The sequence below is a fragment of the Vibrio sp. 10N.222.55.A1 genome, assembly GCF_041473835.1.
GTDB classification, from domain to species: domain Bacteria; phylum Pseudomonadota; class Gammaproteobacteria; order Enterobacterales; family Vibrionaceae; genus Vibrio; species Vibrio crassostreae_C.
On sequence record NZ_JBFRSX010000015.1, the window covers coordinates 173015 to 214924 of the forward strand.

General features: G+C 45.1%; 30 protein-coding genes and 1 pseudogene (1 of these 31 running past the window's edge). 12 read left to right on the top strand and 19 right to left on the bottom strand.

Annotated elements, in window-relative coordinates:
* Both AB4493_RS05165 and AB4493_RS05170 read left to right on the top strand, forming a co-directional pair.
* On the top strand, positions 1-1097 hold the 3' portion of the coding sequence (locus AB4493_RS05165; protein ID WP_372154610.1) for a GNAT family N-acetyltransferase. 997 nt of this gene lie to the left of the window's left edge; the window shows 1097 of its 2094 coding nt (coding positions 998-2094); the start codon falls outside the window, past its left edge; its stop codon occupies positions 1095-1097.
* A gap of 417 nt (positions 1098-1514) precedes the next feature.
* Positions 1515-3185, top strand: a complete 1671-nt coding sequence (locus AB4493_RS05170) for a FapA family protein (protein ID WP_372055654.1) — start codon at positions 1515-1517, stop codon at positions 3183-3185.
* A 124-nt stretch (positions 3186-3309) separates the two neighbouring features.
* Here the strand turns inward: AB4493_RS05170 and AB4493_RS05175 are convergent, their stop codons facing one another.
* The 6 genes from AB4493_RS05175 to AB4493_RS05200 all read right to left on the bottom strand — a co-directional run bounded on the left by AB4493_RS05175 (position 3310) and on the right by AB4493_RS05200 (position 12884).
* Positions 3310-5424, bottom strand: a complete 2115-nt coding sequence (locus AB4493_RS05175; protein ID WP_017065144.1) for a type I secretion system permease/ATPase — start codon at positions 5422-5424, stop codon at positions 3310-3312.
* An 18-nt stretch (positions 5425-5442) separates the two neighbouring features.
* Complete coding sequence (locus AB4493_RS05180) at positions 5443-7353, bottom strand: LapD/MoxY N-terminal periplasmic domain-containing protein (protein WP_372154611.1); 1911 nt, start codon at positions 7351-7353, stop codon at positions 5443-5445.
* A 5-nt stretch (positions 7354-7358) separates the two neighbouring features.
* A complete protein-coding gene (locus AB4493_RS05185) occupies positions 7359-8027 on the bottom strand; it encodes a transglutaminase-like cysteine peptidase (protein ID WP_019823329.1) in 669 nt (222 codons plus the stop codon).
* A 59-nt stretch (positions 8028-8086) separates the two neighbouring features.
* Positions 8087-9478, bottom strand: coding sequence for an HlyD family type I secretion periplasmic adaptor subunit (locus AB4493_RS05190; protein WP_017061206.1), 1392 nt, complete (start codon positions 9476-9478; stop codon positions 8087-8089).
* 112 nt (positions 9479-9590) lie between these two features.
* Complete coding sequence (locus AB4493_RS05195) at positions 9591-10877, bottom strand: sigma-54-dependent transcriptional regulator (protein ID WP_372154624.1); 1287 nt, start codon at positions 10875-10877, stop codon at positions 9591-9593.
* Between the two features lie 84 nt (positions 10878-10961).
* Positions 10962-12884, bottom strand: a complete 1923-nt coding sequence (locus AB4493_RS05200) for an ATP-binding protein (protein WP_136974554.1) — start codon at positions 12882-12884, stop codon at positions 10962-10964.
* Positions 12885-13051: 167 nt separating this feature from the next.
* Between AB4493_RS05200 and pdxH the strand changes: the two genes are divergently transcribed.
* Complete coding sequence (gene pdxH, locus AB4493_RS05205) at positions 13052-13687, top strand: pyridoxamine 5'-phosphate oxidase (RefSeq protein ID WP_017061203.1); 636 nt, start codon at positions 13052-13054, stop codon at positions 13685-13687.
* A gap of 102 nt (positions 13688-13789) precedes the next feature.
* Here the strand turns inward: pdxH and AB4493_RS05210 are convergent, their stop codons facing one another.
* From AB4493_RS05210 to AB4493_RS05220, 3 genes are all read right to left on the bottom strand, one after another.
* Complete coding sequence (locus AB4493_RS05210) at positions 13790-14572, bottom strand: helix-turn-helix transcriptional regulator (protein ID WP_032547136.1); 783 nt, start codon at positions 14570-14572, stop codon at positions 13790-13792.
* Positions 14573-14936: 364 nt separating this feature from the next.
* Entirely contained in the window at positions 14937-16766 is a 1830-nt protein-coding gene (locus tag AB4493_RS05215) for a formylglycine-generating enzyme family protein (protein WP_017065148.1), read from the bottom strand.
* Between the two features lie 244 nt (positions 16767-17010).
* Entirely contained in the window at positions 17011-18114 is a 1104-nt protein-coding gene (locus tag AB4493_RS05220) for a PEGA domain-containing protein (protein WP_372154612.1), read from the bottom strand.
* A gap of 483 nt (positions 18115-18597) precedes the next feature.
* On the opposite strand from AB4493_RS05220, the gene AB4493_RS05225 reads away from it, so the two are divergent.
* The 4 genes from AB4493_RS05225 to putP all read left to right on the top strand — a co-directional run bounded on the left by AB4493_RS05225 (position 18598) and on the right by putP (position 25134).
* Positions 18598-19422, top strand: coding sequence for an AraC family transcriptional regulator (locus AB4493_RS05225; protein ID WP_017065150.1), 825 nt, complete (start codon positions 18598-18600; stop codon positions 19420-19422).
* 181 nt (positions 19423-19603) lie between these two features.
* Positions 19604-22741: a bifunctional proline dehydrogenase/L-glutamate gamma-semialdehyde dehydrogenase PutA gene (gene putA, locus AB4493_RS05230; RefSeq protein WP_372154613.1), complete on the top strand. Its 3138-nt coding sequence runs from the start codon at positions 19604-19606 to the stop codon at positions 22739-22741.
* An 11-nt stretch (positions 22742-22752) separates the two neighbouring features.
* The gene (locus AB4493_RS05235) at positions 22753-23457 is read left to right on the top strand and encodes a 1-pyrroline-5-carboxylate dehydrogenase (protein WP_372154614.1); all 705 of its coding nucleotides are present in this window, start codon (positions 22753-22755) and stop codon (positions 23455-23457) included.
* Positions 23458-23607: 150 nt separating this feature from the next.
* Positions 23608-25134 carry a sodium/proline symporter PutP gene (gene putP / locus AB4493_RS05240; RefSeq protein WP_170930181.1) on the top strand — a complete coding sequence of 509 codons (1527 nt, stop codon included), beginning with the start codon at positions 23608-23610 and terminating at the stop codon, positions 25132-25134.
* 638 nt (positions 25135-25772) lie between these two features.
* Here the strand turns inward: putP and AB4493_RS05245 are convergent.
* Entirely contained in the window at positions 25773-25943 is a 171-nt protein-coding gene (locus AB4493_RS05245) for a hypothetical protein (protein ID WP_017070161.1), read from the bottom strand.
* A 278-nt stretch (positions 25944-26221) separates the two neighbouring features.
* Between AB4493_RS05245 and AB4493_RS05250 the strand changes: the two genes are divergently transcribed.
* Positions 26222-26710 (top strand): Lrp/AsnC family transcriptional regulator, encoded by a 489-nt coding sequence (locus AB4493_RS05250; RefSeq protein WP_004732526.1) that lies wholly within the window; start codon positions 26222-26224, stop codon positions 26708-26710.
* A gap of 108 nt (positions 26711-26818) precedes the next feature.
* On the opposite strand, the gene AB4493_RS05255 is transcribed toward AB4493_RS05250, so the two are convergent.
* Positions 26819-27523 carry a hypothetical protein gene (locus AB4493_RS05255; RefSeq protein ID WP_017065155.1) on the bottom strand — a complete coding sequence of 235 codons (705 nt, stop codon included), beginning with the start codon at positions 27521-27523 and terminating at the stop codon, positions 26819-26821.
* A gap of 286 nt (positions 27524-27809) precedes the next feature.
* Entirely contained in the window at positions 27810-29660 is a 1851-nt protein-coding gene (locus AB4493_RS05260; protein WP_372154615.1) for an ABC transporter ATP-binding protein, read from the bottom strand.
* Between the two features lie 645 nt (positions 29661-30305).
* Between AB4493_RS05260 and AB4493_RS05265 the strand changes: the two genes are divergently transcribed.
* Positions 30306-31280 (top strand): arginine deiminase-related protein, encoded by a 975-nt coding sequence (locus tag AB4493_RS05265; RefSeq protein WP_004732521.1) that lies wholly within the window; start codon positions 30306-30308, stop codon positions 31278-31280.
* A 133-nt stretch (positions 31281-31413) separates the two neighbouring features.
* Here AB4493_RS05265 and AB4493_RS05270 read toward each other — a convergent pair whose 3' ends face one another.
* The 5 genes from AB4493_RS05270 to AB4493_RS05290 all read right to left on the bottom strand — a co-directional run bounded on the left by AB4493_RS05270 (position 31414) and on the right by AB4493_RS05290 (position 36644).
* Complete coding sequence (locus AB4493_RS05270; protein ID WP_017061192.1) at positions 31414-32046, bottom strand: triacylglycerol lipase; 633 nt, start codon at positions 32044-32046, stop codon at positions 31414-31416.
* 134 nt (positions 32047-32180) lie between these two features.
* Positions 32181-33020 carry a helix-turn-helix domain-containing protein gene (locus tag AB4493_RS05275; protein WP_372154616.1) on the bottom strand — a complete coding sequence of 280 codons (840 nt, stop codon included), beginning with the start codon at positions 33018-33020 and terminating at the stop codon, positions 32181-32183.
* Positions 33021-33141: 121 nt separating this feature from the next.
* Positions 33142-33987: a GNAT family N-acetyltransferase gene (locus AB4493_RS05280; protein ID WP_372154617.1), complete on the bottom strand. Its 846-nt coding sequence runs from the start codon at positions 33985-33987 to the stop codon at positions 33142-33144.
* 231 nt (positions 33988-34218) lie between these two features.
* A complete protein-coding gene (locus AB4493_RS05285) occupies positions 34219-35841 on the bottom strand; it encodes a phosphoethanolamine transferase (protein WP_372154618.1) in 1623 nt (540 codons plus the stop codon).
* A 233-nt stretch (positions 35842-36074) separates the two neighbouring features.
* Complete coding sequence (locus tag AB4493_RS05290) at positions 36075-36644, bottom strand: porin family protein (protein WP_372154619.1); 570 nt, start codon at positions 36642-36644, stop codon at positions 36075-36077.
* A gap of 191 nt (positions 36645-36835) precedes the next feature.
* Here AB4493_RS05290 and AB4493_RS05295 point away from each other — a divergent pair.
* Positions 36836-37373: pseudogene (locus tag AB4493_RS05295) on the top strand (hydrolase).
* Here the strand turns inward: AB4493_RS05295 and AB4493_RS05300 are convergent.
* Positions 37370-38233, bottom strand: coding sequence for a MurR/RpiR family transcriptional regulator (locus tag AB4493_RS05300; protein ID WP_017070153.1), 864 nt, complete (start codon positions 38231-38233; stop codon positions 37370-37372). The pseudogene AB4493_RS05295 and the gene AB4493_RS05300 overlap by 4 nt on opposite strands.
* 192 nt (positions 38234-38425) lie before the next feature.
* Positions 38426-39700: an amino acid deaminase gene (locus tag AB4493_RS05305; protein WP_372154620.1), complete on the bottom strand. Its 1275-nt coding sequence runs from the start codon at positions 39698-39700 to the stop codon at positions 38426-38428.
* Positions 39701-39876: 176 nt separating this feature from the next.
* Here AB4493_RS05305 and AB4493_RS05310 point away from each other — a divergent pair, with 176 nt between their 5' ends.
* Both AB4493_RS05310 and AB4493_RS05315 read left to right on the top strand, forming a co-directional pair.
* Positions 39877-41310 (top strand): amidohydrolase family protein, encoded by a 1434-nt coding sequence (locus tag AB4493_RS05310; protein ID WP_372154621.1) that lies wholly within the window; start codon positions 39877-39879, stop codon positions 41308-41310.
* Positions 41311-41413: 103 nt separating this feature from the next.
* Positions 41414-41806, top strand: coding sequence for a RidA family protein (locus AB4493_RS05315; RefSeq protein WP_017065166.1), 393 nt, complete (start codon positions 41414-41416; stop codon positions 41804-41806).
* Positions 41807-41910: the final 104 nt, after the last annotated feature.

Below are 41910 nucleotides of genomic sequence, written 5' to 3' on the forward strand. Positions count from 1 at the left end.
AGCTCGAACAACCGATTCGTTGGAATAACAAAGATCCGCTAGAGGATTGGTTGTTTGATTGCTTTCTACTTGGTAATGACGCATCAGTCACTGAATCGGCGGTTGATGAACTCGATGGCTTTTCTGCTGACGCAATCAAAAAATTAAACTTAGTCGAGTTATCAAAAGCAGAATGCTTGGCTAATCCTGAGCAGCTACAACAATGTTTTTCTCTTCTTGTGGATGCGCACTATCAGACCTCGCCTAATGACTTAATGCAGTTTCTCAACAATCCAGCAATCCGTTTATACGCCGCTTGGCAGCAAGGTGAATGTTTAGGTTGTATGTTGGTGACGGAAGAGGGTGGTTTGGACAGCGAGTTGATTACTCAAATTCAACTTGGAAAACGCAGGCCTCAAGGTCACCTTGCCCCTGTATTACTGGCAAACCAATTTGGCTGTACTCAGGCGGCGACCAGTCGGTGCCTTCGAGTTATGCGCATTGCTGTTTCAGCACGTCATCAAGGTTTGGGTATTGGCCGTTGGATGTTGGCTCAGTTATCACAGCAAACCAGCCAAGCAGATTATCTGGCGACAAGCTTTGGCGCGACCAGCGAATTGATTTCTTTTTGGCGTGGTAGTGAATTTGAAGCTGTGCACATCGGCCACCAGCGAGATCAGGCCAGTGGCTGTCACTCGGTTCTGATGGTTAAGGCGCTTAACTCAAACTCTCAAGGCTGGATAAACCAAGTTCAAAATCACTTCGAGCGTAGCTACTGTTTTCTTGTTTCAGGTTCTTTGGTTTCACTTGAAACCGATATGGTGCGAGCACTGCTGCCAAAGAGTGTTCACACCGTTAGTGAGTTTGAAACTCAGTTAGTTAGAAATTACGTGAACGGTGGCAACAGTTATGATGCGATCAGCTTCAGCGTACTGAACTTGATTCTACTCAGTAACGATCGAAACATAGGTATTTCTGACTTACTCATCGCAAAGGTTGTTCAGCAGAAAGAGTGGGGGACTTTTGTTGAACAGTTTAATCTTGTTGGTCGTAAACAAGCAGAGATTCAGTTTCGTAAAGATGTCGATGCTCTGTTAGCAAATTTACAGTGTAAATAGGCTAGCCATCATTTAAATATACTGACCGCAACAAATTAGATTTACAGTGTAAATTAGAATATTGGATTTACACTGTAAACTGAAGCTCCATATTGAAACCCGTTTTTACCCTGATTATCTGTTACATCATTTCTGTTTTATCTCTCCAGTACAGCCTTTAATCTTCTAAAGCTATTCGCCTTTACTATCTAGCCCTACATCGAATCAACATTCAATCGCACGAAATATTCTGAAAATTTTCCTATGTATTTGTAAAGGCGAAGCAGATCATAAAATGTGTAAGTCTTATTTATGAGTCATGTTTGCAGAATCGAAAGTAAGTGATGTGACGCTGATTATTCTAATAATGTGATACTCAGCGCAGAATGAATTATATAGACTGAATAACAACTGAGTCATTAGGGATACTCAATTCGAATGTGGGATAACATCGTTACATTGTCGGAAGACAAGCAACAAGTAATGGCATGTCTGCCAACCGGGACTGTGGTTGACGCAAGCTTTGATAACAAGACGCTGCCACCAACCTTGGAAGCTTTGAATGCATCAAACTATTTTCTTTTCGAAGAAGAGGTGTTGCGTTTCGTTACTCTTGCTAAAGAAGGTAAGGGTGAAGCTTATGAAGGAATCTTGATTGCCGAAGTTCGAAATGCCACTGTTGCGGTCGAACTGTCTGATGATGAGATGTTGGCGAGCCTCGTGGTCACTGGTCCCTACAATGGACACCCACTGCGTGGCAGCGACATCATTCATTGTTTATCTCAAGCTCAAATAACAAAAGGAATAAATAAGTTAGCGCTCAGAAAAGTTCTGATGATGAGTAGCAAACTTAAGCCCGGCGAAAAGTTTACTCAGCCAGCCGCTAAAGGGACACAACCAGTAAAAGGTAAAGACGCTAAGTTTGCCGCTTTGGTTGAAGATATTACTCGTCAAGTATTGAAGCCTCGCAGTAAAGACGAAGGCAAGATTGATATGCGAGACTTGGGACAAACCATTACCGTTGGTCAAAATGATCACTTAATGAAACGAACCCCCGCTACCAAAGGCATCGCTGGCTTTACCGTTCAAGGCCGAATTATCCCACCGCTTCCTGGACAAGACAGTTTAATCAAGCCTGGAAAGGGCACTTACATCTCCCCTGAAGATCCCAATTTACTACTCGCCTCACACCCTGGATTGCCCATCATTAAAGACCGAACCATCGAAGTGGATGACGCCTTATGTGTCAGCAACGTCGATGTCTCAACTGGGCACGTTAAATTTAAAGGTAATGTCTTTGTCTCTGGCAACATCGAGCCGGGGATGATCGTCAAGGCGACCGGAAGTGTTACGGTTGGTGGCTTTATCGAATCGGCCGAAGTGCAAGCTCAGGGGGATATCAAAGTCGCGAAAGGCATTATCGGCCACACGACCAAAGAGGGTGAGCCAAAAAGTTGTAAGGTATTCAGTAAAGGCTCTATCACAGCAAGCTACGCACAGAATGCCGAGCTACAAACGGCCAATGACCTTCGACTTGGTGTGCACAGTATGAGTAACGACATTCGCTGTGGTAACAACCTTATCGTGATGGACAGCTTGAAAAAACACGGCACGCTAAGCGGTGGTGAAGCCAAAGTTGGCGGAAAAGTAGAATGTGTCTTCTTAGGTGTTGAGGGAGACACCGCAACTAAGGTACATGGTTTTGCGCGCTACGATGGTTACCGCCAAAAGATAGCTGAGCTGAAGGAAACTTATAAATACACTCAAGAGCAAACCATGGGTGTGATTCGCCAAGAGTTAGAATTTAAGAAGCGCCCGAAAGCAGAGAGAAGCGAAGAGCAAGCCCTAGAAATAGAGCAGCAACGTGAGAAGAACAACCTCGCAATTGAAAACACAAAGTCGCAGTTAGATACACTCGAAGCAGAGTTTGAAACCAATCTTGCTGAATGCACGGTAGAGGTACACGAAAAAGTGTATACCCGAGTGACGATTCAATTTGGTGATGAGACAGTCACAACCAAGCGGACCCACGGCGGAAGTGTTTTCTCATTCAACCAATACGAGATCCAATGTTCGTTTAAGATGGAGCAAGAGGATATTGCTTTGTAGACTTTTGTGCTGAACACAAAGTGACGTATTGTCTAGGTGTCGATACTGACAAATAGAAAAAGGGGAGTTGATGCTCCCCTTTTGCTTTCTACTGATAATGATTTATTTAGGTGGATTGCGCGTTTTAGCTAACCGCTCTCACTCGGCCTTGTTTAAGGTCTGAAAGAACCTGTGCTTTAGGACCATCTGCAATGATGCAGCCTTTCTCCATTACGATCACTCGATCGACAATGTCCAACATCGACGTTTTGTGTGTAATCAGAATTAACGTCTCGCTTGGTAGCAATTGGTTAAGTTGGTGTTTGATGTGCATCTCTGAACGGTTATCCATAGCACTGGTCGGCTCATCCATCAACAACACTGGCGGACGGCCAAGGAAGGCTCTAGCAATGGCAATTGACTGACGTTGACCACCAGACAGCAAGGCACCACCTTCACCCACTTGGCGTTCCAAACCTGCAGGATCTTGTTGAGTAAACGCGGTTACCCCTGCACGGTTTGCTGCATCCATCACGTCACGGTCATCCACCAAAGGACGACCTAAAGTAATGTTGTCTCTTACTGAACCGTAGAACAGGTTACTGTCTTGCGGAACACAACCTATATTGCGTCGTACGTCGACATGATGCAGTTGCTCCATATCCGTTTCATCAATACGTACATGGCCTTCTGTGGGCTTGTACAGGCCCATAATCAGACGTTCTAGTGTGGTTTTACCTGAACCAATACGACCAATGATTGCTACTTTCTCACCAGGACTAATATTGAGGGTTAAGTCTCTAATTGAAGCCACTGGTGAATCTGGGTAGTGGAACGTCACTTTATCTAGCGCGATATGGCCCTGAATAATCGGACGGTGAATGTAGCGTTTACCTTCTTCTTGTTCATCAGGCATCGACATCACTTGCTCAATCAGAGTCATTGATGACTTTGCTTGGTTGTAACGAGTCGAAAGCAAAGACAGCTGAACAAGCGGGCCAATCGCTCGGCCGCTCAACATGGTTGCTGCGATCAAGCCACCCATCGTAAGTTCACCTTCTGCAATTAGATACACGCCAAAGATGATCATACCAACGTTAGTACTTTGCTGAACAAAGCCGGCGGTGTTTTGGATGCTGTCAGTGATGCGTCGGCTTTTGATATTCCAATTCGCCATGTGAGCAACAGCTTCTTCCCAACGGAATTGGAATTGACTTTGCGCGCTGAACAGCTTAACCGTCTCTAACCCTGCCAAACTCTCAATCAAGTTTGCGTACTTCTGCGAAGCAAGACGAGAGCCTTCTTCAATGGTGCGGCGCAGTGGGCCTTGGATTAGCAATGCATAGACGATCAAAATGACCACGCCAGCAACGGGAACGAATACAAGGTTTCCAGCCATTAGCCAAATTAGCGCTAAGAACATCAGTGCGAACGGTAAGTCGATTAACGAGCCAATGGTTGCAGAGGTAAAGAATTCACGAATGGATTCGAACTCTTGCAAGTTTTTAGCGAAAGCACCGACGGAAGCAGGCTTCGCTTCCATACGAATCCCCAGTACTTTACTGAACAGCTTGGAGGAAATGAGAATATCGGATTTCTTACCGGCAACGTCAATGAAGTAGCTGCGCATCAATTTGAGCAGCAAATCGAATAGGAATACGACGAAGATACCACTCGCTAGCACCCACAAGGTTTCAAAGGCGAGGTTAGGGACTACTTTGTCGTACACCAAGCGAGTGAACATCGGCGCGGCAATTGCGAAGATGTTGATCAGAATGGAGGCGATCAACACATCTCGGTAGATGTTTTTAGATTCCCAAATCGTGCTCCAAAACCAATGCCCTTTACGTGTTTTTAGAACCTCTGGTGAACGTTCATCATAGCGAAACTGCTTCTTTACCAAGAAGTAGCGGCCGATGAATTGTTCTTTCAGCTCTTCGACAGGAATGATGATTGGCACCATTCCGCTTTCCGCTGTAATGATTTCCGCTTCTTGCTTCTCTAAATCGATACTGTTGAGAACGCACGCCTCACCTTGTTTAAGCAGTAAAACGGCAGGCAGAATCAGGTGAGGAATCTTTTCTAAGTCGGAACGGTTTTCTTTCGCCACCAATCCTGCTCGCTCAGCAGAACGTGGGAATAGGAAAGGGGTTAGCTTTCCGTCTGATAGTGGTAGCCCATTGATCAACGCTTCGGGCGAGTTAGCTAACCCGTAATACCGGCTAACGTAGATCAGTGAGTTCAATAGTGGATCTTGCATGTGATATAACCCTTACAACTATTTATCAACAATGAAGCCTTGGAACACTTCTACGTAGTTATCAGACAGAATATCTAGCTGAGTCTGAGTTTCTATTCGAGACGCGATGGTGGTGACGCCTAGGTTGTGAGCGGTTCTAGAGATCGACGTTAAGGTAAACTTCTGTTTTTCGTCATCAAGGTTATGTGTGAACAGGTAATCTAGCTTCACATAGCTTGGACGGTATTCGTTGATGTAATCCAGTGATTGGAAGTTACGTCCGTAGTTATCGACACCAAACACCGCTTCAGCGTTGCGAATGGTGTTACACAAAAGTGCCGTGTAGTGCGGAACGTTGATGAAGCAGTTTTCTGGAATCTCAAAGTGCAACAGGTGAGCGATTGAGGCATTGTGTTCAAGCGTCTTACCGATCCAACGGATGAAGCTTGGTTGAGATATACTGCTTGGCGAGAGATTAATAGCGACTGGGCTGGTTACTTCTTTTGCATTGAGCTTTTCAACCATCTTCTCAATAACGTATTGGTCGAGAATGTGGCTCATTTCAAGCTGTTCTAGCGCGTATAGATACTGGTTAGCACCGTAACGCACGCCATCTTTTTCAATCGCAGAGAACACCTCTTGGTGATACGTTTTACCAAAGGCATTGTTTGCAGCCTGCAAACGGAAGGTAATGAGGTCGTTGATGATCGCTTCTTCAACCAACATACGCCATTGTTGTTTGCCCATCACTGCGCCGTGATCGTCTGCGGTTACGTAGCCGTAAGCAAGTTCTCGATTCGCCTTGGCACTTGAGAGTGCGTTATCCACCAGCGACATGATTTCAGTACTGGTTTTACGCTTGTTGCTGTAGGTCACACCAAGAGCAATATGTGGATTCGCAGTGCCTGTTGGGTCTGAACCTAGGCTCTGGATACAGTTTACGATGCTGCTCGCGACAAGTTTCAGTTCGCTCTCATCAATGTTTGGCATGATGAAACCGAACTCGTCACTAGAAATACGAGCGATGGTGATATCTGGAGATGAAATTGAAGCTTGCAGCTGTTCAGCCAGTTGATGAACCAAGGCATCACTTTCTTGATAGCCCTTTTCATCGTACTCTTCACTGATAAACTCCGCTTTAAGTACCGCTAAACCACCTAAGCTCGACTCCTCTAACCATTGAGTTAACTGAGACATGTAGTAAGCACGGTTACCTAGCTGAGATACAGGGTCGATATATGCTCTTTCACGTAACTTCTGAGCTTCTTTCGCTTGGTTTTTAAATGCCAGTTCAACTTGAGTCGACATGTGGTTGATACCATCGACAACCAAGGTGAGATCTTTTGTCTTTGGACGAGCCAGAGGTTCGCCAAACTGATTCTTGGCGATCTGATCCATCTTGGTAATGATCAACGAGAGCGGGCGTAAAGCGCGCTTAAGGATCCAAGAGATAGACACCAAACCGAGCAAGAAGATCGTGCCAAATATGCTCAGTAAGCGGATGAATGCTTGCCAAAGTTGATCGTAGGCAGGGCCTGGGTGACTTACTATCTCGACCTCGGCCAATTGCATCCAGCCACTGGTGATCACGCGGCGGTCATGAACAGGCTCGAACAGGTTTAGGTTGGTAAACCACTCTGGTACGCCAGTTGGCTTTACAGGGTATGAGCGGAGAATGTCTTCACCGCTATCGAGAAAGATCAATCGAACGACTGAGTAAGAACTGCCATCAAACAGGGCGTTGATAACAGACTCCACTGCCACCTTGTCCTTTTCTTCTAGGTAAGGGGCGAGAGCCAGTCCAACAGTATTAATGGTATTACTTACCTCAGAGCGTTGCTGCTCCTCTAAGTATCCACGGGTGGTATTGAATTCGATCATAAAAACTGACGTCATCAGCAGTATGAACACTGCAACCATCCCGACCACAAGCTGTTTATATAAAGTCATTGTACCTACTCATCGTAATTGATAATGGGTTTGTTTAATTTTAGAGAGCGCTCACGTGAACGTAAGTCGTTCCATAAGCTCAATCTTGAAGATTTCCCTGCCAACTTGCCGCTGCCTGCTGCCGACTTGATCAACCAAAGGTTTTTACCGTTAAAACTGTAAATTGGTCTTAGATCTGGGCGTTTGGAACCGCGTTTAATTTCAGGGTTTAAGTTGTCCAAAATTAATGGCTCTGCACTCGGTGTTGAGTAGTACGCCAACACCATATGGAATTGGTTTAACTCCAGTGCTTTTACGTACACTAATCGCAATTTCTTATCTGGGACGCCCAGTTCAAGCAAAGAGAAATATTTTGCGATAGTGAAATCTTCACAGTCACCAGCATTGCTGCCTAAAAACTCCAGTGGTGTTGCCCAATAGTCGTTTTTTCCCCACAGTATGTTGTCATCGACAAAGTACATCTGGTTGAAGAATTGGTTCACTGACCTGAGCTTCTCTTTTTCACTTAATCCGTCGTATGACGTCATGTTTGAACGCCACGTTGCCACTCGCTTTCCGGCTCTATCGCCGTAGGTTTTGGTCACCGCATCTATCCACCTTTGGTCGCTCTTGTTGAGCGCCACAGAGGTAAAAGAGGTAAGAACTAGCAGCAATAGCGAAATCCGAGACTTCATAGCCTCTGCTCTTGTCTATTTACTGCGTACTGAAAGGCGTTATCAAACATCCAACGTCCTTACTCTTTTAGTGCATTGTTTTGAGCACTTAATAGTGGCTTCAACATGTACTCAAGCACGGTTCTTTTGCCTGTGATGATATCGACTGAGGCGGTCATGCCCGGAATGATTGGCAACTCTTCGTTCTGTCCAAAATTGTGTTTTTCGGTGCGCACGCGCACGATATAGAAGCTATTGCCTTCTTCATCTTGAGTGGTATCGGCACTGATGTGCTCTAACACGCCTTCTAGACCACCGTACTTAGTGAAGTCATAAGCACTGAATTTAACGATGGCAGTCAATTCTGGGCGTAGGAACGCGATATCTTGCGGGGCGATTTTCGCTTCAACCAATAGAGAGTCTTCTGTTGGTACAATCTCAACGATGTCCATACCCGGTTGGATAACCCCGCCGACAGTATTAATACCCAATGTTTTAACTGTGCCTGTTACAGGAGAAACCACCACGGTACGGTTTACTCTGTCTTCTAGGCCAACGGCAGATTCGGTCATTGCAGAGAGCTTGTCTTGGGCTTGATTGAGTTTTTCTTGTTGTTCGGAGCGGAAGTTCAGTGCGGCGTCAATACGGCTGAGCATGGATTCTTTGATTGCTGAGCGTAAAAGAGGAATTTTTAGCTCGCTCGAAGTCATTTCTCGGCGAGTGTCGTTCACTTGTCTTTGCAGTTTAAGTAATTCAATTCGTGGTACCACCCCTTCATCGGCGAGAGGTTTGGTGATATCCAGTTCTTGGCGAGCAAACTGGTAGCTCTGTTTTAGGTTTCGAACACGCGCTTTAATCTCAACTAGGTCTTGCTGTTTCTGTTCAACTTGTTGATCAAAAACGGAAAGCTGGTTTCTCAGATTATTGAGATCTTGACGGTATTCTGCTTTTTGACGATTAACCAGTTGAGGTTGAAGTTCATAGAATTTAGGTGGGAACGCAAGCTTGCCATAATCGAGAGTGACACTTTTCTTCCATTCTTTTTCAGAGAATTCTTCATTGATGACAACACTGGTCAGGGAAGCGGAAAGCATTAACACGTTGGCGGTCAAGTTCGCGACTTGTTGTTCACGTTCGCGGAAGTCAGAACGGAATCGTGTGTCATCGATTAACAGCAGTTGTTGACCTTTTTGAACGCGTTGGCCTTCTTTAACTAAGATTTCTTTAACCAAGCCACCTTCAAGGTTTTGTACCACTTGGATCTGAGAGGAGGGGATCACTTTGCCTTGGCCAACGGTAACTTTGTCGATCTCTGCCCATGCAGACCACCCAATAGCAGCAATAAAAAACAGAACGATCACCCACAACATAATTCGCGCACTGGTGGGCGTATTGAGGAGTAGTGCCGCTGTTTTATCATCGACATACTCAAGCTCGGTCTCGTTCAATTTGCTGAAATTTTTCTGACTCATAACAGTCCTTGTTCGCTAAATAAAAGTGCAAGCCTATTGAGTGTATTCTTACTTTTGATAAATGTTAAGATTTTGCTCATTTAAATCTTTGAATTTATATATTTTTTAAGACTTATCGGTTCTTGAAATCTGTTTTATCGAGTTGGTGCTTTCTTAGTTTGTCATACAGTGTTTTTCGCGATACCTGCAGCTCTTGTTGTACTTCTTTTAAACGACCTTGATGGCGATGTAGTGCCTCAATCAAGATAATTTGTTCAAAGCTATCGGTGCGTTGGTTTAACGACTGTTGTTGCTCTTCAATGCTCATATCGAGTTCATTTTGCTCATTAGTATCGTTGTCGAGCGACGGCTGCTTAATTTGAGTCAGCACTCTGAGTTCAGCATGTTGGCGAAGCTGACGAATGTTCTCCGTCCAATGCGTTGCAATGAGTCTCTGGATCTCTTTTTCTGTAATCACGGGTGGCGGCAGTTGATAGCGACTGGCTGCACCACGAGCAAAGTGTTTGAACAAAGAGCCAATATCTTCCGTTCTTTGCGCCAAGGGTAGTAAATTAAATCGGCGCAGTTCACCTGTAATTGTAGTAGGAACTACTGTAGTTGCGATAATGATACAAGTTGCATTGGTCTTGCATGAGTTTTCACGAAGTAGAGTGGGTTTTAGGTTCGCTAACCACAGCCATTGATCCTGAGTTAGTGCTTCTGTCTCATGGATATAGAGTGTTCCACCTTGATGCTTCAAGAACAGTTGCAAAATAAACTGATGGAATGTCGCTTCGTCACTGCGTGGCAAATTAAACGCAGCGACAGGGCAAAGCTCCGCGGTTTGATGACTGTGTAAATCATGGGTGTATTGTGCTGTGACTCTTTTCCCCGTCCCTAAATCACCAACAAATAATAGAAGTGGGTTAGTTTTGGTATCTAGGGTGATCAATTCTCGGCGTAATGCCTGCATTGATGGTGATTGACCAATCAGTTTCGGGCCAACCTGATTTTGCATTGCCAACTCTTTACGCAATAGGTTGTTCTCTTCAACCAGTGCGAGCTTATCTGCGGCTTTTTTAACGGCAGTGAGTAGGGCATCGACCACAAATGGCTTTTCCAGAAAATCGTAAGCACCGGCTTTCATCGCTGATACCGCGGTTTGCACGTCACCATGTCCGGTAAGTACGATGACCTGAAAATGAGGATTTTGGCTCAGCAACTTTTGCGTTAATTGAATGCCATCCATTACCGGCATGTGAATATCGGTGATGACAATTCCGGCTTGCGTGGTATCTATTTTCTTTAATGCCTCAATAGCATTGGGAAAGCCGACGATATCGATACCTTCAATGAGCATGGCTTGTTCTACCGAGTCTCGAATGGCGGGTTCATCGTCGACAAAATAGAGTTTAGGCATAGAGTGCAAAAGCCGATTCCTTAGCAGTAGGTGAGATTAGCAGTATGTGAGATTCGTTTTCTAATCAGCGATAACAACGGCGTGTTAGCCCTTATCGTTATATAACGGGATGTTTAGCGAGAATACCATGCCTGAAGGCTCTAACCGGTTCGCGCTGATCGTGCCGTGATACGCTTCAATAATCCGTTTCGATATTGAAAGCCCTAGCCCTAAACCTTCCGGTTTTGTGGTGAAAAACGGGTCGAACAGCTGTTCTAGTTTGTCATCTGGCATGCCAATTCCGTTATCCCAAATGATCAGCTGACAAGAGTTGTGATGAAGTTGCCATTCGATGCCTATCTGTGGGCTAGCCTGTTGGTCAACGCTTTCCAGGTTTTGTTGCTCCTGCAAGATTTTCTGTTCAAGAACTTGTTGTTGCAGCGCTTGAATCGCGTTGTGAATCAGGTTCACTAGTACTTGTTCGAGTTCGGTTGGATGAATCGCAATATTGATGTCATCTGGCACCGTGCTTAGCCTTAGCGTAATGCCTTGCTTGATCATCAGCGCACTGAGAATGCTAGTGGCGTTATTGACCGCTTGATGCAGGTTCGCCACATGATGTTCTTGTTTGGTGACCTTGCGAGTAAAGACTTTGAGTCGCGCGATGATGTCGGTAATGGTGTTGTTGAGGCCAATCATTTTCTCAAGATTGCTTTTCACTAAATCGGTTCGTTCCATTTCCAGTAGCTTTAAGCTGTTTTCACTGTAGGTTCGCAGTGCTGCAAGCGGTTGGTTGATTTCGTGGTTAATGCTGGCTGACAGCTCACCGAGTACCGCTAATTTCGCGGTTTGTGTCAGCTCTTGCTCTGTCTGTTTCAACTTGGATTGCGACTCTTGGTATTGAAAAAGGGTTTGTTGCAGCTGTTGATTGGATTGCTTCAAGTAGTGGGTACGTTTATCTACGGTTTGTTCTAGGTTTTGGTTGAGTCGGGTCAACGCCACTTTCGCGAGATAAGTCTGGCGCCACGACCAAGCGATGAGCATCACCAAGCTGTAAATCACTACGAAGATGACATCGATTTGAAAGATTTTAATAAGTTCAGCTCTGGTCTCTTTTAGGGCGACGACTTGGTACTGGTTGTTGCTGATGGTAGCGGGGTAAAGATTAAAAGCACCAAGCTTGAATAACTGGTTGGCGGTGAGCTCTTTTCGGATTTCATTGGATTGAAGGTTGCTAGATTGATTGGCGTTGCTAGCTTCTGACTGAGATCTTGAAGAACGAAAGGCTTCGATGATCGAAATTTCGCTTTGACCGTATTGGCGTTGAAGTGCGATATCCGTTTGTTGTTGCTGCGTTAATGGCAACAGTGAATGATAAAGCCATGGAGCTTGGCTTGATAGAAAGACCACTTGGTTCGAGTCGAGTACTACGATCTCAAAGTCGTCGCTGGTCAGGATGTTTTCGAGGTTTTCTAAACTCACTTTTACGGTGATAACCCCCACAATGTGATTCTCAACATACAGCGGTGAAGACAGAAAATAACCGCGTACGTTCGAACGAGCGCCTAGCGCGACATATTGTGTGTTGTTACCTTGAATGGCAGAAGCAAAGTAGGGACGAAACGAGAAGTTCTCACCCACAAAAGTGCGAGGCTTTTGGTAATTACTGGAAGCGACCACAGTACCGCTCGGGTCATGAATATAGATGGTGTCGGCTTGGCTTTGATTCGACCATTCAAACAGCAATTGATTGAGCTGCGCAGCGGAAATCTTGTTTGCTCGTTGTGATGAGTCAAAATAAGAGAGCAAGCGCGGGTCATGGCTGAGCAAATCCGGGATCTGTTTGAATTTATCCAGTTCAGAATCGATTTGTAGATTGGCTTTATTCGCCGCTTCATCGAGTTGCTGAGTGACGATTTTTTCTTGGAATTGTACTGCCATAAAGTGGGTTGCGGTCAGCCCTGCAGCTCCCAATAACAATGAGAATAAAACAAAGGGCGTCATTAGGTTAGGCAGTATTTTGGTCACTCGGATCTCAGCTTGTCATCGGTTTGTATAAAGATTATCAATATGATGGAGAGAGTACCGAGATCTTGTTAACACAGAGCACCTTCTGTGAGACAAAACCATGGCTTAGACTTGTGTTTCAAAGGATTACGGCGCAAAATCACAAAAAAATTAAAAGGAGCAACCAAATGGAACTGACAGATATTCGTCGCGAATACGCTAAGGGTGGATTGAGACGCAAAGACTTGGCCGCAGACCCGATTGAGCAATTCAATCTATGGCTAGAGCAAGCCATTGAAGCGAAGTTGACGGACCCTACTGCCATGACAGTTGCTACGGTTGATGAAAATGGTCAGCCATTCCAACGAATTGTTCTGCTGAAGAATGTTGATAAAGACGGGTTCGTTTTTTACACCAACTTAGGTAGCCGCAAAGCGCACCAGCTTGAGCACAACAGCAAAATCAGTTTGCACTTCCCTTGGCATCCACTCGAACGACAAGTTCATATTACGGGCACGGCTGAAAAGCTGACCGCTATGGAAAATATGAAGTACTTCTCGTCACGTCCAAAAGAGAGCCAATTGGCCGCGATTGCAAGTAAGCAGAGTAGCCGCATCTCAGCGCGTGGGATTTTAGAAGGTAAGTATCTAGAGCTTAAACAGAAGTTTGCCAAAGGCGAGATTCCCGTGCCTTCTTTCTGGGGTGGCTTCCGAGTTCGTGTTGATAGCATTGAGTTCTGGCAGGGTGGTGAACACCGCTTGCACGACCGTTTCTTGTTCTCTCGCCAAGACAACAGTTGGGATATTGATCGTCTAGCGCCTTAGGCTGCTTGATCGCTTAGCTGCTTAACAGATCCAAAAGTGCCGTTGATTAGACTGATCAAATCAACGGCATTTTTTTGTCTGGATTTTCAGCTGAACAGTCAATCAGTCACTGTGCAGAACAACGGAGATCTGTTTTTTGAGCAGAGTTTCTGGGATCACTGAGCCCAATCCTGAATCCAACGCATACTCAATCAATTGGCTTTTACTGCGTGCATCAAACTTCTGTTTCAATCTAGCGACATGACCTTCGACCGTTTTGATTGAAATGTTTAACGTCGACGCGATGTACTGTGGTTTCTTGCCGAAAAGCAGTAAGAACAGTACCTCTGATTCTCTCGAAGTCAGCCGCTTTTGCAGCTTAGACACGCGCGGCTCTGACCCCGCAAGCGATGCCTGATCGCCTTTTGTTCCTGTGGCCTGACAAACCCAATGACCGACCTCTAAGATCGCGGTATCGGTAAGCTCTTGGCCATAGAAGATGGTGCCTTGGACGTTGTCGTCATCATCAAGCCAAGGGGTTTTGGTAAAGATATGGGCGTGCCAGCGTCCGTCTGGATAGGGGTGAATATCGAGAATCTTAAGGGTACTGCGTGTATCCATTACATGTTTGTCTTGAGCCCTGAAATCTTGTGCGCACTCAGTGGTTTGACTGGGCATGTCGAAGTCGGTCAAGCCAGTACAAGTCTCATTGGGTTTTAAGCCAATCAATTGGTTGTAAGCAAGGTTGGCATACACGAAGACCGAGTCAGTATCTTTGCAGCCCCAGCAGCCTGGAAGTTGTTCGAATAAAGAACGATGTATGGAGTTGAGTGGATCTGGCAAGGTTTTATCTCGTAAGCTGAGGTATGGCAATGATATCAGTTTCTTATAGCGCTGCAATGGCAATTAGAGTACGAAAAATAAGGGGTGACTGACAGTTAAACGGACTGCTGACTAACTGTGTCAATCACGGAGAATCGATGGGCATAAAGGGTGATAATCAGGCAAAAAAAAGCCAGCCTGAAGAGGGGCTGGCTAAAGACAAGATATGCCTTGTCGACATGTAGAAGATTTTCAGTCTAATTTACGAGGGTCAGGTAAATTAAACTGAGGCATCAATTTGATACCCAGAGTGACTTACTACTCTATCGACGAATCTACTCCTAGGAGTGCTTATGCATAAGGGGGGAATTCCCCTATAAATGTTGCTCAATGTGATAATTGAGAACCTAGAGTAAATATTTGGGGTTCTGAGCCTATGACTGGGAGCCTACAGCTCTCGTACTACTCGGAATCCTAGATAGTTCGCTGCCGTTGAAGGCGGTACGTACAGTTCGTTAAACACTTTTGCTTCTTCAGGAGAGAAGCTCCACGCGCCACCTTTGGCTAGGCCCTTTTGAACGGTTGTCCACTCCCATACATTGCCGACCATGTCGTAGAAGCCCGTTGGTGTTGGCATGAATGATTTAACAGGAGACGTACTGACGTTTGACCAAGGTGTACCAGCCCAGCCTGTATTCGCTTTACCTGTGCGGAATTCGTTACCCCACCAGAAGTTGGTGTCTTGGCCTGCTCTTGCTGCGGCCTCCCACTCTTGTGGTGTAGGAAGGCGATACGTGAAGCCAGTGCTCTCAGATAACCAGCGAGTGTAGGCTTGAGCATCGTTTTGGCTTACACAAACCACCGGAGAGTTGTCAGCTTGTTTGAAGCCCGGTTTTTGCCAGTCATTGTCGGAGACTGAAGTAATCTCGGCATTGGTGAAGGTGTCGCAGGTGTTCATTAGCTCAGCATCTGTCTGATAGCCAGTACTCTTAACGAACGCTCTAAAATCTTGCACACGTGTCGGGGTCGCGGCTAATGCAAACGGCTGTTTGATCGTCACTTGTTGTGCGTTATTTTCACCCAGTAGGTAGCGACCCGAGCCGACAACAATCATTTCAGGGCTCTGAATGTCGTTACCCATCGGATCGGCAAACTTGGTGCCGACATTTAATGAATTCTGTTTCGCTTGCAATACGGCTCGTAGGTTGTGATCGCGGGCTATCTTCAGCTCTTGATGGAAAGAAAGGTAGCCTTCTTTTTCGATCGTGACCATGTGTTGGCCCGTCGGTAACATCACTTCAACCGGTGTACTGCCATAGTTCACGCCGTTGATAGAAACATTGTCGTTGTATTGATTTGAACGCACCACCAAGTTAACCCAAGCAACTTCTTTTTGCTGGTCGTTGGCTTGTTGCTCGCTTTGTGTGAAACAGTTTGATGACTGAATACCAAGCAGGCGACAAGGTGTGTTCTTATCTGGACGAGTTTCTAGGTTCGCCGCAATCACCGCTCGGTAACGGTTATCTTCAGAGAAGCCAGAGGATTTCACTTTGTGTTGCAGAACGTGAATGTTCAGCGAAGCAGACGCAAGGTGCTCTTTCACTGTTTTCGATTCAGTCGCGTTATCGATTAGGCTGTGTTGGAATTGTTTTACCGCTTTTTGAAGTGCCAAAGTCACCGTTTGGTCTGAACACTGCGCCAGTGTCATATCGCTGCTGCAACGGTTGGTAAAGCTAACAGTTTGCTCTTCCGTCTGAGTGATCTCGTATCTTAGTCGCTCTGCTCTTGCTCTTAGCTTGTCTTGGTTTAGGTTTGCGATTGAAGCTTCTGCCGCGGCTTTCTCGGCTTGGATAGCCTCAAGCTCCATCACCAAGCCTTGCTGCTTTTGCTCTGAGTCTGAAATCGCAAGTTTGCCTTCTTTTACGGTTTTCCAAGCGTCTTGGAAGCGTTTTTGAGCAAGCGAGATATCGAAATCGGGATCATCAATCATGCGCGTGTAATCTTGCTCTAGGCTGGCTTTTGCCTTTGCGAGTGTTTGCTCTGCTTGAGCTGATAACTCAGCTAGACGTGCCGTTTGCTGCGCCTGATTGTCGACTTCGTTTTGTTTGTCGGCTAATTTCTTTTCAACAGCCGTTAAGTCGGCATGCTTTTCAAAAAGTGAGCTTTCAATGTCGGTGACAGATGACGCGATCGCTGGTGGTGTTGCCTCAGCAAAAACAGCTGGCGTCATTAAGCATGGAGCAAGTGCAAATAATAGAGTAGGAAGACCTTGGCGCATGATGGGCTACTTCAATCGTAATTTAGGTTAATCGAATATTCTAAACGAGAACGCCATTTCGTCTGCAGCTACTGTTTATAACGATAAAACAAGGTTATAACGACCATACAAATTTGTAACGATCATACAGTTTATAACTATCAACAAAATGGCGAGTGTTCATTCAGCTTTGTGAAATAGGCACGGCTATCTGATATCGAGCTAAGCGTTTTGAATTGGCTCAGGCTCTATATACAAAGGGTGTTTAGCTTTCTTTGCTAGGAAGAAGCTTAACCCAAATCGTGTCGCTGCCGTTGATGGTAACTGTGCGGTTGTAAGACTCGTAACCTTGTTTTGAAATGGTTACTTGGTGACGACCACTTGGTAGCGCAACCTCAAGAGGGGTGCTGCCATACTTAATGCCGTTGATGGTTACTGAGTCGTTGTACTGATCAGAACGTACCGTCACGTTAGCCCACTGTTTGTCACTCTTCTTAACGACTGCTGCGTCACTGCCTGTTAAACAGTAGCGAGTCGAAACATTCAATAGGTTACATGCTGCAACTGCTTCAGGTTTTGCTTGAAGTTGAGTTTGCATCTGCATGAAGTAAGAGTTGTTACCAGAGAAGCCGCTCTTGATCGCTTGGCTGTCTTGAACATGGATATTCAGCTGAACACCTTGTAAGTTTTGCTTCGCAAGTGTGCTTTCTGTGAGCTGCTCAAGTAATTGGCTCTTGAACGTTTGCACGGCTTTTTGATTGGTCAGGTGTTTACCCTGTGCAGTACACTCACCAAGTGTCATTGTTGATGAACATGTGGTGGTATAGCTGGTTTCAAGCACCGCACTTTCACGCAGTTCTGTTGCGATACGTTTTACGCGAGCTTCAACTTTTGACTCTCTCAAGTTTGCCAGCTCATTATTCAGGCGAGCTTGCTTTTGCTTGATTTGAGAAAGGTGAATTTCGCTCTCGTTGATCGCTTGTTCGTTATCTAGCTGAGACGATTGATTCTCTTTAACCGCAGCCCAAGCGTCTTGGTAACTTTTCTGGAAAGAGACTAAATCTGTTTCTGGATCTTCAAGCAAGCGACTGTACTGTTTGTCGAGTACAGACTTGGCTCTGTTACGTTTTGCCTTAAGTTCTTCACCTTCGCGCAACAACTTGCTGTTCTTGTTTTGAAGTTGTTTTAGGTTTTCAGTCGCCGATACTTTGGTTGCTGAAATACGCTCAATATCTGAGTTTTTCTCTGTTAGCTTTGCATCGATAGCTGAAACGGGATCGACTTGATTCAGTTCTTCAGCGGATACCGATGCAGATACCCAAAGTGGGGATAGCGCAAGTAAAAGCGCTGAAATTCGAAAGTTAGTCATAGGTCCCTGCAACTTGTAGATTGAAAATTGGCTCGTTAATAAAGTGTCTACTTCCTAGTTGTGAGTCACTAGTTATTAGCAATTAACACAGTACCCGTCTTTATACCGTTTTATTGCTATCCAATCTACTCAAAAGCCAAGTTTCGGTACTTCGGATACACTTTTTACAGGCTTATAGCCAATTATTTGAGCTATATAAGAAAATTTATTCATTATGTTGGCGTGAAAAAGCATTTATTGACCACATGGTTTCTCGTGCTTGTGTGATTGCTTGTGAAGTCCCTAAACTCGCCGGAACGATTGGTTTTACAATGCCCGTAGTTTGTACACTCTTGATCATCCTTCCGGAGGCATGATCAAGATGATCGCGATAATGATCTTTTCATTCTCGCGAGCAAATAACTCTCATGAGCATTTACAAATTCATCTTATGCGCATTTAAGAGTATTATTCTTACTATGTTGACCCGAGTATTTTTCTGTCATGTCTAAACCTTTACCCTTTCCTAACCTAGACCTTTCTCCGCTAGGCCTTACTGGCCCTCGTCCTGCTGAGATCATCACTTTGCCATCGCATATGGATTGCCACGATCACCATTATTCTCAGGTGGTGATTGGTTTAAAAGGTCAGGCGGAATTTGAAGTGAGTGGTAAGGGGAATCTTGTTGGCCCAGGACAAGGTTGTGTGGTGACAGCGAGCTCTGATCATGCTTTCGGCGGAGTGGTTGGTCAGTCGGATATTCTCGTGCTCAACATGCCTATGCCAACCGATGATGACCCTCTGATGCTAGAGAAGATTAACCAGTTAGAATCATCGAACGTCTACTTCCAATTAGATGCGCAAATTCAAAAGCTTATCCATATGTTGGTGCAAGAGATGCAGGCCAGTCCTGATGATCTGTTATTAAGCCGTGCGTGCAATGATACGGTGATTGCATTGATGCAAAGGCACATCTCGGCATTTGAAACCTCAATCAAAGATTCACGTTTTGATCTTGAAGCGCTGGATCGTTATATCGAGCAACACCTCGCAAATAAGATCTCCGTCGCGCAGCTAGCAGGCAGTGTGTTCTTGGGCGAAAGCCAGTTCCATATGCTGTTCAAAGAGCAAATGGGCATTACCCCTCACCAGTACGTTCTTGGCAAGCGCATCGACCGTTCTCGTCGTTTAATTGAACAAGGTAATCTAAGCCTTGGTCAGGTCGCTGAACTGGCTGGTTTCTCCGGTCAATCTTCCTTTACTCACACCTTTTCACGCCTTCAAGGCATGTCACCATCCCAATACAAAAAGAAAATTTCTGTTAAATAGTGAAACAAAACGGCATATTATTTTAAAGTTTCATATGTGACCTTGTGTTTGTTTTGTTAATAAAGCGAGTTTTTAGCAAAAAACTCGGAGTTTTTGACAAGTAATCCTTATATACTCTAAATACACTGCAGCCATTGTAGAGATCCCGAACTCTTTTCGGGTGTGAGATTAAGGAAAACGCATGTTTACAGCTACTGATGTGTTAAAGCCAGAATTCAATGAGCAGTCGCTTGCTGATCTTTGGACGCTTATCTCACCATTATATATGGTGGATGAAACCCAATGGCTAGAGCAACTTCTGCCGCTAGCTACCCCTTCTGAGTCTGAAAAGCAGCAAATTACAGACAAAACGACGTCGTTGATTGAGTCTATCCGTGCGGATAAAACATCTATTCAGATGATCGACGCCTTGTTGCTTGAATACAGCTTAGATACTCAAGAGGGCATCTTGCTAATGTGTCTGGCGGAAGCCTTGATGCGTATTCCTGATTCGGCAACCGCTGATGCGTTGATTCGCGACAAACTTAGCGTTGCGGATTGGAAATCTCACCTGAAGAATTCTGACTCGGTTTTTGTTAACGCATCAACTTGGGGCCTAATGCTAACAGGCAAGGTGGTTGGACTTTCATCTAAAGAGCAGAGTGCAGGTCAAGCGGTTAACCGTTTAGTGAACAAGCTTTCTGAGCCGGTGATTCGTAAAGCGATGCACCAAGCGATGAAGGTGATGGGTCACCAATTCGTTCTTGGTCGCAGCATTGCTGAAGCGCAGAAGAACGGTAAGTCTATGCGTGACAAAGGTTTTACCTACTCATACGACATGCTAGGTGAAGCGGCACTGACCACTGCTGACGCAAACAAATACTTCAAAGATTACCTAATGGCGATTGAAGCCGTAGGTCGAGACACATACGTCTCTTCAAAATCTAGCCCAGCACCGTCTGTTTCTATCAAGCTTTCTGCGCTTCACCCACGTTATGAAGTGGCGAATGAAGACCGCGTACTGACTGAGCTATGCGACACGCTAGAGCAGTTACTGCGCCGTGCGATTGAGCTTGATGTTGCGATCACGATTGATGCAGAAGAAGCGGATCGCCTAGAGCTTTCGCTTAAGTTATTCGAAAAACTGTATCGCAGCGAGCTAGTGAAAGGCTGGGGCAAGTTTGGTCTGGTTATTCAAGCGTATTCAAAGCGTGCGTTACCGGTTCTAGTTTGGCTAAACCGCCTAGCAAAAGAGCAGGGTGACTTAATCCCACTTCGCCTAGTTAAAGGTGCTTACTGGGATAGTGAGATCAAATGGTCACAACAAGCTGGTTTCGATAACTACCCTGTTTACACTCGCAAAGAAGCGACTGATGTAGCCTACCTAGCGTGTGCGCGTTATCTATTGAGCCCAAGTGTTCGTGGCAATATCTTCCCGCAGTTTGCTAGCCACAATGCTCATACGGTTTCCGCTATTGCAGTGATGACAGACCATAAAGACTTTGAATTCCAACGCTTACACGGCATGGGTGATTCACTTTACAACCATGCAATGGAAGCTTACCAACAGTCGGTACGTATTTACGCGCCAGTTGGTAGCCATAAAGATCTACTGCCATACCTAGTACGTCGTCTGTTAGAGAATGGTGCAAACAGCTCGTTTGTACACCGTTTGGTTGATGCTCGTTGCCCTGTAGCAGAGCTAACACAGCATCCAGTCGACATGCTTTTGGCATTCGATACGTTGAACAACACTAAGATTCCTCTGCCGCCAGCGGTATTCCCTGAGCGTAAGAACTCATACGGTGTGAACATTGATATCGAGAGCGAAGCGCATCAGTTTGAAGAGCAAGTAAAAGGCTTTTTGAACAATCAATGGACTGCTGGACCTGTGATCAACGGCGAATCTCTTGCCGAAAGCATGATCAAGGCTGATCAGAATGTTGAACAAGTAACAGCACCTTACGATCGTCGTATTAGCGTGGGTCAGGTGGCTTTTGCAAACCTTGATCATGTTTCCGCAGCGATCACTGGTGCAGACGCCGCATTTGCTGATTGGAATGCGACATCGGTTGAAACCAAAGCCGCTGCGCTTGAGAAGTTGGCGGATCTGATGGAAGAAAACCTGGCTGAGCTGGTGGCAATTTGTCATCAAGAAGCGGGTAAGACAATTCACGACAGCATTGATGAAGTGCGTGAAGCGGTCGACTTCTGTCGTTACTACGCAAAACAAGCGAACAACCTACAAGGTTTTGAGCTAAAAGGCTTTGATGGTCTAACTCGAATCGCTTCGCGACAAGGTCGTGGTGTATTCGTTTGTATCAGCCCTTGGAACTTCCCATTGGCGATCTTCCTTGGCCAAATTACAGCTGCACTAGTGGCGGGTAACACGGTTGTGGCGAAACCTGCAGAGCAAACAAGCTTAATTGCAGCTCGCGCAGTGGAATTGATGAATGAAGCGGGTTTCCCTGCTGGCACGATTCAGTTACTACCGGGTCGTGGCGCTGAGATCGGCAGTGCGCTAACCAGTCATGATGCGATTGCGGGCGTTGCCTTTACGGGGTCAACACCAACAGCACAACGTATCAACGTGTCATTGGCGAGTCGTAACGCTAAGCCTGTTCCGTTTATCGCGGAAACCGGTGGTCAGAATGCGATGATCGTCGACAGTACCGCACTGCCTGAACAGGTAGTCCGTGATGTTATTCGTTCGGCATTCGCTTCTGCAGGTCAACGTTGTTCTGCGCTACGTGTGCTTTACATTCAAGAAGACATTGCAGATCGCGTGATTGGACTAATTCACGGTGCGATGGATGAGCTAAGCGTTGGTATTCCACATCTTCATAAAACGGATGTGGGCCCAGTTATCGACCAAAACGCGAAGCAGAAGTTGATGACGCACCTAGAAAATATGACTAAGACCCAGAAGAAAGTGGCTCAACTTTCTCTAAGAGCGGATTGTGAACATGGTGACTTTGTTCCACCAAGTGCATTTGAAATCGATGACATCAGCTGTTTGAAAGAAGAGCAGTTTGGTCCTGTACTGCATATCGTTCGCTTCAAAGCGAGTGAGTTGACACAAGTAGTAGACCAAATTAACCAAACCGGTTTTGGTCTAACTATGGGTATCCACAGCCGTAACGAAACAACTTACCGTTGGATCGAGAAACACATTCGTGTGGGTAACTGTTACATCAACCGTGACCAGGTCGGCGCTGTTGTTGGTGTACAACCATTTGGTGGTCAAGGCTTGTCTGGTACTGGCCCTAAAGCGGGTGGTCCTCACTACCTATACCGCTTTACTGATGTTCATTTCTCTCAATCACAAGACAAGGCATAAGGAGCAGTATCATGGTTCATCAAGTGACAGGTTTTTCTGATGCTTTGCTAGCGTGGGAACAATGGAATCTTACCGACTTTGATTACAAGAGTGCTCAGGTACTTGCGCTGAAATCAGAGATCGAAAGTCAATCTGTGCCTTTGGCTGCAGTGGCAACTTATCATCTAGAGCAAGCGTCTGCGCTGCTTTCTGAACATCACTTAATGGCAGGTCCTACGGGCGAAACCAATGAGTTGTATGCCGCAGGCCGCGGTGTGGCTTTGGTGATTGTTGATGATTGCGAAGAGAAAGTGCCCGCACTGCAAACCGCAACAGCGATGATTACTGCAGCATTATTGGCAGGTAACAGCGTTCAATTGTGCAGTGATGACGTGCAGTTCAACACCTTAATTGCAGATGCCGCGAAACAAGCGAATCTACCAACCAACCTGGTGCAGGTTGCCTCGTACGACGCTGCTCAGCAGTTGTTGTCTTGCGATGTGCGAAGCGCGGGTTACGTAGGTAATTCACAAACGGCACAAGCTATCAATTTACAGCTTGCTAAGCGTGACGGTGCAATCGTCGGTTTAGTAGCTGAAACGGATCTGACAGCAATGCATGTTGCTCACGATCCACACCTATCGCTGCGTTTCATTACCGAGCGTACGCGAACTATAAATATAACAGCCGTGGGCGGTAACGCGACCTTGCTCGAACTTGGAAGCGAAGCTCACTAACCTTCAGTAACATTGGCTCTAAGCTCCTTTGGTTGTTTCCATTTTTTGGTTTCTCCATTTTTGGATTCAACCCATAGTGCTTTGGAGCCTGAATACCTAACTCAATGCACTCGCTTGCCTTTACGGTGAGTGTCTTGCATTGAATTAGGCATGGAAGGCTTTCTACAAAATGAGGACTATCAAATGATAGAAAACAGTTTTGCAATAACGACGACGTTCATTGCGTATCTAATTATGATGCTAGCGATCGGTGTTATTGCTTACAAACGTACATCTAACTCAACTGACTACTTCCTAGGTGGTCGTTCGTTAGGCCCATGGCCTGCTGCACTTTCTGCTGGTGCATCAGACATGAGTGGTTGGTTGCTACTTGGCCTGCCTGGTTACGCTTACGCTGCTGGCTTTGAGGCATTCTGGCTTGCTGGTGGTCTACTGGTTGGTACTTGGGCAAACTGGTTAATCAGTGCTAAACGCCTACGTACTTACAGTATTACAACTGAATCACTGACGCTGCCTGAATTCCTATCTCGTCGCTTCAACGATAACTCTAAGCTGATCCAAACAATTTCTGCTTTCTTTATCCTTTTATTCTTCCTTTTCTACACAAGCTCAGGCTTGGTAGCAGGTGGTAAATTGTTTGAAACGGTATTTGGCCTAGATTACACAACGGCGGTAATTATCGGCACAGTATGTGTGGTTTCGTACACCCTGTTTGGTGGTTTCCTTGCGGTATCTTGGACTGACTTGGTTCAAGGTCTACTGATGTCTGCTGCGCTATTGATTGTACCAATCGCAGCAATGAACGGTGGCCTTGGCCAACTGTCTACTGACCTACACAACATTAACCCAGAGCTTCTAACGCTATGGAATGATGCGAAAGGTGAACCACTTTCTGCTATCGCGATCATCTCGCTAGCGGCATGGGGTCTAGGTTACTTCGGTCAGCCACACATCTTGGCTCGTTTCAAAGCAACGCGTAGCAACAAAGACCTAACAACCGCGCGTCGTATCGCGGTGGTATGGACTGCACTGTCTATGATTGGTGCAATGCTGGTTGGTCTTGTTGGTCTAATCTACGTGACGAACTCGGGCGCACCTAAGCTAGACGATGGCGAGAAGATCTTCATGCTTCTTGTGAACGCGATGTTCCACCCAGTAATCGCAGGTATCTTACTTGCTGCAATCCTAGCGGCAATCATGAGTACTGCGGATTCACAACTTCTTGTTTCTTCATCTGCAATGGCAGAAGATCTGTATAAGCAAGTTCTGAAGAAAGACGCTACGTCAGAAGAGATTGTTCGTGTAGGCCGTTTCGCGGTTATCCTAATCTCTCTGATTGCACTTGTACTAGCGATGACGCCAGACAGTTCAGTACTTGGCCTTGTGTCTTACGCATGGGCTGGTTTTGGTGCTGCATTCGGCCCAGCTATTGTATTGAGCCTGTACTGGTCTCGTATGAACCGTAACGGCGCTCTCGCGGGTATCGTGGTTGGTGGTGTGACTATCGTACTTTGGAAACAGTTCACGGGCGGTTGGTTCGATGTGTACGAAATCGTACCGGGAATCATCCTATCGACTCTTTCTATCGTTATCGTGAGTTTAATTACGGGCGAGCCTGAAGACGAAGTTAAGAAGCAACACGCTGAGTTCGAGAAGAACCTCGTTGAGCTAGACTAATTTACATTGTAAAAATACCAATGAATTAGCAAAAGACATGAACAATAGAGTCACTTCGGTGGCTCTATTTTTTTATGTGAGTACGACCTTTGTCTTATTTCAAATTAAGTTTATTCGAGGTTTTCTGATATTGAAATGGGGGTTTACAATGTAAATCGAAAGCGAAGGATCTTGAGCGAGAAATGAAAGGTCTGTCTTGTTGGTGGCGTTTGATGTCAAAAAATAAAATAGAAAAATGGCTATTTTTTGAACTTGGCGCTCACTTTTGTCATTAGCTCGGTGAATTGTGGAACCGAATTGGACATGATGTGTCAATTGTCAGTAACCACTAAAGACCTATAGGACAAAGGTATGCCTGATCTCTATTGCAAAGGATGTAAAAAAACAACACTACATAAGTCTATAATGAAACGTTGTGAATCAGAGCCCGAGACAGCTTCTGGCCGTATGATGCAATGGACGTCAAAACTATTTAGTGGAAACCTGTACTACGATATGGAAACTCAGCACTTCTGCCGCACGTGCAATTGTCGTTGCGAAACTGGAAGTGCTGTTCCCCAAGTTGGCCTAGCCTAACTCATAGTAAGTGCTTACTAACTTGATTCAAAAAACCTCCGTGCTAGGAGGTTTTTGTGTTTCTAAGCAGCCTTGAGTGCAAGCTCAGCTTCAATGGCATTGCCATCAATCTTCACTTCCCATCCATAGTTTGAGTATTCATTTGCTAGTGCCTGAGCAACATCTTTTGATACCGTTACGTGTGTCCATGAACCAATACCGTAAGGTTTATATGCGAGTTCTTGCGTTTTCATAATAGAGTCATCCTTTCTCTTTGATAATTATATTATTCACTTTGGCCTATATCCTTTCTTTCGTTTCCGGCTCAACTTATTTGTTAATCGGGTCATTTCTATAATAATTTGTTAATAACCAGAGTTTGATTTATAAGGGTTCTTATCTATTTGTATGTGTTTATATCTGGCGTGAATATCATCCGTGCATTTAGTTTTTAAATGTGTGAGCGAGGTTTTCTTCGATTGCACTTGGTATGGAATATACTGAGCGGAATTTAGAATGTTTAAGGAATGTTATGTCTCAGCATCAGCTCGATCGTATCGATAAAGAGATACTAAGAATTCTGCATATGAAAGGGCGTTTACCTGTTGTTGAACTGGCAAAACAGGTCAACCTTACGACGTCACCTTGCTCTGATAGACTCAAGCGATTGGAGAAAGAGGGCTACATCACGGGCTATCATGCTGAGCTTTGTTCAGAAAAGCTGGGACTCGATGTTCAAGTCTTTATCCATATCCGTCTCGATCAGACTAGCTTTTCGATCTTCGACAAATTTGCCCAAGCCGTGGAAATGATGCCTGAGGTGGAAGAGTGCTACTCACTGTCGGGTGACTTTGACACCATGATCAAGGTTCGAGTGAAAGACATGAAGGCGTACCAAGCGTTTATGGCCACCAAGCTGGGCACCTTGCCTGGTGTGATTCAGACACGTAGTGAAGTGGTGATTGAAGAGCATAAAAAGGGCTTCGGCGTGAACCCTGAGTTGTTGGCAACTCTAAAATAGTGGCCTAATTTCGCTTACCAACGTGATTTAGATATAAAAAATGGAAGCAATAAGCTTCCATTTTTTGTTGAGCGTCAGATAAAGAGCAACCCGATAAACTTGTTCGCCTTAAAGCGTAATGGCCGCAGAGATTAAGCCAATCACACCACCGAATACACCGCCCCAAACGACCAACCAACCAAGGTGTTTCTTGATCATGGTCTGAACCATCTCTTTAACCAGCTTAGGTGTTAGTTCATTCAAGCGCTGATCGATGATCGCCTCAATGTTTTCTTTGATTTCATCCATCATCGCAGGCGATTCTAGCTCGTCTTTGATGGCATTTTTTACAGAATCACTCTTGCTGATTTCAATCACAGATTCTTGCATCTTCTCAACAAACGGCGCTTTCATTGGCTCTAGTGCTTCTGTGCCACCAAACATTGCCAACATACCGCCAAACTGAGAGTTCTCGATAACATGCACCAGTGAGTCGAATGCAGGGTTAAAGTCGATCTTCTGAATCACAGGCTCTAGATTGAGCGACTTTCCTGTCATCTCGCTGCTTAGGAAGCGGTCGATGTTACTTTCTGTAAAGAATTGCTCCATCATCAGTTGCTTGATGGCTGCCTTGAACTCTTCAAAGCGCGCTGGAATCACTCCAGAACCGTATAGGCCGGGTACTTTCTCGAACAACATGTGAATCGCAAGCCAGTTGGTGATGGCACCAGAAAAGGCGAATAGGCCTGCATAAAGCAAGTATTGGTTTGCTGTCGCATAGCCGCCAGCAAGCAGCGCTAACGCGATAACGTTAGTTAAGACACTTTTGTTCATGGTTGATCTCTAGAAAGAATATTGCGCGCATTTTAAGAAAAAAACGCCAAGAAAAAAACAAAAGGATCGATGAAGTTTATTGGACAGGTAGCAAAGAGTGCCAAATAGCAGGCATAAAAAAGGCTAGCCTCCCCCCGAAGTCTAGCCTTATTCCAGAACGCGCAAGCGAGGCGTCTTTGGTGTTAATGTCATTATATAATTACGACATAACATTCTGCCATGTGTAATTTACCGCTAATAAACAAATTGCTGTGAATCACATCGCACTTTTAAAATAGCACAAAAATTAAGCGTTTGTAGCTTGCTCAAGGTCATCGGCAATGAAGCCACCGGTTTGGTGATTCCATAGCTGCGCATAAATACCATTCTGGTTAATCAGCTCTTGGTGCGTGCCTTCTTCTACGATATTGCCGGCATCAAGCACGATCAGGCGATCCATCGCTGCGATGGTCGACAGGCGGTGTGCAATCGCAATAACCGTTTTGCCTTCCATTAGCTCAATCAAGCTCTCTTGAATCGCTGCCTCTACCTCAGAATCGAGTGCAGAAGTTGCTTCATCGAGAACAAGTAATGGAGCATTCTTTAGAAGAACACGTGAGATAGCCACACGTTGACGCTGACCACCAGAAAGCTTAACGCCACGTTCACCCACTTGAGCATCGTAACCAACGTTGCCAAACGGGTCGGTTAGCGTTTCGATAAACTCATGCGCGTGTGCCTGTTTAGTCGCCGCGTATACCTCTTCGTCTGATGCTTCTGGTCGACCGTAAAGAATGTTGTCTTTGATCGAACGGTGCAGCAGTGAAGTATCTTGGGTCACCATACCAATGTTGCTACGCAGAGAATCTTGAGTAACGCTCGAGATCTCTTGGTCATCAATCAGGATGCGGCCACTTTCTACATCGTGGAAACGCAAAAGTAAGTTAACTAGGGTCGATTTACCTGCACCTGAACGGCCAACCAAGCCCACTTTTTCACCCGGTTTGATGTTGAGGTTTAGGTTGTTGATCACCCCCTTATTCTCACCGTAGTTAAAGCTTACATTGTCGAAGTTGATACCGCCTTGTGGAACCTCCAGAGGCTTCGCGTCTTTCTTGTCTTCAATAGCAATAGGCTTAGACAGAGTTTTAATGCCGTCAATCACGGTACCAAGGTTCTCAAACAGACCACCAATTTCCCACATGATCCATTTCGACATGCCGTTAATACGCAGAGCCAAGCTGACCGCAATCGCGATTGCACCCACGGTGATTGCGCTATCTAGCCATAGGTAGATAGAGATACCCGCAATGCTGAACACCAATAGATAGTTAGCGAATTCCACGCAGATGTTGAAGCCGGTTACCAAGCGCATTTGGCGGTGCACAGTATCTAGGAAGCCTTCCATGCCTTCTTCGGCGTATTCGGTTTCTCTTTTACTGTGTGAGAACAATTTCACCGTCGCGATGTTGGTGTAACTATCGACAATACGACCTGTCATTAACGATCGCGCATCCGCTTGCTCTGAAGACACGTCTTTTAGCTTTGGCACGAAGTGTAGTTGAATACCGATGTAAACGAATAGCCAAATCAGCATCGGAGCCATCAAGCGCCAATCTGATTCAGCAAGCATGAACAGCATCGCCGTGAAGTAAACCGTCACGTAGACAAACACATCGACCATCTTGGTCACAGTTTCGCGCACTGCAAGCGAGGTTTGCATCACTTTGGTCGCGACACGTCCGGCGAAGTCATCTTGATAGAAGGACAGGCTTTGCTTCAAAAGGTAGCGGTGTGCTAACCAACGAATCGACATTGGGTAGTTGCCCAGCAAAGTTTGGTGAAGCAATAGCGAGTAAACACTGATCAAGATTGGCATCACGACCAACAGCAGAACGCCGAGCCCCATCAGTGTCGACTCGTTGTCTGCTAAGAAAGTGTCCGGGTTGCTGGTTGATAGCCAGTCAACCAGTTGACCCATGTAACCGAACAGCGCAACTTCGATGATCGCGATGGTCATGCTCATCAATCCGAGCAAGATCAACGGCTTTTCAAAACCTCGAGTGTAATGGCGGCAAAATGCCAGTATTCCAGTAGGAGGTTGTATCGGCTCTCCCTTTGGAAAGGCTTCAGTAAAGCCTTCAAATTTCTTGTACATAGATTTCCCTTTATAAACTAGTGCATCTATAAGCGACTGCATCGTTGGTGCAGCTTTGTTTTTATAGTCTTGATTTGAAATTTTACCGTCTTAGTTTGAAATTATATAAGCGCCCATGGGTTCTTATAAGCATTGAGTCATTCGATGGGTGTTGTTCTAGCTCTTATCTAAGTACTTGGTTTAAGCGCTTAGCTTTAATTACTTAGCTTTAATCACTTGGTTTTAACGTTAATGCTTAGTTTTAAAGTTCATTACTTTGTTTAAGTGGCGAAGGAAAGATCCAAAGAGTGTCTTTCATGACGCTTATTTTAGATTGAATTAGACAGGAAAAGTTAAGCTTATTTCAAACGTAATTGATGGTTATGCAACGATGATAATCCTAGCGTTAAATGGATTGAATTGTAACCAAAACTCGTGGTGAGCGAGAAAATGAAATCGGAATATTTATCCATAAAGCGACTTAATGAATATGCATACAGTTGGTTCTTTCTGATGTGCTGTTATCTCGCAGTAAAAATTACCGATTAATCTAAGATCTGCAGTGATTGTTTGGGATAAATATTCAAATCATTATTATTTTCAGTGAATCTTGTCGTAACAAGTTGTTTACAATTCTGAGGTAAATAAAAGATAGGGACGGTTGAAATGTTAAACCTACACAAAAAATCACTTCATATTACTAATGTTCAAAACGCCAATTGCGTTGTTATGGTTCCGCCAAAAGAGTTTCGATTTAACGAAGAAACAGCACGTGATAACGAGTTTCAGCACAGAGTCAATCTGACTGAAGCTGAGGTGAAGCTAGAAACGATGGCCGAATTTAAGGCTATGGTGGCTTCGTTGCGTAAAGAAGGTGTGCAAGTTGTAGAGTTTGATTACCCAGAATTGGGTGTCGAAACCCCTGACGCAGTGTTCCCAAACAACTGGTTCAGTACTTGTAGTGATGGAAGTTTATTCACTTTCCCTATGGCCTGTGAAAACCGTCAGCATGAAGTTAAGCCTACTGCTCTTATTGAAGTGTTGGAAGCGTCTGGTCGCATTGTTAACCACAGTGAGTCTATGGAGTCGTATGTTGCTCAAGGTTCTTATCTAGAGAGCACCGGTGTGATGGTTATCGATCACATCAATAAGACGATCTATGCGGCGCTTTCTCAGCGTTGCGACCGTGAAGTATTAGAAGATTATGCGAAGCGTATTGGTTATTCTCGCGTGGTTTCGTTCCAAACGGCATTACCGTCGGGTCAGCCGATTTATCACACCAATGTGATGATGGCGATTGGTGATAACTTCTGCGTGATCTGTGATGAAGTGATTCCTGAGTTTGAACGCCGCTTTGTGGTGAAATCTCTTGCCAAAGACAAGCAAGTTATCTCGATCTCGATCGATCAGATGAACCGATTCTGCGGCAACATTCTGCAATTGGAAACCGTGAATGGCGATAAGGTGATCGCGATGTCTCAGTCGGCTTACGATGCATTTTCTCCAGCTCAATTAGCTCAGCTCTCGACACACGGAAAGTTGCTGCCATTTAACGTGAAAACGATTGAAGACATTGGTGGTGGTTCGGTGCGATGCATGTTGGGTGAGGTGTTTTTACCAACGCGAGTAAATCGTCTGTAACAAGCACTCACTTTCAGTAATGAATCTTTGAATACCACTCTTATCGCAGAGTGGTATTTTTGTTTTTGTCTTTCACATATAAGAGAACAGAGCTCGATACAGGAGTCAACGCGCAAAAGCTAATGGAAATAAGCTATGAAGCGTCCTTAAAAGCTCTGTGTTCGATGAACTGAGCCGACAGTGTTACGACTTCTTTGGAGTAGACAAGCGCCGTGTGGTTGAGTTTGAGGGCGTAAGTATCCGTTGCTCCTCTCAGGTTGGCGTCTTCGAGTGTGACTGTGCCATCGCCCGGGTTTTTCCCCAGTACAATACGTCCAACTCCGGCGTCGTAGGTGCCTGTAATCACGCCAATCGGCACATCAATATCGTAGTCACCCAAGCCATCACTTAAGATCATTTTGCTCGAACCAAATATAAATCCAAGACCATGATTCGAAAGCGTTTTGGCTATGGTTGCCCCATTGTGCGGCGTACCTGCGGTAATAATGCAGGTGTCTGCAAAGTCGGGTTGGTAGAACTTAAAGTAGTGGCGAATCAGCAAGCCACCGAGTGAGTGACCAAAGAAATAGACCTCATCGTACTCATTAAAGCGAGCATTTACGAAGCGATTGAGGCGTTTGGCTGCAGAAGGGAAACGCAGCGAGTTGTAGGCAAACTTGTGCGTTGTAAAGCCGCGTTTTTTGAAGTTTCTATCCAGATATAGCATGATCAACGCAGGCATATATAAACCATGAATTAAAACTATATGTTTGTTTTTATTATTCATTTTTGTCCTCCGTCTGATGATGTCCCCAGTATATTTAGTCGCAAATCTAAACTCAATAAAACTTGCTACGAATGGGGCACAAAAGACAGAGGTGTACGTTATAAACAGTGCGTTCGTCATAGAGAAAAGGTGGGTTAGTCAGATCTCACTCCACCATACACATCTATGGTTAAACCGCCTTGTTTAGCGTAAGTATTGGGTGTTAGACCGATGGTTTTCTTTAGGTAACGAATCAGGTGCGGTTGGTCGCTAAATCCAAATTGAAAGGCGACGTCCATCCAATCGATGTCATCCAAATTTCGTTTATACAAGTATTCCAGCATTGCTTCGAGTTTGTTCATCGATTGGCACTGTTTTAATGTCAGCCCTGTTACCTTGTTGAAGCTTCTTTCCAATGTTCTTTGTGAGCAAAACAGCTTGTCGCCAAGCTCTGCAATCGGTGTCGAACCAAGCACACCCAACACCTTACGTGTCAGTTCGCTGTGCCTATCCGTTTTACCTGTCGATAACCAAGGAAGCAGCAAATCATCTAACTGCTGACAGCAGGCCTCAACATCGGTTTGGGCGAGCTTGATCAGTGACGTTGCATCGGCGTTTGGGTTGTTTAGCAAACCTGCGAGCTTGACTGGGCTAACCCTGTCCAAGCTAGGGTGAGGGCAATCTGGGATAACCAGTGAATACAAGGCACCGACATGGAATTTAATGCCCAAGTGAACAAAGGGCTTCGAGTGATCCAATTCGATGGCTTTATGGTGTGGCAGCAGTAGATGGCAACCAACGCCTTGATCGATTTGTTGCTCAATCGTGTAGTGATACGCTTGCTTGCTTGGCGATAAGATCAGGTGTGCCGATGGATCGGGATTGAGTATCGGAAATTGATGAGTTTGAGCGTCGGGCGTCTTTTCAATCAGCCAGTAGCAATCAATGAACTGAGCAACTACAGGGGATTTTGGAGACTGTAACCAATTGATCATTAGACCTTCTATTTCAGATGATTGTCACCTCCAACTATATGTAGATATCGTTGGAGGTGACAGTTTTTATCAGTATCAATTGTTAGAACTTAGTCTTGATGTTTGTTAATCCGAATCAAGGCTAATCAGTTTCCTTTAATTCGCTAAAATCAAACTGCAAGATACGATGCTTTGATGATAACCCAGCGCGTGTGATGGCCTTTTGTGCGCCAATATTACTGCTTTCCGTAGAGCACATAGCTTCTAACCCTTGGCTATTAGCGTGTTGCTTTAGAAAGTGAATAACACGCGTTGCTAAGCCTTTACCGCGTTCTTCTTGTGCGACAATCATACCCAAGTCAGCAAACTGCGTTTGGTGTTCATCGAATTTACGACACTCTCCTGTAGCAAGAATACTGTCGCTTTCCCAGCAGCCCCATAGCTCTTGGCGGGCAATCAAATTACCGTAGTAACCGGTGAGCCACTCTTTTGGCGCGCCAATCGCTGATGAAGCAAACTCAACGAACTGCTCCAGTTGTTCTTCTGTCGCGAGGCTCATCTCTATCTCTTCAATGCGGTCTGAATCACAATCGGATCTGGCTTGAGAGTTTTGGCGGTACATCATCGCATTCACTTTAAATGACTCTGTGTTGTCGACACACAGTGATAAATATTGTGGTTCAGCGGTGCTCACGAATGCGCCTTTCACCTTACCAATCACAGAGCTGTTGTTCTCTACGATTAAGGTGAACAAGTCTTCAATATGAGTGCTGGCTGTTGGTGCTAGGAAAAACTGAAGTAAGTAGCCTTCGCTATTCAATACGCAATAACCGACAAGTGTGTCGTCTTCGTAAAAGCCGTAATGGTCAGACATAGGTACAAAGCCAAAATGCCACATGCCATCGAGTGGTGCTGTTGCTTCGGTAAAGTAAGCGGTTTTAAGTTCGGTTAAGTCGCTAAGTGCGGAGATTTTTTTGATGTCTAACATCGTTTGAATTCCTATTGCTTCGATTCGGTAGAGTGCGTGGTCGTCATCTTGTTCTCAGGTACGTCAATTGACGATGAGATAATTGATTAGCTGAGCCACGTTTCAATGACAGCAATTGTAGGCGACTGCTTGAGGTAGGTATTGAATAAAAACGACAGTTTTGACTTGTACAAAAAAGGGACTCATAAATGAGCCCCTTTGGTTGGAATATTTGCGAGTCGGCCTTTGAAGTTACCGACACGCAGCAAAAATATCTTGGTTCTCTCGATATTCTTTGGTTTGTACATCCATTAGGCCGAGTAAAGAGTCGAACAGGTTATCTTGGGAGAAGCTCTGTTCTTTGCCTGCCTTTCTTAAGCAGGTCTGGTTTATCCCTTTCTGCTCGGCGAAACCATCAGACATCCATAGGATCATAGGCACATGGGTTTGCTCTTTCGGTGCCAATGAATAAGGCATGCCGTGTAAGTAGATGCCATTTTCTCCCAATGATTCTCCGTGATCGGAAATGTACATCAGCGCGACATTGTACTTATCGGTGAGTTTCTCTAGCTTCTGAATAGCCTGTGATAGAAAGAAATCTGTGTACAAGATGGTGTTGTCGTAGGTGTTAACCACTTCCTCTTTGGTACAGTTTTCGATATCTGCACGAGCGCAGTCAGGCGTAAATTTCTTATGTTCTTCTGGATAACGCTCAAAGTACGTTGGGCCGTGAGATCCGGCAATGTGATAGAAAATGATGCTATCTTGCTTGAGATCTTGCGTATCTTGTTCGAAGTTCTCTAGCATCGCTGTGTCGTAGCATACGTCGTTATTACACAATGGGTCGCTGTCTTTGGCGATGAGAGTCATCTCTTTGATTCGATGTGCGACCGCCTTATCCCCACCATCATGTTCTCTCCAAATAGAGTGAATGCCCGCGCGGTTCATAATGTCGACCACGTTATCTTGGTTGTAGGCTTTGTCGCGATCATAGTTGCTGCGATTCATGTTAGAGAACATGCAGGGTACTGAAACTGCGGTGGCTGTACCGCACGACTGAACATCAGAGAAAAATATCGGGTTATAAGGCTTGGTATGAGCGTTGGTTTCTCTCTCATAGCCATAATATTGGTAGTTATACACGCGAGCGGTTTCGCCAAGCACAAACACCAATAAGGTCGGTTTGGTTGCCGCTTTTGCTTGTGGCTTGAGTTGAGCATCTAATCCCAATTCTTGATAGGGGATGGGCTGTTTGATGTAGGTGTTATTGATGTATTTGACTGTTGATGCTACATACTCGGTCGGAATGATCATCTTTTTGATGTGCGAGTTATTGCGACCAATCGATACGTAATCTTTGTAGAAAAGCCCGGCAATAATCGCAATGACGATCAAGGAAGAGAGCAAGCCAATCGATTTCCAGACAAAGAAATCCTTCCAAGACTCTTTTTCAAGTTTGGTAAACAACAGGATGAGAGATGGAATACCACCCATAGCCAGTAGCCATAAGATCGAGTGACCACTGATATAGCTGGCTGCTTCACCGCTATTGGTCTCAAACACATTCTCTATCATGCCGTAGTCGACGAATATGCCGTAATTGAACATGCTGTAGCTGACTAAGGTTGAGGTGATCAGCAATAAGATGAAAAACGGCTTAGAGAAAATAGGCCAGTTGAAGACTTGGAAGATGAAATTAAAGGCAGCAAGGAAGAAGATAGGAATGGAGATAAGAAACGCAACGCTTTCAGACTTCGATGCCTGAACAATACTAAACAGTTCTTGGGAGAGAGGTAGATTGACGACAAGCAGATAATACACGGCCAACACAAAAGGCAGCTTGTTTATCGACATGTTAAAGCTTGGTAGATTCATAGGTCTTGTTTTCCTGCGTCTCTTATCCCTTTATTTTAGTCTCGCTACCAAGAAAGCTCTAATATCAACGCATAAAGCTCAGTAAGTAATGGTGAGCGATAAACCGGCTAAAGTGAAATGACGCGATAGTGCGTGTAGAAACAAAAAATTCACTTTACTGAGTGACCTTCATGACAAGGTGGAACAGCAAAGTGAATTAGTATGTTCAGCTTATTCTATGTGGTTCAATCACATTAGAAGTTGTAAGAACCACCGAAGCTAATGCTGTTGAAGGCAAGTGTTTTGTCTTCTTTCTTAAAGCCGTAGTCGTTCTCAACACTCACTGCGTCTGCTTGTGAGATTAGGCGTAGTGTTAGATGTTCGATTGGCGTGTATTCAACACCAACACCAAAGTGGAAACCGGTACCGCTATCGTCATCATATAGAGCTGCGTTATTTGCGTTTAGGTCAACAGAGCTTAAACCTGCAAGCACGAATGGACGAATCGTGTTGTCGAACGTATAACCTAGGTTTGCTGATAACGAAATAGAAGTTGGAGACATTTTTTCTGTACCTTTTTTGTAGTCTGCGTAGTCGTTGTAGCCAAGCTCAACACCTACGATACGGTTGAACTGGTAGCCGCCGTATAGGTTGTAACCCATGCCGTCTGAGTCTAGGTTGCCTTGACCGTCTGTATCAGAATCTTGGTACACACCAAGACCGCCACCGATGTACGCACCACCGTCAGTGCCTGCTGCTAATGCAGGAAGAGAAACCGCGCCGATTAAACCCAGTGCTAATGCTGATTTCGCGAATTTGTTCATTGTTCTTACTCACTCTTTAATGTCATGCAGTATCAATTATTTTTGTTTTGCGACCTTTCGACCGTTGGTGAGTATTATTCCGTAGTCTTGTACCTATTACTGTATGGCTTTGTAAGTTGAATCGTTACATAGTAGAAAAAATGCTCATCCGGTTGCGTAGTGAGTTAGGCTGCCAAAAACAAGGAATACACATGCTAATGAAACAAAATACATGTTTGGTGGTTGTGGACGTGCAAGGTAAGCTTGCACGCCTTGTTGATGAGAATGAGACACTTATTTCTAACTTTGGAAAGTTGATTAAGGGCGCACAGGTTTTGGGTCTGCCAATTATTCGTTTGGAGCAGAATCCAGAGAAGCTAGGTGCGACGGTTGATGAACTCAATGACCTTTTGAGTGATGCTAAACCAATACCTAAATTCACGTTTAACGCGTGTGATGAGCCCAAGTTTGTTGAGGCGGTTCAAACCAAGGATGTAGAGACTTGGTTGGTGTGGGATTGAGGCTCATATTTGTGTTTATCAAACCGCATTGGGTTTGTTGGAGCTTGGGTACAGGGTTCAGGTAGTTGGCGACTGTATTGGTTCACGGACAGCATTGAATAAGAAGTTGGCTATCAGCCGATTACAGGACGCTGGTGTCCAAATTACGGGATTAGAAATGAGCTTATACGAGCTAGTGAAAGATTGCCGCGCACCAGAATTTAAGCTCATTCTATCCTTGATTCGTTAATCACCGAGAGGCTGTCTGTCGCCCCCACCTCGGTAGGAATCTAGCGCAACCTTCAAACGACGCAGTTTGTCGCGCGAACGGTTTTTATGATTGACTGCGATCCCCATAGAAAGCACATCCACTAGCGCCAACATGGCGTAGCGAGACGCCGACGGTTTGTAGATGAAGTCAGTTTCCATATGTTTGATGGGCAACAAGATATCGGCAATCTTTGCCAGCGGTGTATCTTGTGGGGTAATTGCGATGATCTTAAGCCCGTACTGCTTAGCCAGCTCTGCGGTTTCAGTAATCACAGGCGTGAAACCGGTCGCGGAGATCATCACCATGACATCATTGACATCTGCTGTCGCAGCAACCATGCGTGACATTAAGCCATCATTGTACGACACCACGGGATAGCCCAATCGGAACAGTCGGTGTTGCAGTTCTTGAGAGGCGATAGTCGAACCACCACCCATGCCGATAGCAATGATTTGTCTGGCGTTATGCAGCCAGCTGACTGCGGTTTCAACGTCTTGCTCTTTGAACAAGGTGCGGTTGATGTCTAGGCTTTGCTTGATCGATTCGTAGATACCTTGATAACCCGTTTGGTCAACCGGTTCGAGGATAAAGCGCTGGCCAACGGTTAGCGTCTGAGCCAACTTAATCTTCATATCACGTACGTTGCTGCAACCGATCGCTTTAGCAAAACGTGTAATGGTGGCTTCACTCACTTGAGCGCTTTCAGCAAGCTCTGTGATGCTGGCATTGGCAGCAAAATCAATGTCGTCCATGATCAGCTTAGCGACTTTTTTCTCTGCATCACGAAGAGCGGGAAAACGCTCCGTTATCTGTGAAATGATATCTACTTCTAAACTCAAGAATCTTGATCCTTTGTTGATGGGGCTAACCGTTATGGCTTAGTTTTTAAGAACCTAGCTCGTAAGAACCAAGCTATTTAGAACTAGGCTATTTGGCATTAAGCCATTTAGCACTAACCTATATAAAACTCAGCCTTAGCCCCGTAAGTATATCTGAATGTTTCGCTGATTCTAGCTTATTGAAAAATCGAGCTAGAAGCAGGTCTCTACCCAGTTTGTTACCTGATAGTCGTCATCGCTGATAGCAATGTAACGCCACTTATCGAACGTCAAGCACGGGTGTGAGGTTGAGAAAGCAATCATGTCACCGACTTCAATCTCAGAAGAACCGTCTGTTTCAACAAAGGTATGCTGATCCATTACCGCGGTAGCAGTGAGCCCTTTTACTGAGATAGCTTCGCCGTTACGATAGCCGCGCTCTGCAATTGGTAAACCGGCATCGAAGGCAACATCACGCTTACCTAATCCAATCACTAACTTGGTCGGCTCTGGGCGAGAGATAACATATGCCCACACTTCAAGTGCCGATTCCAGATCTCCACCCAATTCACACGCGTAACCTTGGTTTACTTGGGCACGCTGCAACACTTTGCTTTGAGCGTCTAGGTAGATGCCTGTGTCGTGAATGGCATAACAACCCGGGCGGATGATCGCCAAGTAATCGGTTAGGTTCGCTAAACATTCTGCAACCACGTCATACCAAGCAGAGCCGGCACCCGTGATGATAGGTTGCCCTGCAATTAGGCCATCTGATGCGAGGCTTTCGACCGAAGTCAGCGCCTGTTTCAAGAAGGTGCGAATGTCTTGTTCTGCGTTGTCACCGTGAATCACACCCTCATACACCTCAATACCCGCGAGCGAAAGGGCAGGTGTGTCTTGGATGGTTTGAGCCAGTTCTAGAACTTCTTGTGGTGAACGACAACCACAACGACCGCCCGGCACACCAAATTCGATCAGTACTTTTAGCGTCTGCTTTTTGTTGGCGAAGTATTGGTTGAGTTGCTGCACGTTTACCGAAGAATCCACACAACAGTAAAAGTCGATATCAAACTCACTGATCAACTGTTCAACGATCGCCATGTTGGTTTTACCCACCAATTGGTTGGCCATGATGATTCGTTTTGCACCCGCCATAGCGGCAACTTCTGCCTGTGCAGGCGTTGCTACTGTAATACCCCAAGCGCCATTTTCTAGCTGTTGACGGAAGAAATCAGGCGTCATCGATGTTTTGCCATGTGGCGACAATTTAACCTGATGATGATCGGCGAATGATTGCATCCAATTCAGGTTATTGGTCAACGCTGATTGTTTGATAATTGCTACCGGAAGCGAAATGTCTTCATCAACCAGTCGATAAACACCGTTCTCAGATTGTGATACTGCTCTCCCTTTTTGGCCTTTTTCAGTCAAGATGAAACTATCTTTTTGATACTTTATAACATCTTTTTGTGCAGGGTTATGTTTCATTGCTGATTCCTAACATGATTTAAGTGGTTGTTATTTAATGTTTAAATATATCTGTAATGTGTTTTGTGATAGAAACTATCACACAAATTAAAATGTTATGTGTGTTTTGTCACTGAAAATAATCGGCTGGATTTCTAATATAGCTCCATCAACACAGTGGATTGAGAGAGTGAAAAATGTTGTTCGATACGATAATTAAAAATGTAGAGGTGTTTGACGGCACCGGCGAACAATCGTTTTGTGCCGATGTAGCAATCCGAGATGGAAAAATCGCCGAAATTGGCAAAGTCGATCATGAAGATTGTAGCCAGTTGGTTGAGGGAGCAGGCTTAGCATTGGCTCCTGGATTTATCGATGTACATACACATGACGATACCAACGTAATTCGTTACCCAGACTGCCTACCTAAGATCAGCCAAGGTGTGACAACCGTGATTGTTGGCAACTGTGGCATCAGCGCATCGCCAACGGTTTTGGCTGGCGATCCACCTGACCCAATGAATCTTTTAGGTGCGCAGGCTGATTTTAAATACCCAACTTTTGCGGCGTATGCACAAGCGGTAGAGCAAGCGCAACCAGCGGTGAACGTAGCAGCATTAGTTGGCCACACTACACTGCGTAACCAAGTGATGGACGACCTGCAACGCACCGCAAGCGAAGAAGAAATCGCGGCAATGCAAAGCAACCTTGATTTAGCGATGGAGCAGGGTGCACTGGGTTTGAGTTCAGGTTTGGCTTACGCAAGCGCGAAACAAGCCAACGCCAATGAAGTGATGCAGTTAGCGAAAGTGCTGTCTAGTCATGGCGGTATCTATACCACGCATATGCGTACTGAATTCGAAGAGATCTTAAGCGCGATGGAAGAAGCGTTTGAGACCGGGCAATACGCGAAAGTACCCGTTGTTATCTCTCACCTTAAATGTGCAGGTGCAGGCAACTGGGGCAGAACTGTTGAAGTGCTTGATTTGATGGACAAGGTTTCAGAGCACCAAGATGTGTCTTGCGACTGCTATCCATACTCAGCGAGCTCTTCGACATTAGATCTGAAACAGGTGACAGACGATTTCGACATCTTCATCACTTGGTCTAAAGCAAAGCCTGAACATGCAGGCAAAACGCTTAAGCAGATTGCTGATGAGATGAACCTACCACTGATGGACGCAGCAAAAGCGCTTCAACCAGCCGGTGCGGTTTACCACTGCATGGATGAGAACGACGTAAAGCGCGTATTGAAATACAAGCTGACCATGGTTGGTTCTGATGGTTTACCCAATGACCCGCATCCACATCCAAGATTGTGGGGCACTTTCCCGAAAGTCTTAGGCCACTACTGCCGAGATGAAAAACTGTTTGCGCTGCCAGAAGCGATTCACAAAATGACCGGAATGTCTGCGAAGCGCTACAACCTCGCGGGAAGAGGTGAGATTCGCCAAGACGCATTTGCCGATTTAGTTTTATTTGATCCAAAGAATATTAAAGACACAGCAACATTTGAAAACCCTATTTCAGTTGCTGAGGGAATCGAAAGTGTATTTGTAAATGGTGAGTTAACTTACCAAAAAGGAAAAGTAAAAAATAATCGTTCAGGCGTTTTTATTTACCGTAATTAGAATTTAATTATTTTATTAAATATACAGTAATAAGAAAACGACGAATTAATTTAAATATATTGGAACAGAACCAATATTATCTATAAAGAAGTGGAGTTAAAAAATGACTATTAAACGTTACGGTGTTGAAGGCGGTACAGGTACAGGCGGACAACATTTACCATTTGCACGCGCAACTGAAGCGGGTGGTTTCCTATACGTTTCTGGCCAGACACCGATGACAGATGGTGAAGTGGTAGAGGGTGGCATTGTTGACCAGTCTCGCCTAGCGATCCAAAACTGTGTCGATATCATGACTGAAGCGGGCTACGGCCTAGAAGACGTAATGCACGTAAAGGTTGTGCTAACGGATTCTCGTTACTTCCAATCTTTTAATAAGGTATTCAAAGAGTTCTTCGGTGCTAACCCACCGGCTCGTATCTGCATGGTTTGCGACCTAGTTGTAGACGTGAAGGTTGAAGTAGATGTGACTTGCTACCGCGCGGATCGCGTTTAGTAATAACCTAATCACAATTACCTACTTAGAGAGTATTAGGGGTTAGTCATCCCTGTTATTATCCTTTAATACTCTCACCCTACATTTATAAAAATTACTTTAAT

What these genes read in the sequence shown, in the direction of transcription:
- AB4493_RS05170 (WP_372055654.1), top strand. Translation starts at nt 1,515, where the DNA reads ATGTGGGATAACATCGTTACATTGTCGGAAGACAAGCAACAAGTAATG.
- AB4493_RS05175 (WP_017065144.1), bottom strand. Translation starts at nt 5,424, where the DNA reads ATGCAAGATCCACTATTGAACTCACTGATCTACGTTAGCCGGTATTAC.
- AB4493_RS05180 (WP_372154611.1), bottom strand. Translation starts at nt 7,353, where the DNA reads ATGACTTTATATAAACAGCTTGTGGTCGGGATGGTTGCAGTGTTCATA.
- AB4493_RS05185 (WP_019823329.1), bottom strand. Translation starts at nt 8,027, where the DNA reads ATGAAGTCTCGGATTTCGCTATTGCTGCTAGTTCTTACCTCTTTTACC.
- AB4493_RS05190 (WP_017061206.1), bottom strand. Translation starts at nt 9,478, where the DNA reads ATGAGTCAGAAAAATTTCAGCAAATTGAACGAGACCGAGCTTGAGTAT.
- AB4493_RS05195 (WP_372154624.1), bottom strand. Translation starts at nt 10,877, where the DNA reads ATGCCTAAACTCTATTTTGTCGACGATGAACCCGCCATTCGAGACTCG.
- pdxH (WP_017061203.1), top strand. Translation starts at nt 13,052, where the DNA reads ATGGAACTGACAGATATTCGTCGCGAATACGCTAAGGGTGGATTGAGA.
- AB4493_RS05215 (WP_017065148.1), bottom strand. Translation starts at nt 16,766, where the DNA reads ATGCGCCAAGGTCTTCCTACTCTATTATTTGCACTTGCTCCATGCTTA.
- AB4493_RS05220 (WP_372154612.1), bottom strand. Translation starts at nt 18,114, where the DNA reads ATGACTAACTTTCGAATTTCAGCGCTTTTACTTGCGCTATCCCCACTT.
- AB4493_RS05225 (WP_017065150.1), top strand. Translation starts at nt 18,598, where the DNA reads ATGTCTAAACCTTTACCCTTTCCTAACCTAGACCTTTCTCCGCTAGGC.
- putA (WP_372154613.1), top strand. Translation starts at nt 19,604, where the DNA reads ATGTTTACAGCTACTGATGTGTTAAAGCCAGAATTCAATGAGCAGTCG.
- AB4493_RS05235 (WP_372154614.1), top strand. Translation starts at nt 22,753, where the DNA reads ATGGTTCATCAAGTGACAGGTTTTTCTGATGCTTTGCTAGCGTGGGAA.
- putP (WP_170930181.1), top strand. Translation starts at nt 23,608, where the DNA reads ATGGAAGGCTTTCTACAAAATGAGGACTATCAAATGATAGAAAACAGT.
- AB4493_RS05245 (WP_017070161.1), bottom strand. Translation starts at nt 25,943, where the DNA reads ATGAAAACGCAAGAACTCGCATATAAACCTTACGGTATTGGTTCATGG.
- AB4493_RS05250 (WP_004732526.1), top strand. Translation starts at nt 26,222, where the DNA reads ATGTCTCAGCATCAGCTCGATCGTATCGATAAAGAGATACTAAGAATT.
- AB4493_RS05255 (WP_017065155.1), bottom strand. Translation starts at nt 27,523, where the DNA reads ATGAACAAAAGTGTCTTAACTAACGTTATCGCGTTAGCGCTGCTTGCT.
- AB4493_RS05260 (WP_372154615.1), bottom strand. Translation starts at nt 29,660, where the DNA reads ATGTACAAGAAATTTGAAGGCTTTACTGAAGCCTTTCCAAAGGGAGAG.
- AB4493_RS05265 (WP_004732521.1), top strand. Translation starts at nt 30,306, where the DNA reads ATGTTAAACCTACACAAAAAATCACTTCATATTACTAATGTTCAAAAC.
- AB4493_RS05270 (WP_017061192.1), bottom strand. Translation starts at nt 32,046, where the DNA reads ATGAATAATAAAAACAAACATATAGTTTTAATTCATGGTTTATATATG.
- AB4493_RS05275 (WP_372154616.1), bottom strand. Translation starts at nt 33,020, where the DNA reads ATGATCAATTGGTTACAGTCTCCAAAATCCCCTGTAGTTGCTCAGTTC.
- AB4493_RS05280 (WP_372154617.1), bottom strand. Translation starts at nt 33,987, where the DNA reads ATGTTAGACATCAAAAAAATCTCCGCACTTAGCGACTTAACCGAACTT.
- AB4493_RS05285 (WP_372154618.1), bottom strand. Translation starts at nt 35,841, where the DNA reads ATGAATCTACCAAGCTTTAACATGTCGATAAACAAGCTGCCTTTTGTG.
- AB4493_RS05290 (WP_372154619.1), bottom strand. Translation starts at nt 36,644, where the DNA reads ATGAACAAATTCGCGAAATCAGCATTAGCACTGGGTTTAATCGGCGCG.
- AB4493_RS05305 (WP_372154620.1), bottom strand. Translation starts at nt 39,700, where the DNA reads ATGAAACATAACCCTGCACAAAAAGATGTTATAAAGTATCAAAAAGAT.
- AB4493_RS05310 (WP_372154621.1), top strand. Translation starts at nt 39,877, where the DNA reads ATGTTGTTCGATACGATAATTAAAAATGTAGAGGTGTTTGACGGCACC.
- AB4493_RS05315 (WP_017065166.1), top strand. Translation starts at nt 41,414, where the DNA reads ATGACTATTAAACGTTACGGTGTTGAAGGCGGTACAGGTACAGGCGGA.